At 69.4% G+C, this 57,505-nt stretch carries 53 protein-coding genes and 2 pseudogenes; 18 read left to right on the top strand and 37 right to left on the bottom strand.

Features of this window, described 5'->3' with window-relative positions; genetic code table 11:
* Positions 1-99: 99 nt before the first annotated feature.
* From NS4_RS33985 to NS4_RS11850, 3 genes are all read right to left on the bottom strand, one after another.
* Positions 100-2,508 carry a serine/threonine-protein kinase gene (locus tag NS4_RS33985; protein ID WP_063059576.1) on the bottom strand — a complete coding sequence of 803 codons (2,409 nt, stop codon included), beginning with the start codon at positions 2,506-2,508 and terminating at the stop codon, positions 100-102.
* 64 nt (positions 2,509-2,572) lie between these two features.
* Positions 2,573-3,259: a response regulator transcription factor gene (locus tag NS4_RS11855; protein WP_174552088.1), complete on the bottom strand. Its 687-nt coding sequence runs from the start codon at positions 3,257-3,259 to the stop codon at positions 2,573-2,575.
* 118 nt (positions 3,260-3,377) lie between these two features.
* On the bottom strand, positions 3,378-4,862 hold the full coding sequence (locus NS4_RS11850; protein ID WP_084487137.1) for a sensor histidine kinase: 1,485 nt from the start codon (positions 4,860-4,862) through the stop codon (positions 3,378-3,380).
* 192 nt (positions 4,863-5,054) lie between these two features.
* Between NS4_RS11850 and NS4_RS11845 the strand changes: the two genes are divergently transcribed.
* Positions 5,055-5,360, top strand: a complete 306-nt coding sequence (locus NS4_RS11845) for a hypothetical protein (RefSeq protein WP_063059574.1) — start codon at positions 5,055-5,057, stop codon at positions 5,358-5,360.
* 130 nt (positions 5,361-5,490) lie between these two features.
* Here NS4_RS11845 and NS4_RS32945 read toward each other — a convergent pair whose 3' ends face one another.
* The 3 genes from NS4_RS32945 to NS4_RS11830 form a co-directional block, all read right to left on the bottom strand.
* Entirely contained in the window at positions 5,491-7,530 is a 2,040-nt protein-coding gene (locus NS4_RS32945) for a serine/threonine-protein kinase (protein WP_084487159.1), read from the bottom strand.
* Positions 7,531-7,641: 111 nt separating this feature from the next.
* Complete coding sequence (locus NS4_RS11835; protein WP_063059572.1) at positions 7,642-8,304, bottom strand: response regulator; 663 nt, start codon at positions 8,302-8,304, stop codon at positions 7,642-7,644.
* A 130-nt stretch (positions 8,305-8,434) separates the two neighbouring features.
* The gene (locus NS4_RS11830; protein ID WP_084487136.1) at positions 8,435-9,676 is read right to left on the bottom strand and encodes a sensor histidine kinase; all 1,242 of its coding nucleotides are present in this window, start codon (positions 9,674-9,676) and stop codon (positions 8,435-8,437) included.
* Between the two features lie 166 nt (positions 9,677-9,842).
* On the opposite strand from NS4_RS11830, the gene NS4_RS11825 reads away from it, so the two are divergent.
* The 4 genes from NS4_RS11825 to NS4_RS11810 all read left to right on the top strand — a co-directional run bounded on the left by NS4_RS11825 (position 9,843) and on the right by NS4_RS11810 (position 13,538).
* Positions 9,843-10,577 carry a hypothetical protein gene (locus NS4_RS11825; protein WP_063059571.1) on the top strand — a complete coding sequence of 245 codons (735 nt, stop codon included), beginning with the start codon at positions 9,843-9,845 and terminating at the stop codon, positions 10,575-10,577.
* On the top strand, positions 10,570-11,991 hold the full coding sequence (locus NS4_RS11820; protein WP_084487135.1) for an alpha/beta-hydrolase family protein: 1,422 nt from the start codon (positions 10,570-10,572) through the stop codon (positions 11,989-11,991). The genes NS4_RS11825 and NS4_RS11820 overlap by 8 nt, the downstream gene beginning before the upstream one ends.
* Positions 11,992-12,120: 129 nt before the next feature.
* Complete coding sequence (locus NS4_RS11815) at positions 12,121-13,053, top strand: hypothetical protein (protein ID WP_063059570.1); 933 nt, start codon at positions 12,121-12,123, stop codon at positions 13,051-13,053.
* A gap of 41 nt (positions 13,054-13,094) precedes the next feature.
* Positions 13,095-13,538, top strand: coding sequence for an SRPBCC domain-containing protein (locus NS4_RS11810; protein ID WP_084487134.1), 444 nt, complete (start codon positions 13,095-13,097; stop codon positions 13,536-13,538).
* Between the two features lie 315 nt (positions 13,539-13,853).
* Here the strand turns inward: NS4_RS11810 and gatA are convergent, their stop codons facing one another.
* Complete coding sequence (gatA, locus tag NS4_RS11805) at positions 13,854-15,332, bottom strand: Asp-tRNA(Asn)/Glu-tRNA(Gln) amidotransferase subunit GatA (RefSeq protein ID WP_063059569.1); 1,479 nt, start codon at positions 15,330-15,332, stop codon at positions 13,854-13,856.
* On the bottom strand, positions 15,329-15,628 hold the full coding sequence (gene gatC, locus NS4_RS11800; protein ID WP_063059682.1) for an Asp-tRNA(Asn)/Glu-tRNA(Gln) amidotransferase subunit GatC: 300 nt from the start codon (positions 15,626-15,628) through the stop codon (positions 15,329-15,331). Before gatC ends, gatA begins: the two co-directional genes overlap by 4 nt.
* 303 nt (positions 15,629-15,931) lie before the next feature.
* Between gatC and NS4_RS11795 the strand changes: the two genes are divergently transcribed.
* Positions 15,932-16,582 (top strand): ACT domain-containing protein, encoded by a 651-nt coding sequence (locus NS4_RS11795; RefSeq protein WP_039825984.1) that lies wholly within the window; start codon positions 15,932-15,934, stop codon positions 16,580-16,582.
* 18 nt (positions 16,583-16,600) lie between these two features.
* On the opposite strand, the gene NS4_RS11790 is transcribed toward NS4_RS11795, so the two are convergent.
* Positions 16,601-16,936, bottom strand: a complete 336-nt coding sequence (locus tag NS4_RS11790; protein WP_439955778.1) for a hypothetical protein — start codon at positions 16,934-16,936, stop codon at positions 16,601-16,603.
* 472 nt (positions 16,937-17,408) lie between these two features.
* On the opposite strand from NS4_RS11790, the gene NS4_RS11780 reads away from it, so the two are divergent.
* Positions 17,409-17,612: a hypothetical protein gene (locus tag NS4_RS11780; RefSeq protein WP_063041476.1), complete on the top strand. Its 204-nt coding sequence runs from the start codon at positions 17,409-17,411 to the stop codon at positions 17,610-17,612.
* 38 nt (positions 17,613-17,650) lie between these two features.
* Here NS4_RS11780 and NS4_RS11775 read toward each other — a convergent pair whose 3' ends face one another.
* The 5 genes from NS4_RS11775 to NS4_RS11755 all read right to left on the bottom strand — a co-directional run bounded on the left by NS4_RS11775 (position 17,651) and on the right by NS4_RS11755 (position 24,808).
* A complete protein-coding gene (locus NS4_RS11775; RefSeq protein WP_063059567.1) occupies positions 17,651-18,898 on the bottom strand; it encodes an AAA family ATPase in 1,248 nt (415 codons plus the stop codon).
* Positions 18,899-18,967: 69 nt separating this feature from the next.
* Complete coding sequence (ligA, locus tag NS4_RS11770) at positions 18,968-21,112, bottom strand: NAD-dependent DNA ligase LigA (RefSeq protein ID WP_084487133.1); 2,145 nt, start codon at positions 21,110-21,112, stop codon at positions 18,968-18,970.
* 334 nt (positions 21,113-21,446) lie between these two features.
* Positions 21,447-22,481 (bottom strand): methionine synthase, encoded by a 1,035-nt coding sequence (locus NS4_RS11765; RefSeq protein ID WP_063059566.1) that lies wholly within the window; start codon positions 22,479-22,481, stop codon positions 21,447-21,449.
* A complete protein-coding gene (gene mnmA, locus NS4_RS11760; RefSeq protein WP_063059565.1) occupies positions 22,478-23,578 on the bottom strand; it encodes a tRNA 2-thiouridine(34) synthase MnmA in 1,101 nt (366 codons plus the stop codon). Before mnmA ends, NS4_RS11765 begins: the two co-directional genes overlap by 4 nt.
* A gap of 3 nt (positions 23,579-23,581) precedes the next feature.
* Positions 23,582-24,808, bottom strand: a complete 1,227-nt coding sequence (locus NS4_RS11755) for a cysteine desulfurase family protein (protein WP_063059564.1) — start codon at positions 24,806-24,808, stop codon at positions 23,582-23,584.
* A 586-nt stretch (positions 24,809-25,394) separates the two neighbouring features.
* Between NS4_RS11755 and NS4_RS33870 the strand changes: the two are divergent.
* From NS4_RS33870 to NS4_RS34030, 4 genes and pseudogenes are all read left to right on the top strand, one after another.
* A pseudogene (locus NS4_RS33870) lies at positions 25,395-25,661 on the top strand (serine hydrolase domain-containing protein); the annotation flags it as partial.
* 26 nt (positions 25,662-25,687) lie between these two features.
* Positions 25,688-26,176: a serine hydrolase domain-containing protein gene (locus tag NS4_RS34040; protein WP_157106012.1), complete on the top strand. Its 489-nt coding sequence runs from the start codon at positions 25,688-25,690 to the stop codon at positions 26,174-26,176.
* A pseudogene (locus tag NS4_RS34035) lies at positions 26,083-26,313 on the top strand (serine hydrolase); the annotation flags it as partial. The gene NS4_RS34040 and the pseudogene NS4_RS34035, both read left to right, overlap by 94 nt.
* A gap of 78 nt (positions 26,314-26,391) precedes the next feature.
* A complete protein-coding gene (locus tag NS4_RS34030; protein WP_501193447.1) occupies positions 26,392-26,829 on the top strand; it encodes an MTB12 C-terminal domain-containing protein in 438 nt (145 codons plus the stop codon).
* Positions 26,830-27,086: 257 nt separating this feature from the next.
* Here NS4_RS34030 and NS4_RS11745 read toward each other — a convergent pair whose 3' ends face one another.
* The 6 genes from NS4_RS11745 to NS4_RS11720 all read right to left on the bottom strand — a co-directional run bounded on the left by NS4_RS11745 (position 27,087) and on the right by NS4_RS11720 (position 32,503).
* The gene (locus NS4_RS11745; protein ID WP_063059562.1) at positions 27,087-27,995 is read right to left on the bottom strand and encodes a TetR/AcrR family transcriptional regulator; all 909 of its coding nucleotides are present in this window, start codon (positions 27,993-27,995) and stop codon (positions 27,087-27,089) included.
* Positions 27,996-28,014: 19 nt separating this feature from the next.
* On the bottom strand, positions 28,015-29,274 hold the full coding sequence (locus NS4_RS11740) for a carotenoid oxygenase family protein (protein WP_063059679.1): 1,260 nt from the start codon (positions 29,272-29,274) through the stop codon (positions 28,015-28,017).
* A gap of 559 nt (positions 29,275-29,833) precedes the next feature.
* Entirely contained in the window at positions 29,834-30,796 is a 963-nt protein-coding gene (locus NS4_RS11730) for a hypothetical protein (protein WP_063059560.1), read from the bottom strand.
* A gap of 130 nt (positions 30,797-30,926) precedes the next feature.
* Positions 30,927-31,073: a hypothetical protein gene (locus NS4_RS32160; protein WP_157106011.1), complete on the bottom strand. Its 147-nt coding sequence runs from the start codon at positions 31,071-31,073 to the stop codon at positions 30,927-30,929.
* A gap of 312 nt (positions 31,074-31,385) precedes the next feature.
* On the bottom strand, positions 31,386-32,318 hold the full coding sequence (locus NS4_RS11725) for a phosphatidylinositol mannoside acyltransferase (protein WP_063059559.1): 933 nt from the start codon (positions 32,316-32,318) through the stop codon (positions 31,386-31,388).
* Between the two features lie 2 nt (positions 32,319-32,320).
* Positions 32,321-32,503, bottom strand: a complete 183-nt coding sequence (locus tag NS4_RS11720) for a hypothetical protein (RefSeq protein WP_063059558.1) — start codon at positions 32,501-32,503, stop codon at positions 32,321-32,323.
* 449 nt (positions 32,504-32,952) lie between these two features.
* Here NS4_RS11720 and NS4_RS11715 point away from each other — a divergent pair, with 449 nt between their 5' ends.
* Positions 32,953-33,522, top strand: a complete 570-nt coding sequence (locus tag NS4_RS11715) for a hypothetical protein (protein WP_063059557.1) — start codon at positions 32,953-32,955, stop codon at positions 33,520-33,522.
* A gap of 105 nt (positions 33,523-33,627) precedes the next feature.
* On the opposite strand, the gene NS4_RS11710 is transcribed toward NS4_RS11715, so the two are convergent.
* The 3 genes from NS4_RS11710 to NS4_RS11700 form a co-directional block, all read right to left on the bottom strand.
* Positions 33,628-34,557: a lysophospholipid acyltransferase family protein gene (locus NS4_RS11710; protein ID WP_063059678.1), complete on the bottom strand. Its 930-nt coding sequence runs from the start codon at positions 34,555-34,557 to the stop codon at positions 33,628-33,630.
* A 4-nt stretch (positions 34,558-34,561) separates the two neighbouring features.
* Entirely contained in the window at positions 34,562-35,389 is an 828-nt protein-coding gene (locus NS4_RS11705; protein WP_063059556.1) for a GNAT family N-acetyltransferase, read from the bottom strand.
* Positions 35,390-35,615: 226 nt separating this feature from the next.
* Positions 35,616-36,920, bottom strand: coding sequence for an NAD(P)/FAD-dependent oxidoreductase (locus NS4_RS11700; protein WP_063059555.1), 1,305 nt, complete (start codon positions 36,918-36,920; stop codon positions 35,616-35,618).
* Positions 36,921-37,031: 111 nt separating this feature from the next.
* Between NS4_RS11700 and NS4_RS11695 the strand changes: the two genes are divergently transcribed.
* Complete coding sequence (locus NS4_RS11695; protein WP_063059677.1) at positions 37,032-37,889, top strand: LysR family transcriptional regulator; 858 nt, start codon at positions 37,032-37,034, stop codon at positions 37,887-37,889.
* A 226-nt stretch (positions 37,890-38,115) separates the two neighbouring features.
* Here the strand turns inward: NS4_RS11695 and NS4_RS11690 are convergent, their stop codons facing one another.
* From NS4_RS11690 to NS4_RS11670, 5 genes are all read right to left on the bottom strand, one after another.
* Entirely contained in the window at positions 38,116-38,415 is a 300-nt protein-coding gene (locus NS4_RS11690; RefSeq protein WP_063059554.1) for a hypothetical protein, read from the bottom strand.
* Positions 38,416-38,546: 131 nt separating this feature from the next.
* Positions 38,547-38,870 (bottom strand): hypothetical protein, encoded by a 324-nt coding sequence (locus NS4_RS11685; protein ID WP_063059553.1) that lies wholly within the window; start codon positions 38,868-38,870, stop codon positions 38,547-38,549.
* Positions 38,871-38,901: 31 nt separating this feature from the next.
* Positions 38,902-39,738, bottom strand: coding sequence for an SDR family oxidoreductase (locus NS4_RS11680; RefSeq protein WP_063059552.1), 837 nt, complete (start codon positions 39,736-39,738; stop codon positions 38,902-38,904).
* Between the two features lie 341 nt (positions 39,739-40,079).
* Complete coding sequence (locus NS4_RS11675; protein ID WP_157106010.1) at positions 40,080-40,643, bottom strand: hypothetical protein; 564 nt, start codon at positions 40,641-40,643, stop codon at positions 40,080-40,082.
* 263 nt (positions 40,644-40,906) lie between these two features.
* The gene (locus tag NS4_RS11670) at positions 40,907-41,656 is read right to left on the bottom strand and encodes an AraC family transcriptional regulator (RefSeq protein ID WP_063059550.1); all 750 of its coding nucleotides are present in this window, start codon (positions 41,654-41,656) and stop codon (positions 40,907-40,909) included.
* A gap of 140 nt (positions 41,657-41,796) precedes the next feature.
* Between NS4_RS11670 and NS4_RS11665 the strand changes: the two genes are divergently transcribed.
* On the top strand, positions 41,797-42,972 hold the full coding sequence (locus NS4_RS11665) for an MFS transporter (RefSeq protein ID WP_084487157.1): 1,176 nt from the start codon (positions 41,797-41,799) through the stop codon (positions 42,970-42,972).
* 42 nt (positions 42,973-43,014) lie between these two features.
* Here the strand turns inward: NS4_RS11665 and gdhA are convergent, their stop codons facing one another.
* The 3 genes from gdhA to NS4_RS11650 all read right to left on the bottom strand — a co-directional run bounded on the left by gdhA (position 43,015) and on the right by NS4_RS11650 (position 46,406).
* Complete coding sequence (gene gdhA / locus NS4_RS11660) at positions 43,015-44,364, bottom strand: NADP-specific glutamate dehydrogenase (protein ID WP_063059549.1); 1,350 nt, start codon at positions 44,362-44,364, stop codon at positions 43,015-43,017.
* A gap of 262 nt (positions 44,365-44,626) precedes the next feature.
* Positions 44,627-45,583, bottom strand: coding sequence for an electron transfer flavoprotein subunit alpha/FixB family protein (locus NS4_RS11655; protein WP_063059548.1), 957 nt, complete (start codon positions 45,581-45,583; stop codon positions 44,627-44,629).
* Between the two features lie 37 nt (positions 45,584-45,620).
* Positions 45,621-46,406 carry an electron transfer flavoprotein subunit beta/FixA family protein gene (locus tag NS4_RS11650; RefSeq protein WP_063039853.1) on the bottom strand — a complete coding sequence of 262 codons (786 nt, stop codon included), beginning with the start codon at positions 46,404-46,406 and terminating at the stop codon, positions 45,621-45,623.
* A 195-nt stretch (positions 46,407-46,601) separates the two neighbouring features.
* Here NS4_RS11650 and NS4_RS11645 point away from each other — a divergent pair, with 195 nt between their 5' ends.
* The 3 genes from NS4_RS11645 to NS4_RS11635 are packed head-to-tail and all read left to right on the top strand — an operon-like array spanning position 46,602 to position 50,172.
* Positions 46,602-47,387: a class I SAM-dependent methyltransferase gene (locus tag NS4_RS11645; protein WP_063059547.1), complete on the top strand. Its 786-nt coding sequence runs from the start codon at positions 46,602-46,604 to the stop codon at positions 47,385-47,387.
* A complete protein-coding gene (locus NS4_RS11640; RefSeq protein ID WP_063059546.1) occupies positions 47,384-48,922 on the top strand; it encodes a 1,4-alpha-glucan branching protein domain-containing protein in 1,539 nt (512 codons plus the stop codon). Before NS4_RS11645 ends, NS4_RS11640 begins: the two co-directional genes overlap by 4 nt.
* Entirely contained in the window at positions 48,919-50,172 is a 1,254-nt protein-coding gene (locus tag NS4_RS11635; RefSeq protein ID WP_063059545.1) for a glycosyltransferase family 4 protein, read from the top strand. The genes NS4_RS11640 and NS4_RS11635 overlap by 4 nt, the downstream gene beginning before the upstream one ends.
* 221 nt (positions 50,173-50,393) lie before the next feature.
* Here NS4_RS11635 and NS4_RS11630 read toward each other — a convergent pair whose 3' ends face one another.
* Positions 50,394-51,704, bottom strand: a complete 1,311-nt coding sequence (locus NS4_RS11630) for an outer membrane protein assembly factor BamB family protein (RefSeq protein WP_245665295.1) — start codon at positions 51,702-51,704, stop codon at positions 50,394-50,396.
* 140 nt (positions 51,705-51,844) lie between these two features.
* On the opposite strand from NS4_RS11630, the gene NS4_RS11625 reads away from it, so the two are divergent.
* Positions 51,845-52,594 (top strand): acyltransferase, encoded by a 750-nt coding sequence (locus NS4_RS11625; protein ID WP_063059544.1) that lies wholly within the window; start codon positions 51,845-51,847, stop codon positions 52,592-52,594.
* A gap of 7 nt (positions 52,595-52,601) precedes the next feature.
* Here the strand turns inward: NS4_RS11625 and NS4_RS11620 are convergent, their stop codons facing one another.
* From NS4_RS11620 to NS4_RS11600, 5 genes are all read right to left on the bottom strand, one after another.
* Complete coding sequence (locus NS4_RS11620; RefSeq protein ID WP_063059543.1) at positions 52,602-53,150, bottom strand: DUF1697 domain-containing protein; 549 nt, start codon at positions 53,148-53,150, stop codon at positions 52,602-52,604.
* Between the two features lie 154 nt (positions 53,151-53,304).
* Complete coding sequence (locus NS4_RS11615; RefSeq protein ID WP_063059542.1) at positions 53,305-54,669, bottom strand: THUMP-like domain-containing protein; 1,365 nt, start codon at positions 54,667-54,669, stop codon at positions 53,305-53,307.
* Positions 54,669-55,649 carry a class I SAM-dependent methyltransferase gene (locus tag NS4_RS11610; RefSeq protein WP_063059541.1) on the bottom strand — a complete coding sequence of 327 codons (981 nt, stop codon included), beginning with the start codon at positions 55,647-55,649 and terminating at the stop codon, positions 54,669-54,671. Before NS4_RS11610 ends, NS4_RS11615 begins: the two co-directional genes overlap by 1 nt.
* Positions 55,650-55,721: 72 nt before the next feature.
* A complete protein-coding gene (locus tag NS4_RS11605; RefSeq protein ID WP_063059540.1) occupies positions 55,722-56,504 on the bottom strand; it encodes an enoyl-CoA hydratase-related protein in 783 nt (260 codons plus the stop codon).
* An 11-nt stretch (positions 56,505-56,515) separates the two neighbouring features.
* Positions 56,516-57,349, bottom strand: a complete 834-nt coding sequence (locus NS4_RS11600) for an NUDIX hydrolase (RefSeq protein WP_245665321.1) — start codon at positions 57,347-57,349, stop codon at positions 56,516-56,518.
* Between the last annotated feature and the right edge of the window lie 156 nt (positions 57,350-57,505).

Genomic DNA, 57,505 nt, shown 5'->3' with positions numbered 1-57,505 from the left:
ACCCGGTCGGAAAACCGTACTCCATCGGCCGCCCCGACCCGGCCCGGATGCGCCCGCCGGATCGGCGACCGAGCGCCCGATTCCGCGTCGAGCGGCAGGTCAGTAGAGGTAGACGACGGCGTTGTTCCCACCCCGGCAGGTGACCAGACCGCCCGCGGCGACGCATTCGAGGGTGTAGGCCTGGCCGGTCACCGGACTGGTGGCCTCGACCGAGACCGGATCGCCCTCGGCCGAGACGACGGCGGGATCGAGGTAGGCCTGCCGGACCGCCTCGGCGAACTCGCAACTGGTCACCGTGGTACCGGTTGCCGCGGAACCGTATTCGGAGCCACCCGGCGCCGAGCCCGAGCAGGGTTGCGCGCCCGCGGGCAGATCGGCCCGGGGCGCGGTGGTGGTCGCCGACGTGGTGGTGCCGGTACGCGAGGAGGTGGTGGCGGAGGGTCCCGTGCTGCCGTCGGCCGCGGCGGCCCGCCCGGGCGCCGAGGTGGTGACGGCGCCGGTGGTGATGGCGGCGCCGGTGGCTTCCCGGCCACCGGAGTCGCCGAGGAACTGGATACCGAGTACCGCGATGATGACCACCACCGCGAAGACCCCGATCCCGGTCAATATCGGAACGACCTTGGATCGTTCGTCGCCGGGGGCGGTATTGCGTGCCCGCGCGTTCGCGGCGTAACTGTCGCGATAGCCGGCCTCGTAGGCGGCCGCATAGGGATCCGCCGGGGGTGGGGAGGAATCTTCGGTCCGGTAGCCGTAGTGGTCGCCGGGCGTCGTCCCCGACGCCGGAGCGTCGTAGCGGCCGGTCGGGTCGGACAGCGGATACTGCTCGGCCGGTTGGTAGGCGCGGCCCGCATCCTGAGCGGAATAAGCAAGCCCCGAGGGGACCTGATCCACAGGCTGATACGCACGAGTCGCGTCCTCAGCCGAATAAGCAAGCCCCGAGGGGACCTGATCCACAGGCTGATACGCACGAGTCGCGTCCTCAGCCGAATAAGCAAGCCCCGAGGGGACCTGATCCACAGGCTGATACGCACGAGTCGCGTCCTCAGCCGAATAAGCAAGCCCCGAGGGGGCCTGATCCATCGGCCGGTTGGCACGGGCTGCCTCGTCGGCGGAATAGGCGAGCCCGGCAGGCTCTTGATCCACCGGCTGGTAGGAGCGGGTCGCGTCCTCGGCGGAGTAGGGCGCCGGCGCCTCGTCCACCGGTTGGAAGACATGGGTGGTCTCCTCGGCCCCGGGAAGCGGATAGCCGGGCTCACCGTAGATGCGGGTGGCCTGATCGTGCGGGTAGAAATCCGCGACCGGCATGCCCCCGGTCGCGGGAGCCGCATTCTCGTACTGTGACGGATCGGCGGCCGGGTGCAACTGCTCGTTCTGATAGAGATGCGCGTCCGGGAAAGGCCGGATACCGCCGGCCGGCACCTCGGGGTCGGCGGACGCGGGGTCGTCGGCCGGCAGCGGCGTGAACTCGGTTTCGGTGGGCCGGAACGAGGTCGGGTCGCCGGGAATGATCGCGGGCAATGTGGTGGCCGGGTCCGGGGCACCCTCCTCGCGCGGCATCCGGACCACCAGGGTGGGGATTCCGCCGGTCGGTGGCGCGGACGGACCCGGCACACCGGGAGTCGCGAGAGATTCGCCGGATCGCGGCTCCGGGCCGGTGGGATACGGGTCGCGCGCCGGTGAGTTCAACGCTGCGCGGGCAGCTTCGGCCAGTTCACCTGCCGTAGCGAAACGCTCATACGGATCCTTGGCCATACCCCATGCGATCACATCATCGAGCGCGGCCGGCAATCCGGTTCGCTGCACGCTTGCCCGCGGAGGCGGCTCGGTCAGATGCGAGCGGATCAACACGCCCACGCTGGTCGCCGGGAACGGCGTCGCACCGGTGAGGCATTCGTGCAGCACGCAGGCGAGGGAATAGATGTCGGCGCGCGGGGTCACCGGGCTGCTGTCGAACCGCTCCGGCGCCATGTACGTATAGGAACCGATCGCCACACCCGCCTGGGTCACGCCGGTATCGCTTTCGTGGCGGGCGATACCGAAATCGGCCAGATAGGCGAAATCGGCCGGAGTGACGAGGATATTCGCCGGTTTCACATCGCGGTGCACCAGACCGTCCTCGTGGGCGGCGTCCAGCGCCGCGGCGACCTGCTCGATCACACCGACCGCGCGCTGCGGGTCCAGGGGGCCGCCCGTCTGCAGCAGCGTCCGTAGATCGGTGCCCTGTACCAGGCGCATATCGATGAACAGCCGGCCGTCGATGACGCCCCAGTCGTGGATCGGGATGATGTGCGGTTCGGCGAGGCGGGCCGCGGCCTGCGATTCCCGACGGAACCGGATCTGATATCCGGGGTCGCCGGCGAGCGCGTCGGAGAGCAGTTTGAGGGCGACGACCCGATCCTTCACGGTGTCGTATGCCTCGTAGACCTCCCCCATGCCGCCTGTACCCAGCAGTGAGCGCAGCTCGTAGGGACCGAACCACCGACCGACTTCGGAGCCAGGCGCCTGCACCCGTCCATCCTCTCCACGCGCGGGCACCGTCTCCGCCGGCCGCGGATCGCACCCGGGCTGCCCGTCAAATCCTGGATTGTCCAGGGGAGACCACACCGTGGTCAAACGCGTAGACGATGGCCGCCGCGCGGTCGCGCACCCCCAGCTTTCCGAAGATATGACCCACATGGGATTTCACGGTCACCTCGGAGATTCCGAGCGCGTGGGCGATCTCACTGTTGGCCCGGCCGCGTCCGATCAGGGCCAGGACCTCGCGTTCCCGGGAGGTCAGATCGACGGCCACCGCGGGCGCGGCCGGGGCGACGGTACTGCGGTAGGTCGACAGCACCCGCCCCGTGACGGCGGGGTCGAGCCAGGCGCCGCCGGCGGCGACGGTGCGGACGGCGCGGATCAGGTCCTCGGCGGGGGAATCCTTGAGTAGGAAACCGGCCGCGCCCGCGCGCAGGGCACCGGACAGCAGCTGATCGTCGTCGAAAGTGGTGAGGACGAGCACCGGGGGTTCGGGAGCGCGGGCGCGCAGCATGCGGGTGGCCTCGATACCGCCGACCCGTTTCATCCGCAGATCCATCAGCACGATATCGGGGCTGTGCGCGGCGACCGCCGCGAGCACCTCGTCACCGTCGGCGCATTCGCTGATCCGGAAACCGTCGCGCCGGCGCAGAATACGCCGCAACCCACCGCGGACCAGTTCCTGATCATCGGCGATCAGCACCTCGACCGCCTGCGGGTCACTATCGGCCGCCCTGGTCATCGTTGCTCCCTCGGGTCCGTGGTCGCCGCCGGTGGTGGAACCGCACTCGATCGACCGGTCGTCGTCGCCGGGCCGCCGGGCCCGGTTCTTGGTGGGCGCCGTGCCGGGTCGCAGACCCTCATGCCGGATGCGGTTCGTCGCCGCGGCCGGGGCGGGGGCCCGAATCATGGTCGGCGATGATCTCCGAGATCGGGCACCGCAGCCGGTCCCGGCTCGGGGCCTCGGCGCGCACGGGATGGTCGTCGAGCGGGAACTCCGCGCGCACGATCCACCCGCCGGCCTCCGGCCCGACCCGGATACGACCGCCCAGCCCGTCGGATCGGTGCCGCATGCCGGCGACCCCGGTCCCCCGGCCGAGCTGCGGGGGCAGGCCGCTGGGGATCGTATTGTGGACGCGCACGACGGCCGAGCGGCCGTCCACAGCCACCCGCAGCTCCACCTCCGCGCCCGGGGCGTGTTTGGCGATATTGGCCAGCGATTCCTGGCAAATGCGATAGAGCGCCAGCCCGACCGCCGCCGACACCCCGGACAGGTCGCCGGTGAAATGCCGGTTCACCGTGAGACCGGCGTTGACGAAGTCGTCGACGAGGGCGGGGATATCACCGGCGCCCGGTTCCACCCCGGCCGCCGACGGCACCGAATCCAGCAGGCCGACCGTGCGCCGGATATCGGCCATGGCCTGGCGGCCCAATCGTTCGGCGTCGACCAGGGCGTCGGCGGCCTCGTCCACGTCGCGATCGGCGGTCAGTGCGTGCCGGGCGGCCGTCACGTGCAGCAGGGTCACAGTGAGCGAGTGGGCGATGACATCGTGTACTTCGCGGGCGATCCGGTTGCGCTCGGCAGCCGCGGCCTGCGCGGCGCGCGCACTCTGGTTCTCCCGTTCCTGGTACAGGAACAGCCGCTGATATTGCAGCATCACCCCCACCAGCCAGCCGAGCAGGATACCGAGCGCGTACATGGGGAAACCGGTACGCAGCGACTGGTCGCCCCACAGTGCCTCCCCGACGAAGGCGAAAGCGAGCAGTTCGGCCGCCGCGACCACCGCCAGGAGGATACTCAGCCGCTTCGGTGCGATCGCCGCGATCTCGGCGATACCGACCATCAGCACGAAGGGCGCGAAATCGGAGTCCACCGGCTGGACGAAGAACAGCGCCGCCGCGATCATCGTGGCGGCGAACAGTGGCAGCGGCCGCGGCACGATCCCGAACAGCACGTAGATCGGGCCGGAGGCGAACAGGAGCACCAGCGCGATCACCGGCAGCGCGGTGGGGAAGTACTCGTGCCGCTGCAAACAGGCCACCACACCGATGACGAAGAACGCCAGATCGGTGAACAGCACGACCTTGGGCGGATAGTCGAAAGGCAGTTCGCGCAGCGGGTGCGGGGCCCCCGGGAGCAGTTTCGCCAGCAGAGCGCCCAACCGGCCCCGGCCTCGGATCCACCGTCCGGGCCGGACCGCCGCTACCGCCCGTTCCGGTGCCGGGTCGGTTGTCGTGGCCGGTGGGTCCGAGGCGGACGGATCGATTCCACCCCTCGCGCCACTGTCCACCGGCCGCGCACGGTCCCCCGCGGCGGCAACCGGTGTGAGGCGGCTCTCACTCATCTGTCCAGGGTAGGCACCCCCGGCGCCGCTCGGCATCCTGCTACAGCCGGTTCCCACCTCCGACCACGGTAGGACAACGATTCACGTCCACGGCACGACGATTTACCGGCGCCGGATTCCTAGCGTGGAACAGGAGGTCGCCGTACCACCGGGCCGGCGAACACCAGGCCCCCGACCGAAAGGGCTCGGATCATGTCTTGGGAAGATCAGCATCTGCGTACCGAGATCCTGCACACCGTCCTCGCCCGCGCCGCCCACGATCCGGCGCGGCCGGACCTCTTCGACGATATCCCGCACCTCGACCGTCTGTTCGGCGGACCGCAGGGAGTACTCGCGGCGCTGCGCTATCGGTGGAACATTCATCTGGACGCCAAGCTGGAGCTCGACCCGGGCCGCTGCTGGACCGCCGACGAGGCCCGACTCGAGCTGGCGACCGAACAACCCGTGCTCTACGCGGTGCTCGACGCGCGCACGGCGTCACCCGTGCCGGTGGCCTGACCGGGCCGCGCGGGCGCGGTCGACTACTGCGATCGGGTCGTCACGCTCGGCGACGGCCGGATCGGCGCCGACGAACGTACCGCGACGCGGCCACCGTCGACGCCTGACACCCACCCGCGCGCGGCGGCGCTCACAGTGGGGCGTGCGACCACCACCGGTCGATATCGCCGCGGGCGGCCGCCCCCCAGTAGCGCACGAACAACAGCGAATTGCTGCGGGGCGAATCGGTCCTGGCACCGAAACCGACCACCATGTTCGCGGTGGACCGGCCCCGATCGCCGGGCTCCTCCCACAGATGCGCGGTATAGGGCTCTCCACTCTTGGCACCGGAGACCGACTCGTGGGGCGGCAGGCTCTCGATCACCTCCATGGTGTCCTCCGCGTCCGGATAGGTGATGATCGTGTAGTCGAGCCGGGTGGCCTCCAGCGAGCGCTGCCGGCAGTCCCAGATCGATTCCCACGGGCGGGTTTCCAGGATCTCGTCGAAGACCGGGACCACTTCGAGTATCGGTATCTGTTCACCGGGCTCGTACTGACTGCACAGCGCGTCCTGATACCCGAAACCATCCAGCTCCGACCCCTGCGGCAGCAGTGTGGGGAACAACCGCCGGGTGCGGTCCCCCGGCTCGGTCCCCGGCGAGGTCTCGGATTCGCCGCTGGTACCGGCCGGGCCCCGTTCGAGCGTGGCGGGTTCGGTAGCGGCCGGCGCGCCCTCGGAGCCGGAGTCGTTGCCGCCCACCCCCACCACCAGGACAGCCGCCACGATCACGGCCAGCACGATCAGCGGGATCAGGATGGCCACGGCGATCCAGGGCGCCCGGCTGCGCCGTCGCACGGCCGGAGCCGGGTGATAGCCGTGGTACTGCCCCGGCGCCGGAGGTCGCGGGACGGCCTGCACGGGAATGCCCCCGGTGTGCTCGACTCCCACGCTCTGCGGCACTCCAGCGGGACCGGTGTGTTCCACGGCTGTCCCGGGGCGCGGCGCCGGACCCGGCGGGACCAGGACCGGCTGCGCGCCGGTATGTTCGACATCCCCCGACCGCACCGGCGCACCGGCCGCGGCGTTCGTCGCGCCACCGGGGCGTTCCACGACCTGTCCCGGCGCGCGGGCCGCTGCCGCGGCACCGGCGTGCGGGCCGTATCCGCCTTCGGCATAACCGCCGGTAGCCCCCGCGGTCGGCCCGGGTGATCCGGCATGCGGCGCACCCGGGGGTCCCGCGGGCGCACCGGGCGGTGGCGCAGTGCCGGGCACAGCCGAATATCCGCCCGCTGCACCCGGATACACCGTTCCCGAACCGCTCGCCTCGGTCGGCGGCACATACTTCTGTGTAGGCGCCGGGGCGGTGAGCGCCTGTTCGGCGGCCCGCGCGAATTCGAGGCAGGTGCGGTACCGGTGTCCGGGGTGTTTGGCCATCGCCTTCGCCAGCACCGGATCCAGTCCCGGCGGCAGACCCGGGCGTTTCACCGCGAGCGGCGGCGGAGCGAGTTGCAGATTGCCGTGGATGATGTCGGCGGGGTTGGGCGAATCGAACGGCGCCATACCGGTGAGCAGCCAGTACAACGCGCAGGCCAGCGAATACTGATCCGAGCGGCCGTCCATGTCGCCGCCGGTCATCTGTTCGGGTGAGGCGAAGGCGAGAGTGGCGGTGAACATACCGGTCTGGGTCAACCGCACCGTTTCCGCGCGTAATCGGGCCAACCCGAAATCGGTGAGGAAAACGCGTTCCCCCTGCCCGGGATTGGCCCGGGCGAGCAGGATATTGGACGGTTTCACATCGCGGTGCAGAACTCCCATACCGTGCGCGTAGTCGAGCGCGTCGGCGACACCGGCGACGATCTGCACCGCCTTCTCCGGAGGCAGGGCCAGCGGGTTGACCGTACCGGCGTCGGCGCCATCGATGTACTGCATGCACATCCACAGGTGATCGCCTTCTACGCCGCGGTCGTAGACCGTGACGATGCTCGGATGGTCGAGCGCGGCGGCGAGATCGGCTTCCCGCTCGAACCGGGTGCGGATCGCGGCATCGGCGAACAGTTCCGGTTTGAGCAGCTTCAACGCGGTCTGTTTACCGAGCCGGGGATGCCGGGCCAGATATACGGCGCCCATTCCGCCTTCACCGAGCAACCGCTCGACGGTGAACCCGGCGAACACGTCACCGTTGTTGAGCAACACGACCCCCTTCAGGCGACCGACAGACTGGTGAGCCTACCGGGCACAGCGCGCCGTTTCCCCCGTGACAACGGGAATCAGGGCACTTCATGGAATACCTGACAGTCCGTTTCAGCCGGGGGTGACCAACCCGGACTCGTAGGCCAGCACCACGGCCTGCGCGCGGTCGCGCAGATCCAATTTGGTGAAGACCTTGGACACATGTGTTTTGACCGTCTGCTCGGCGATGAACAGCGCCGTGGCGATTTCGGTATTCGACATACCGCGCGCGACGAGTTCGAGTATTTCGCGCTCGCGCGGGGTCAGTGAGGCCAGCTCCGGAGCCGGGGCGCGCCGGGCCGCGCGGCGGGTGGTCACTTCCGCGATGAGCCGGCGGGTGACGGTCGGCGCGAGCAGCGCCTCCCCGGCGGCGACCACCCGCACCGCCCGCACCAGTTCCTCGGCCGGGGCGTCCTTGAGCAGGAACCCGCTGGCGCCTATGCCGAGCGCCTCGTACACGTAGTCGTCGATATCGAAGGTGGTGAGCATGAGCACGCGCACCGGCGGATCGAATCCGGCCCCCAGGATCGAACGGGCCGCGTCGAGCCCGTTCATCTCCGGCATGCGCACATCCATCAGCACCACATCGGGTCGCAACCGCGCCGATTCGGCGACCGCCACTTTTCCATTGGGCGCGTCGCCGACGACACTGATATCGGGTTGGGCGGCGAGCAATGCTCCGAATCCCTGCCGCACCATGGCCTGATCGTCGGCGATCAACACGGTTATTGCCACGGGCCCAGCTTAATTCCCGGGCGAAACCGGCGTGCGCCGAGCGTCCGGCGGCGAGAACCTCCGAAGGAGGCGGTAGTGCCGTCGCTCGCGGTGCATTCCCCGGCGCCGGGACGCCACCGGAACATCCGGGTCAGCGCGCGCCCGACGAGGCGGCCGCGGGCAACACGAACTCCGCGGCGGGGGCGAGCGGCAGCCGCGCGTGGACCCGGAAGCCGCCGTCGGCGGCGGGGCCCGCGTCGAGCCGGCCACCGACGGCGAGCGCGCGCGCCTGCATACCCGGGATACCGTGCCCGCCCGTCCCGCCGCCGGGGACACCGTCGCCCGGCCCGTTGACCACGGTGAGGTCGACCTCCCCCGTGCAGGCGATCGTCACCCGCACCGGTGCGCCCGGGGCGTGCCGGCCGGCATTGGCCAGCGATTCCTGGACGATCCGGTACAGCGCGGAACCGACGGTATCCGGGACCGCGGCCAGGGCCGGGTCGACCGACCAGGTGAGGTCCACCCCGGCGCGGGCCGCACCGACGAACAGGGCTTCCAGATCGGTGGCGGTCGGCTGCGGCGCGTGCTCGGCGAGCTGGCCGTCGCTGCGCAGCACACCGAGCAGCCCGCGGATCTCGTTCAGTGCCTCCCGGGCAGTGGCGCCGATCGATTCGAACTCGGCGCGCGCCGCCTCGTTCACCCCCTCCACCCGGTAGGGCGCGGTCTGCGCCTGCACGACCACCAGCGACATATGGTGGGCCACCACATCGTGCAGGTCACGCGCGATGCGCGCCTTCTCCTCCAAAATCGTGCGGCGGGCCCGTTCCAGGTCGCTGACTTCGGTCTGCTTGCTCAGCTCGGAACGGGAGCGGATCAGCGACCGCACCAGCAGTGCGACGAAGAGCAACCCGCCCAGGGACACCGGCCAGGCCCAGGGATCGGCGTCGATCCCCTCGGCCGACAATGCCGCGCCCAGCAGCAGCGAGGTCGCCCCCCACACCACCGCGACCAGTTGCAGTGGTGAACGCAGGGCCACCGCGAACACCAGGAAGTACAGCGCGACGATATGCACGACCTGGACCGGCATCTCCTCCCCCGCCACGTTCGGCACGGCCAACGCGATGAACAGCGCCGAACCCGCCGAGGCCGCCCAGCCCAGCAGCGCGTTCCTGCTCATCAGCAGTACCGGCAGCGCGGCCAACGCGGCGATCAGCGGCGCGAGCGGCGCGGGCACCTGGTGGGTGAGATGCAGGGTGGGCCAGGCCACCGCGAACAGCACCACTGTCGTCAGGACCGAGGCCGCGTCGAGCCACCAGCGCAATCCCAGGCCGACGATCAGGCCCCACAGGCCCCGCTGCCGGCGCGCCGGCACCGCGATGCTCGTATCGTTCATGTCCCCGACACTAGGAACTCCGGCCCCGGCGCACCTCATACCGTGGGGTGAATTCCGGGCGGTACACCAGGGTTAGCCCCGTACCGGCGTAGGTTCCCGGATCGGCGCGCAAACCCCTCCCGAGCGGGACGGCCGCGACCGGTTTCCGTTCATAACGTCCTCGGCCATGGCTGTCTCGAACAATGCCGTGCGCCTCCCGGCCCGGCCGTCCCCGCAGACCGCGCGGCGCGCGGCGACCGCCGCGGCCGGATTCGCCGCGGTGGTGTCCCTGCTGTCGGCGCCCGCGGCCGACGCCGCCGGTCCCCCACCCCGGCCTGCCGCTGCGGCGGCGGTACGCGCGCTCACCACGCCGGGAACGATCGCCGCGATACCCGCGGATTTCCGCGAGGTCGCCGGCTACACCCCGGCGCGGGTCGACGGGACGCTGGTCGCGCCGCACGGATCGTGTTCTTCACCGGTATCGCTGCCGGTGGAGTTCGATACCGCGTGCAAGGCCCACGACCTCGGCTACGACCTGCTGCGTTACGCCGACCGCACCGGCGGCCCGCTCGGCCCCTGGGCCCGGCGGGAGCTGGACCGGACCCTCGCCGAGCGGATGCACACCGCATGTGCGCAGCGGCCGCAGCCGGTACCGCGCGCCCGCTGCACCGTGATGGCCGAGATCGCCGAGATCGCCGTGGACCTCAATTCGCTGCGGCAGGACTACGGCGTACCGGTCGTGGAGGACTTTCCCCTGGCCGGCAGCGTCACCGCGTGGCTGCCGCGGCTCTGCGGCCTTCTTCTGCTGGTAACGGCCGTCCTGTTCCTGGGCCGCCCGGTCGCCGCGCCGCTGCTCCCGGCGGCCGGGACCCGCCGTCCGATCCGCTCGTACCGCGCCGTGTCCGGAGGTTCCCATGCCTGACGTGACCCCAGCCGTACCCGTCCCGACCCCGCCGCGGTCCCTGCTCGATTACGTCCGGACCCGGTTACCGCGGCATTGGCCACCGGTAGCGGCCACACTCGCCGTCGGCGCCGGGACCGCGATGTCCCTGGCCCCCGGTCTCCTTCCCCGGACGGCCGCCGCGCAGGCCGTACTCACCGCGCTGACCGTGATCGTCGCGCTGGGTATCGCGCGGCTCACCCGCCTCGTGATCCGATACACCGCGGGGCGCACCCCGGTCACCACACCGCGAACCCGCCGGCTGGTGTTCGCGGCCACCGCGGCCGGTGTCCTCGGCGCGGGGGCGCACGCCGCGCGCTGGCAGCACGCACTGCGGTCGGCCATGGATGTGGCGCCGACCGGGCCGGGGTACTGGGTGGGGTGGGCGGTCGGCGCGACCCTGCTCACCGTGGCGACGGTGGCGGTGGTCCGCGGGTGCGGCCGGTTGCTACGGCGTATCGGCTGGTCCCGGGCCCTGGTGATGGCGGTGGTCGCGGGGCTGTCGATGGCCCTGTTCGCAGGCCCCGCGGCGGTGGGCTGGGGCGACCGGACCTATGCCGCGGCGAACGCCGCCGCCGACCCGGGCCTGGTGCGGCCGGTCGCGGTGACCCGGTCCGGGAGTGCCGGGTCGATGGTCGGCTGGTCGACGCTGGGGCGCGAGGGACAGCGGTTCGTCACCGCCGGGCCGCCGGACTCGGTCCGGGTCTATATCGGGCTCCGCTCGGCGCCGGACCTGGCCGCACGCGCCGCGCTGGCCGTCCGGGAACTGGACCGGGCCGGTGGGTTCGACCGCTCGGATCTGGTGATCGCCGTGCCCACCGGATCGGGCTGGGTGGACGCGCGGGCGCTGCACGGTTTCGGTACCCGATTCGGTGGCGATGTCGCGGTGGTCGCGCTGCAGTACTCCTACGCGCCGAGCTGGGCCACCTTCGTCTTCGGCCGGGACGCGGCGACGGCCTCGGCGCGGGCGCTGGTCACCGCCGTCGAACAGCACCTCGCCACCGTGCCCGATCCGCCCCGGCTGCACCTGTACGGACAGAGCCTCGGCGCGCTCGGCGGTAGCGCGGTATTCGCGGGTGCCGCCGAGCAGAACCGCCGGGTGTGCTCGGTGCTGTGGGCCGGTATGCCCGGCGGCGGTGGTCCCGCACCCGGTGCGCGCACCGCGGTACTGGCCAATGCGTCCGATCCGGTCGTGCACTGGTCACTCGACCTGCTGTGGCGGCCACCGAACCTCACTGTCGCCCGCCACGACGCGCCGACCCCGCCCTGGCTGCCCGTGCTGAGTTTCGTACAAACCACCGCCGACTTGCTGGGCGCCCTCGGCACGCCCCCGGGCCACGGCCACCGGTACGACACCGATCAAGGGACGGCACTGCCCGGCTGCGGTCCGGTGTGATGCGCTCCGCGGCGGCCACGACACGGGGTTTGCCGAGCGGATGCGGGCCGCCGACGCGACAGCGCCGGCCCCCGGGAGCGGGACCTGCCGTGCGGGCCCACCACTCCGTAACGCTTAAGGTGTCCCACCATGGCTTCACCCCGTAACGATCCCCCGCGCCGGACCCGGCGCCGGTTCCGGCGGATCTCACTGCCGGCGTTCACCGGTGCCGCGCTGTTCGGTCTGGTGATCACCGCGGTGCCGGCGCCGACCTCCGAGGCCGTCGGTATCGACGCCTCGGTCACGGCGCCGGCCGGGACGGCGGTGGTGGATCTGACCTCGGATGACACGGTGGTGGACACCGTGGCGGCCATCCCGCGGGATTTCGCCGACCATCTCGGCTACCAGCCCGTCGTCCGGCAGGGCGTGCTCGTGGCTCCGGACGGCAGTTGTTCCTCGCCGGTCGAGCTGCCACCGGAATTCGATACCGCCTGTATGGCACACGACCTCGGCTACGACCTCCTTCGGTATGCCGATCGCACCGGCGCCCCGCTGGGGCCGTGGGCCAGGCAGGCCCTGGACCGGACGTTGAGCGTCCGGCTGCACCAGGCCTGCGAAACACATACCGAACCGGTGGTGCGCACCCGCTGCGAGACTCTCGCCGGGATCGCGGCCACCGCGGTGGAGTTGAATTCGCGCCGGCAGCACTACGGGGTCCCGGTGGTGGAGACGTTGGGTCAGGTGGCGGCGCAGGCCGCCACCGACCATCCGACCCGGCCCTGGGTGCTGCGCGCGGTCGCGCTCGGCCTGGCGACGATGGCCGCCCTGGTCTTCGGGATGCGCCGTCTGCACCGGCGGATCCGGCGCACGGCGGCACCCGGGGTCCGCATCCCGGTCGGGGCCCTACGGCCCGGCCGCGCCACCGGCCTGCCGCGGCCGGCGTTCACCCGTCTCCTGCTGCCGCGTGCCCGCTGGTTGCCCGGCTTCGCGCACCGGCCCACGGCCGCGGCGCCCGACCCCGCGTTCCCGGCCGGGGTTCATCTGTTGCCGACCGCCACGCCGCCACCCGCGCGAAGCCGCTGAGCACGGTTGACCCGACTTGAAACACGTTCTAATTTGGGAATGTGCTTGTTGTGGACGACGTGGTCGAGGTGGACGCCCCCGCCGAGGTGGTGTGGTCGGTGCTCACCGATTTCGGCCGGTACGGCGACTGGAATCCGTTCATCATCGACTGCCGGGCGGATCTGACGGTGGGGGCGCCGATCGATATGACGGTCGGGCAGCTGGCGCCCCGGCCGATCCGCATGCGGGAATGGATCCGCAGCGTCACCCCGGGCCGGGAATTCAGCTACTCGATGAAACCGATCCCCCTCGGCGCACTGCGCAGCAAACGCTCGCACACACTGACCCCGCTGGACGGTGACCGCACCCGCTACGAATCCCATTTCGAACTCGACGGCTGGCTCGCTCCGCTGGTCGGCCTGCTGTTCGGGCGCGGATTCGAGAAGGGGTTCCCCGGGATGACCGCCGCGGTCGAACGGGAAGCCGAGCGCCTGCACGCCCTTTGATCCGGCCCTGTGTCACCGTCTCGGCCGACAAAGGGCCGCAGTCGGTCATACCGGCCGTCTCCGGACCGCTACGCGCGGGCAGCCGCGCACCTTCTCGACCGGACACGGTGCCCCCGAGTTCGATCACGCCGAGCGAGGTCGCCGCGCCGTTCCGGTTGTCACCCGCCGCGCCGCTGCCGGAACGGTGCCGCGCATCCGAATCCCCCGCCGGCTGCCGGCACCGGACCCGGGATCTCCAGCCCTGGAACGCCGATGGCGGTGGCCCGTCGCGACCACCGCCATCGGTGAGTTCTCGCCGCTCCCGGCGGATCGGCGTCAGGCGATATCGCCGCGGGCCGCCTCGTAGGCCGCGCCCACCCGGTACAACCGGTCGTCGGCCAACGCCGGCGCCATGATCTGCAGACCCACCGGCATCCCGTCGTCGCGGCTCAGCCCGGACGGGACCGACATGGCCGGATGCCCGGCCAGGTTGGTGGGCAGGGTGCACAGATCGGACAGGTACATCGCCAGCGGATCGTCGACCTTCTCGCCCAGCTTCCACGGAGTGAACGGACTGGTCGGGGACACCAGCACGTCGACCTGCTCGTAGGCCTTGTCGAAATCGCGCGCGATCAGGGTGCGGACCTTGAGCGCCTGGCCGTAGTAGGCGTCGTAGTAGCCCGCCGACAGGGCGTAGGTGCCGATCATGATCCGTCGTTTGACCTCCGGACCGAATCCGGCGGCACGGGTGGCGGCCATGACCTGCTCGGCGCTGTGGTGGCCGTCGTCGGCCACCCGCAGGCCGTAGCGCATGGCATCGAAACGGGCCAGGTTGGAGGAGACCTCGCTGGGCAGGATCAGATAGTAGGACGCCAGGGCGTACTCGAAATGCGGGCACGACACCTCGACCACTTCGGCGCCCAGATCCTTCAGCACGCCGACCGCGGCGTCGAAGGAGGCGAGCACACCGTGCTGGTAGCTGTCGGAGTGCAGTTCCTTCACCACGCCGATCTTCACCCCGCGCAGATCGCCCGACGCGCCCATGCGGGCGGCGTCGACCACGGCCGGGACCGGGACGTCACGGGAGGTGGAGTCGCGCGGATCGTGTCCGGCGATCACCTCGTGCAGCAGGGCGGTGTCCAGCACTGTCCGGCCGCACGGCCCGCCCTGGTCGAGCGAGGACGCGCAGGCGACGAGTCCGTACCGGGACACGGTGCCGTAGGTGGGCTTGGTGCCGACGGTCGCGGTGACCGCGGCGGGCTGCCGGATAGAGCCGCCGGTATCGGTGCCGATGGCCAGCGGCGCCTGATAGGACGCCAGCGCCGCCGCCGAACCGCCGCCGGAGCCGCCGGGGATGCGGGTGGTGTCCCACGGGTTGCGGGTGGGCCCGTAGGCGGAGTTCTCGGTGGAGGAGCCCATCGCGAACTCGTCCATATTGGTCTTGCCCAGGATCGGGATCCCGGCGGCCCGCAGCCGGGTGGTCAGGGTGGCGTCGTAAGGGGCGACCCAGTTCTCGAGGATCTTCGACGCGCAGGTGGTGGGCATATCGGTCGTGGTGAACACGTCCTTGAGCGCCAGCGGCACCCCCGCCAGCGGCGAGGCGGGCACCTCACCGGCGGCCAGGGAGGCGTCCACCTCGGCCGCGGCGGCGAGCGCCTGCTCCTGCGCGACGTGCAGGAAGGCGTGGTACTCCCCGTCGACCTCGGCGATCCGGTCCAGATGGGCCCGGGTCACCTCCACCGAGGAGACTTCGCCGCCGTGGATACGGCTCGCGAGGTCGGCCGCGCCGAGCCGGGTCAGTTCGCTCGCGCTCATTCGCCCTCTCCCAGGATCTGCGGAACCAGGAACCGCTGTTCCTCGGCGGCGGGTGCGCCGGACAGTGCCTGATCCGGGGTGAGACCGGGGCGGACCTCGTCGGGACGGGTCACGTTCGTCACCGGATCCGGCGACGCGGTGGCCGGGACATCGGCGGCGGCGACCTCGGAGATGGTCCGCACATGGCTGAGGATCGAATCCAGCTGCCCGGCGAACTGGTCGAGTTCGTCCTCGGACAGGGCGAGCCTGGACAGCCGGGCGAGGTGTGCGACCTCGTCGCGGGAGATGGCGGTCACCGCGAACCCCTTTCGGCGATAGTTTGGACTGCGGATCACAAGCATCGAACAGCCTAGTGGTGTGGCCGGACCGGGTTGCCCGGCAGGCCGCGCGGGCCGTCGCCACCGGTACGTGCGAGGCTCCGCCGGAGCCTGTCCGGAGTCGCGCCAGAATCCGAAAGTTACGCATTTCACACCATTTGTCACCTGTGACCGCCGTTGCGAGCGCACAATTCGAGTCGATAACCCTCGGTAATGGGTGTAAGGATGGGCAGACCGGGTATTCGTTGTAAGCCTCGGCCGCAGAAGGAAAGGGAAACGCACGTGTCATATCTGCTCCGCGTGCAACTTCCGGATCGTCCGGGAAGCCTCGGGTCGCTAGCCGTAGCACTGGGAACGGTCGGCGCCGATATCCTTTCCCTGGACGTGGTGGAGCGTGGCGCCGGCTACGCGGTCGACGATCTCGTGGTCGAGATCGCCCCCAATGCCCTGCCCGACACCCTCATCACCGCCGCGGAATCCCTCGGCGATGTGCGCGTCGATTCCATCCGTCCCTACTCCGGCGTCCTCGATACCCATCGTGAGCTCGAATTGATCGACAATGTGGCCAACGCCCGCGATGATCGGCTCCAGGTGCTGGTCGACGGAGTTCCGCGGGTGTTACGGGTCGGCTGGAGCACTGTGCTGGATATGGGTACGCACGGCGCCTACCGCGTGGTGGGCAGCCAGAGCGCACCGCAGACCCAGGCGGCGTCGGTGCCGTGGATGCCGCTGCAGAAACCGACCGCGCTCGACGGCAATGCCGATTGGGTCCCCGAGATCTGGCGCGATATGGACACCAAACTGGCCGCCGCGCCGCTGGGACCCTCCAGCAAAGCGCTGCTGCTCGGCCGCCCCGGCGGGCCCGATTTCCGACCCTCGGAGATCGCACGCCTGGGCTACCTCGCCGGTATCGTCGCCACGGTCCTGGGCTGAAGGTCCCGGGGCCCCGAGCTACCGGTCGACGCCCGGCTCGACGATGCGCCACCGGTCCGGCCTACCCGGCGGGTAGGCGACGGTGAGAGTGTCCCCGACCGAGGGCCAGTAGGCGGCGTCCCACACCATGCGCCCGTAGACCACCTTCCCCGGCTCGGACGGCCCGGACAGGTTCCCGGTGACGGTGACGAACTGCTCGCCCATCGCCTCCGGACGCGGACTCACTCCCGTCAGATAGAGCGAACCGATCTCCGCGTCCGCGGGCATACGCCCACCCCGCCGCCCGCGGAAGACCAGCACGAGCATTCCCACCAGTGCGGCCACCATGATCGCCAGCATCGCCAGTTCGAACACTCCCCCATGCTAGGCCCCGCGGCGGCGTCTCGGCCGCCGCCGCCCGCGACGTCGCGATTCGGTGGCCGGCGCCACCCGAGGGGTCGCCCCCCCCGGACGCGCCCGTCCAACGCCGGCAGCGCGAGCAGCCGGGGTGAGACGGCCGGGGCCTGCTCCGGGACCGCGGCCGGAGATGTGGGGCCGCGGCGCTCGGAGCGCGGCGGTGACCGACGAGTTCGGGCGGGTGCGTGCGGGCTCCCGTATCCCGGTTCCGGTGCCGCGGCTCCGCCGCCGTCGGCCCTTTCCCCGCACCGGTGACTTGTCCGGCCGGAAGACGCTGCGGCGGCGAAATTTCGGCCACCCGGACCGCTGACCATTACTTCTGCGAGACGGGTGGCCCCGCGCATGAGTCGTGCGGGACGGGGTATTTCAGATCCACCGGACATGGAAGGAAGCGATCGTCATGCCGGAATCAACGATTCGAGCAGGTGCAATGGGTAGCCGAGTAGCAAGCCTCGTAGTACTGGTCTGGTTCGTGGCGGGGATCGTCGCCGCGTGGCAACGGGGCTATTTCAATGATCCACCGGAGCAGTGCTCCCACTTCGCGACGCTGGCGGTGACCGTGGTGGCCGGTCCACTCAACTACGTCGGCCTCAACCCGAAGATGGGCTGCAACCTGCCCGAACCCAGCCAGTAGAACCGGATCCCGGTCGCCGTCCCCGCGGCGGCCGGGGTTCAGGACACCGTGAGCGTACTGGCACCGCCCGCGGAACGCCGGACGGTCCAGACACTGGTACGGGTCCGCACGGAGCGGCCGTTGCCCCGGTCCACCAGTGCGCGATCGCCGGTCGTGTACACCAGTTGCGCACCGCGCGTATTGGTTTCCGGGTTCTGGAACAACTGCACGAGCCGATCGGTCTCCTCGACCGTCAGCCGCGCGCCGATATCGTCGACCACGAGCACTTTTCCCGCGTCGAGAGAGTCGAGCAGTACCGGTAGCAACCGCAGCAGGGCCCGGGTCGCCGAGGATTCCTCGGCGAGGGTGAAAACCGGCTCCACATCGATGTGTACGAGCCGCAATCCGACACCGTGCCGGCCGACCATCCGGGTGTAGAGCGCATCGCGCGCATTGCGCATATTGGTCAGTTCGCGGGCCAGCTGCGTGGCATTCAACCCGCTGTCCTGTTCCAGCTGTGCCGCATAGGCCGCCGACCCGGCCGCGCGATCGATCTGTTCGCCGAGTACGGCGATATCGGCGTCGAGGTCGCGCAGGTAGTCTGCGTAGCCGGGATCGTTCTGGGCGATGAGCAGATCGGTGATGCCGAGATCGGCGGACTGCAGCAGGGTCAGCAGCCGGGCGGCGTTCTCGGCGGACCGCGACAGATGTGAGCCCAGCCGCAGTTCGATCGCGGAGCGATCGGCGGGACCGGCCAGCACCTCGAGCATGGTCTCGAACCACCGGTAGGCCGGGACCAGCGCCTCGGCGTACATCTGCCCCGCCAGGCTCAGCAGCAGGGCGTTCGGGCGCACCAGCGGCACCAGCGCGGTGAGCCCGAACCGGGCCGGCTCGAACATCGGGCCGATCCGGATCACCTCACTCTCGCGCTCGAAGACGATCCGCTTCCGTGACCGCGGATGGCTGTAGAGCCATTCGGCGGCGACATCGGCGGCGTCCAAGCGGAAACCGTAGGTGTAGGGCACGCCCTCGGCGACGAAAACCGCCTCGAAATCGCTCGGCTGCCCGGGAAGCGCGAGATGTGGAGCCCGGACCGGGCCGGCGTAGGGGTCCCAGCCGCTCACCGAGTGCAGCACCGCGTCCCGCATATGCGCCAGGGCGTCGACCAGATTGGATTTACCGGCGGCCGGACCCCCGTGGACCGCGGTCACCGGTACCGCGACCGGCGCGGTCGCGCCGCGGGTCAACCGCAATTCCTGTAGATCGGCCAGCGATTTGTGGTTCGACACCCGGAAACTGCGCAACATCCCGCCATCCTGCCGTGTATGGACCCGGTCTCGCAGGATCGGTACCGGGTCGTGTCCCGGCCGCCGCCGCTACTGCGCCGATTCGGCCTCCGCCGCCGGGCCGGACCCGACCGCGTCCGGGCCGGATTCGAGCAGGACGCGGAAACCGGCTTCGTCCAGGATCGGCACCCCGAGTTCCTCGGCCTTGGCGGCCTTGGACCCGGGCGATTCACCGATCACGACGAATGCCGTCTTCTTCGATACCGACCCCGCCGCCTTGCCTCCGCGCAGCAGGATCGCCTCCTTGGCGCCGTCGCGGGAGAAGCCCTCCAGCGAGCCGGTCACCACAATGGACAGCCCCTCGAGGGTGCGGGGGATGGATTCGTCGCGTTCGTCTTCCATCCGCACTCCCGCGGCCCGCCATTTGTCCACGATGGCGCGATGCCAGTCGACGGCGAACCATTCCGCGACGGCGGTGGCGATGGTCGGACCGACGCCCTCGGCGGCCGCCAGCTCCTCCAACGATGCCTGCTCGATCCGTTCCAGACTGCCGAACTCGGCCGCCAGCGCCCGCGCGGCGGTCGGCCCGACATGCCGGATGGACAGCGCGACCAGGACCCGCCACAGCGGCCGGTCCTTGGCGGCGTCCAGATTGCTCAGCAGCCGGTTGCCGTTCGCCGAGAGGCTGCCGTTCTTGTTGACGAACAGCGCGACGCCCCGCAATCGGTCGGCGTCGAGATCGAAGAGATCACCCTCGTCGGTGATCGCACCGGAGTTCAGCAGCGCGACCGCCGCCTCGTAACCCAGTGCCTCGATATCGAAGGCGCCGCGACCGGCCATATGGAACACCCGCTCCCGCAGCTGCGCGGGACAGCTCCGCTGGTTGGGGCAGCGGATATCGGCGTCCCCCTCTTTCTCGTAGGCGAGTTCGGTGCCGCATTCGGGGCAGTGGGTGGGCATCACGAAGGCCCGCTCGTCGCCGGTGCGGGCGTCCACCACCGGACCCAGCACCTCCGGGATCACATCCCCGGCCTTGCGGATGGTGACCGTATCCCCGATCAGAACCCCCTTGCGGACGACCTCGGCCGCATTGTGCAGGGTCGCCATGGAGACAGTGGAACCGGCGATCACGACGGGCTCCATCATCGCGAAAGGGGTGACCCGGCCGGTGCGGCCCACGTTCACCGCGATATTGCGCAGGGTGGTGGTGGCCTCCTCGGGCGGGTACTTGTAGGCGATCGCCCAGCGCGGCGCCCGCGAGGTGGCACCGAGGCGCCGCTGCAGCGACAGCTCGTCGACCTTCACCACCAGGCCGTCGATCTCGTGCTCGATATCGTGGCGGTGCTCGGCCCAGTAGGAGATCCGTTCGAGGACCGCGTCCACGCCCCGCACCAGCCGGGTGTGCGCGGAGACCGGCAGGCCCCAGGCCGCCAGCGCACGGTAGGCCTCGTGCTGGGACCGCGGTGTGAAACCCTCGGTGCGCCCGAGCCCGTGGCAGATCATCCGCAGCCGCCGCCGCGCGGTGACCGAGGGGTCCTTCTGCCGCAGTGAACCGGCCGCGGTATTGCGCGGGTTGGCATAGGGCGGTTTGCCCTCGGCCACGATCGCCGCGTTGAGCGTTTCGAAATCCTCCAGCCGGAAGTACACCTCACCGCGCACTTCCAGCAGTTCGGGAATCGGGAACTCGGTAGCGCCGTTCAGTTCGCGCGGGATGTCCTCGATGGTGCGGGCATTGAGGGTGACGTCCTCGCCCGTACGCCCGTCGCCCCGGGTCGCGCCGCGCTCCAGCTTCCCGTTGCGGTACACCAGGTTCAGCGCCACCCCGTCGATCTTCACCTCGCACAGATAGTGCAGACCGGGACCGGTCTCCTCCTCGACGCGAACCGCCCAGGCCCGCATATCCGCCTCGGAGAACACGTTGTCCAGCGAAAGCATCCGCTCGAGATGGTCCACCGGGGTGAAATCGGTGGCGAATCCACCGCCCACCAGCTGGGTCGGCGAATCGGGGGTGCGCAGATCGGGGTGGCGCTCCTCCAGTGCCAGCAGCTGCTGGAACAGCTCGTCGAATTCGCCGTCGGAGATGATCGGCGCGTCCCGCACGTAGTAGCGGAACTGATGCTCGCGCACCGTATCGGCCAGCTCCTGCCAGCGCACCCGCTCCTCGCCGGCGGCCGGGGCGGGGGCGGCTTCTCCGGGGACATCGTCTCGTTCGATGGGGCCAACGGTGTCACTCACATCTCGCAGGGTAGTCCAGCCCCCCGACACTCCTGGAGCACTGTAACCGCACGTCGCCCGGTATTCCCGGCCCACCGGGACCTGGTATACGGAAGCCTGTGACAGCGGATCACCGGCCGCAGCCACCGATAGCGCCTCACTTCCCGACCGGCCGCGCACCGAGGACCCGTCGCTTTTCCGTCGATCGGTTCACCGCGGCCGGCCCGGCCCAGGTGGGGGACGACTGCCGCCGGAGTCGGCAGCGGTCGCCAACGGAGCCGGCCGGATCACCCGCGACGAGCGTCCCGAAGCCAGGCGGGAGCACGCGGCGACAAGTGCCCCGAAGCCGGCCGGATCAGCCGGCGACGAGCGCCTCCGGGTCCTGCGCGAAGGCCTTCGCGGTATCGACGGCCAGGCGGACCGCGTCCCTAGCCCAGCTCAGCGGTGCTGCGGCCAGGCCGCATGCGGGACTCACCGCCACCCGGCGAGCCAGGTCGGTGCGCGGGAAACCGAGCCGGTCGACCAGTCGGGCGCCCGGTTCGGCGGTCTCGCGCCAGGTCACCGCGGTGGCGGGGCGGGTAGTGGGTACGAGCCCGAGAATGAGCTGTTTGCCACCGTCGAGCGCCTCACCCAGCGCGTCCAGACCGGCGGTGCCCGCGAGTGTCGCCAGATCGAAGCCCAGCGCCGTCGCGGAGGTCCGTCCGAGGAATGCCAGGGGCGGCGGGCTCGCGCAACTGTGCACCACCGTGGGTACTGCCTGCGACGCCAGCACCGTTTCCAGGATCGCCAGCGCTTCCGGCTCCGGTAGGGCCGCGACCGTGTTCAGCACACTCGCCCCGCGCAGGGAACCGGCCAGTACGGCGCCCAGCGACGGCTCGTCCAGTTGCAGCACCACCTCGGCCTCGAGCCGCGACCCGACCTCGGCGATATGCGCGGCCACGCCCTCGGCCAGCGATTCCGCCAGATCCCGTACCGCGCCCCGGTCGGTCAGCACCCGATGCCCACTGGCCAGCTCCACCTGTGCGGCGAGCGTCAGCGGGCCGGGGGCCTGCACCTTCACCGGCCGGCCCGACCCGCGCAGCCCGGCGTTCTCCCACGCCTCCTGGAGCGCGTCCACATCGGTGCGCAGCAGATCGTTCGCGCGCCGCGAGACCGCACCCGGCCGGGCGGCCAGGCGGTAGCCGCGCGGGGTGGTGTCGAATCGCATATCCACCAGCAGCGCGGAGGCCCGGCCGACCATATCCGCGCCTACTCCGCGGGCGGGTAGCTCCACCAGGTGCGGCAGGCCGGTCAATTCGCCGACGATCACCGCCGCGGCTTCCCGGGGGTCGCTACCCGGCCACGACCCCACCCCTGTCGCGACCCCGGCCGGCAGACCGGACGGGTTCATCGTGGTGCGCCGGCGGGCGCGGTACGCGCGGTCGCGCTGATGGTGCCGCTGCCGAGCACCGCGTCACCCGCGGTATCGGGCCGGTACAGCACCACGGCCTGGCCGCGCGCGACTCCGCTGAGCGGTTCGTGCAGACGCACCGCGAGACCGTCACCGACCGCCTCGGCCGTCGCGGGCGCGGTGCCGCCGTGCGCACGGACCTGCACCACACAATCCAGCGGTTCGGTGGGTGCCGCGCCGCCGGTCCAGATGGCCCGGTCGGCCTCGATCGACCACACCAGCAGATCGTCGGCCGAGCCGACGCGCACGGTGCCCGAATCGGGATCGATATCGGTGACGTAGCGAGGTTTGCCGTCGGGGCCCGGCCCGGGCAGGCCCAGACCCTTGCGCTGACCGATAGTGAATCCGTGCACACCCTCGTGCCGGCCCAGCTCCGTGCCGCCCGAGTCCACGATGGCGCCGGGACGGATTCCGATCTTCGCGCCCAGGAACGCTCGGGTGTCCCCGGACGGGATGAAGCAGATGTCGTGGCTGTCCGGTTTGTTCGCGACCGCCAGGCCCCGCTCGGCCGCCTCGGCCCGGATCTGTGGCTTGGGCGTATCACCCACCGGGAACATGGCCCGCGACAGCTGCTCGGCGGTCAGCACCGCGAGAACATAGGACTGGTCCTTGTCCGCGTCCACCGCTCGGCGCAGCACACCGTCGGCGAGCCGGGCGTAGTGACCGGTGACCACCGCGTCGAAGCCGAGCGCCACGGCCCGGTCGGCGAGCGCCGAGAACTTGATCTTCTCGTTGCAGCGCAGGCAGGGGTTGGGTGTCTCCCCCGCCGCGTAGGACTCGACGAAATCGTCGATCACGTCTTCTTTGAAACGGTCCGCGAAATCCCAGACGTAGAAGGGGATCCCCAGCACATCGGCGGCGCGCCGGGCGTCGCCCGCGTCCTCCTTCGAACAGCAGCCGCGCGATCCGGTGCGCAGAGTGCCCGGTGCACTCGACAGCGCCAGATGCACTCCGACCACCTCGTGCCCGGCGTCGACGGCCCGTGCCGCCGCCACCGCGGAATCGACTCCACCACTCATCGCGGCGAGCACACGCATACGCTACGCACCTCCTCTCGCACCGGCCAGACCCGCGGCCCTGGCTCGTTCCACCACCTGCGGCAGTACTTCCAGTACTGCCTCTATATCGGACCGCTGCGAGGTGTGTCCAAGGGAAAACCGCAGCGACCCCCGCGCTTCGCGGGCCTCGACGCCCATGGCGATCAGGACATGGCTCGGCGAGGCCACCCCCGCCGTGCACGCCGATCCGGTCGAGCATTCGATTCCCGCGGCGTCCAGCAGCATCAGCAGCGAATCACCTTCGCAGCCGGGGAAGGTGAAATGCGCGTTACCGGGCAGCCGCCGCTCGTCGTGGGGTCCGTTGAGTATCGCGTCCGGGACGGCCTGCCGCATGCCCGCGATCAGGTCGTCGCGCAGGCCGGACAGTTCCACGGACCGGGCCGGCATCTCGGCCACGGTCTGCCGCAGGGCCGCGGCCAGCCCGGCCACCGCCGCGACATCGGAGGTCCCCGAGCGTAGGTCACGTTCGTGGCCGCCGCCGTGCAGCAGCGGCACACAACCCACCTGGCGGCCGAGCAGGAGAACGCCGACCCCGTGCGGCCCGCCCAGTTTGTGCCCGGTGAAACTCGCGGCGGCGAGCCCGGTGGCGCCGAAATCCATGGGCAGCTGCGCGGCGGCCTGGACCGCGTCACTGTGCATTGGCACTCCGGCCGCCTCCGCGATCTCGGCCAGCTCCCGGATCGGCTGGACCGCCCCGACCTCGTTGTTGGCCCACATCACGGTGACCAGCGCGACCTCGCCGGGATGCGCGGCCAGTTCGGCGCGCAGTGTCTCCGGGGAGACGATTCCCTCGGCGTCCACCGGCAGCCAGGTGACCCGGGCGCCCTCGTGCCGCTCCAGCCACTCCACGGCGTCGAGCACCGCGTGGTGCTCGACGGCGGTGGCCAGAATCCGGTTACATCGCGGGTCCGCGTCCCGCCGGGCCCAGTAGATCCCCTTGATCGCGAGATTGTCGCTCTCGGTTCCGCCGGAACAGAGGATCACCTCGGAGGGACGGGCGCCGAGATCCGCGGCGATCGATTCGCGCGACTCCTCCAGCCGGCGCCGGGCGGCCCGGCCCGAGCCGTGCAGCGAGGACGCGTTCCCGACCTGCGCGAAGGCAGCGGTCATCGCCTCGATCGCGACGGGCAGCATCGGTGTGGTCGCCGCATGATCGAGGTAGACCGTCGTGGGCACACCGCTGACAGCACCCGGGAAAGCCGACTTCATGACCGACAAAGCCTATCCCACCGTTGACCTGCACATCCGTGGGGTCTACCCCCGCTTTCTACGATTTTTCTACGATTCGCACGCGATTCACAACCGTGCAGGCACCACCGACATTCCCCGGATCCATGCGCCGGGTAGGGGAAACTCGGCGCTGGATATACCGACCGCCCAGAGGCCGGGACAGATGGTCCCCCGCCCTGGCCGAGGAGCGCCCCATTGGAGCCAGCCGGCCGGGTTGGTTCATCCCGCTGGGAAGCAGCAAGGGGCCCGTCGACTCCTCTCGCCACGCCACGCGACGTACCGACGGAATCCGGCCGCGCACGCGGGCTGCCTAGGTAGAAGTTCTGCCGTCCCCCACGATTGCTTACTGGCGTGCTGAACAGGGGCCGCGGACAGACGGTGAGTGACCTCGAGGTCGCCGGCAACCCGATACTGCGAAGACTGATCGCAGGCGAGCGCACTCTCACGGCTGACGAATCCTGGACGGCGCTTCGCTGGTTGGCGAAGACCGCCGTCGTGTCGCACCCTTTCCGAGCACTCATCACCACACAGACCGAGCGAGCATGCGGTGACACGAGCAGCGACCATGAGCCCGAAGGGGGTTCCGGTCGAGGCGACTGCAGTGGTCGACCGCGCCGTGCGCGCGCATATGGAGGCCGGGCTGATCCCCGGGGCAGCGGTGGCGATCGTGGACCCGGAACGGGGGAGTTACATGCGGGCATATGGGCTCGCTGATACCACCACCGGCAGACCTGCCACCGTCGATGACCACTTCCGGATCGGAAGTGTCACGAAAACCTTCACGGCGACAGCGGTCCTGCGCGCTGCGGAGCAGGGCAGGTTGTCGCTGGACGATTCCCTCGAAAGTTTGTACCGGGTGTGCCGCACGGCGAGGCGATCACCATCAGGGATTTGCTCGGCATGCGTGGGGGCGTCTACGACTACTCGGCGGATCCGGAGTTCGCGGAACAGTTACAACCGGCAGAGCCCACTTCGGAATGGGGCCGTGGTGATGTCCTGCGAGTCATCGCCGCCCGCCCCGACGCCGCGAGAAGGCCTCGACAGCACGGCAACTATTCCAATTCCGAGTATTACCTGCTGGGGCTAGTGCTGGAGCAGGTGACGGGCAAGCCGGCACGCCAGGTGCTGAACGACCTCGCCGGCGACCACGGGTTGCGTGAAACCTTCTATCCGGCGATCCATCGCTTCCGGTGCCTGCCGCCCGTGGGTACACCTACGCTGGAGACGTTCCCGTCGATGTCACCGAACGCACGTCTCCGGCTCTTTACGGTGCGGCCGGAGCGATGGTGTCCTCGGTCGCGGACCTGGCATCGTATGCGTCGATGCTCGGCCGAGGTGAGCTGTTGAAGGAGCCGACTTTCCGGGCTCGGACAGCGTTCACCGATATCTCGACGCCGGGAGGTGGAACGTACCGGTACGGTCCGGGGCTGGCGCAGGACGGTCGTTGGTTGTCCCATGAGGGATCGGTCCTCGGTTATACGACCCAGATCGGCTATCTGCCCGAACGCGACGTCAGTGTGGTGGTCGTGGTGAACCAGCACACCCTGCCGGGGACACAGTTGATGGTCGATGCGCCGAGTATCTGGTCGGCCATCGTCGACGATCTCTACCCGGGCACCCGCCGTCCGGTCGAAGTGCCGACAGAGCCCACGCCGCCGCTCCCGACGGTCGCCGAAATGGATTCACAGATCAAGGAGGTCTTCGATCCGGGTGTTCCGGCCGGAGCGAAGCGTATCCGCGTTGTCGACGACGACAAGGATCCGAACCTCGTCGATCGAATGGCATCGTTCCAAGCCCAGTTCTCATTGCAGGTGAACGTGGACCGGGTCACCTTGATCCGACCGAATATTCTCTTGGTGACGACCAGTACGACCAGCAGCGCGGGAACAATGCCTACCGTTGTTCCCCTCGTCCCGCGTGAGGGCAAGTGGTGGCTGCCGACCTGGTGGGTATGTGTGGCGGGAGGGCCCCAGGCCCACGCCTCGGTGGCCTGCCGATGACAAAACGCGGAGGTCGGCTGCGGCGGCCACTGCTTGGCATAATCGAACTGGGCGACTCCCCTGCCCGCCACCGTCTCCACAACTCGTCCTGGCCGGCAGGTGACAACCCGTAGTCCCGCACCGAACCCTCCACGGCGACATAGCCGTCCACGCGGTGATGCAGTGACCGATTGAGCCCAAGATCGGTCACTGGACACCGGGAAAGGGGCGGTCATGGTTTCTCGTAGCGTCTCATCGCCGGGGGCCGGGTCTGTCGATCAGTGCCGCGGACCGAGGTGTGTCCGCGGTCTTCGAGTCATCGGCGGTGTCATCACGATGGTCAGGCCGTCGAGCAGCCGTTCCAGTCCGAACGCGAACAGTGATTCCAAGTCCACTTCTGTGTTCGGTTCGGTGATCTGGGTGATCAGCGCTCGGTCGACGGCGAGCCGGGCAGCGCCCCATTGTTTGCTCGTCATTCCGGTGTCCAGTTCGGCGCGGGCTTCGCTTTCGATGTTCATCGCTGTGCCCCGCACGTAGTTGACCAGGGTGGCGTAGACGTGGAGCCGGGTGGAGGAGTCCAGTTCCAGGCCGTCGAAGGCGCGTAGCGTCCACAGTCCGTAGGCGATCATTGCCGGCAGGGTGGCCGGCCGGGTGATGGACACCAGCGGCGGCACCCATGGATGACGCTGGTAGACAATCCATTGCAGGCGTGCGGCCACACGCAGATGTGAGCGCCACCCCTGGGCCGGTTCGGGGTAGTCGATCTCGGCGAAGGCGGCGTCCGCGAGCAGTTGGGTGAGTTCGGCGTCGGCGTCGAGGTGGCGGCGCAGCGTCATGGTCGCGACGCCGAGTTCGGCGGCCACTGCCCGCAGCGACAGTGCTGCCAAACCACGGCTGTCGGCGATCTGCATCGCCGCACGCACGATCTGCTCGCGTTCGAGCCCAGCGGTGGTTCGCGAGGGCAACCGGCGCGCGGCGACCACGGCGCCGACGCGGGAGGTCGATTCGATGGCGCCCGAGTGTTTCAGCGCGGCCAGGGCTTTGGTGGCGGTGGCGATGGCGACGCCCCATTCGCGCGCGACGGCCCTGGTGGTGGGAACCGGATCACCCGGCCGCAGCTCTCCGGCGGCGATGCGCCGCTCGATCTCGGCGACGATTCGAAGGTAGGGCGGTCGGGGATCGGTCACACCATCATGCTGGCACGAGTCAGTGGTCGGGTAACCAGTTGCCGTGCAGGCCCAGCGGTACGCGGGCGGGCAGGTGGATACGCGCGACGGGTTCACCGGTGAAGTCCTGAGCGGCCAGCACGACCAGATCGGCGGCATTGCGGTGCGGATCGTGGACATAGGTGAGCAGATATCCCTCGTCTTCGCCCGGCCCGGTGGCCGCGAACACCGCCTCGCCCACGGTTTCTTCCGCCCCGAACGCGCGCACCTCCGCAGTGCCCCGCGCAAAATCGTGTTTGACCAGCGCGTTGGTGAAGGCCTCGTCCGGGGCCGCGCCCTCGGATGCGAACGGTATCCCGTACAGGGCGGTCGCGGCGGAGTAGCCGTAGCGGTGTGGGCGTGCGGCGTAGGCGTCATTGATCCGGGGAAAGTCCTGCGGCCGGTCGTCGATGCGTTGCTGCCCGACCGTGCCGGTGGTGAGGGTCCAACGATCCAGCACCGGCCGGATCGCGCCGGGATCGGCGGGATCGAATGGGCCTTGGGCGGTGACCAGGTCCACGACGACCGAATCACCGTCGTCGTAGGCGTTGAGCGTATGACTGACATGCACCGGGTCGATCTCGTACCAGCGCACCTCGCCCCCCGTCCGCGGCATCACGCCCACCCGTGTGGGGTGCTCCGGTAGCCATCGGCAGTCGAATCCGTCGAACCCCAGCGGAGTATCCCAGAGCACCACATGGTTGCCGGTGAGAGCGAAGTCGTGCAGAAACGGGGTCCGTGTCATCTCGATCGGTACGGTGCGAACCACCGCCCCCGCGGTATCGGTCACGATGTACTGCACGAAATCTCGGCCGGGCATATAGGACAGGGAATGCAACTCCCCAGTCCGCGGGTCGTATTTGGAATGCGCTCCTGCGGTGAACCCCTCCGCCGTCGCTCCCAATTGGCAGAATCCCACAGTGTTCAGCTCGTCGTCCAGCAGCGCCGGCGGCAGTCCGCCCTCCGCCATGGCGAATGTCTGCCCCGCGTGCTCGATCACATGCACCATGGGCGCGAATCCCGGGACCCGCACGAAACGGTTGCGGTACCACTCCGCCCGCCCGTCGCGCAGCCGCACCCCGTGCACCATCCCCTGCCCCATCCCCCAGACATGGGTGCCCGCATCCTCCACGCCCACCGGGTTGGGACCGTTGCGCACATACCGGCCACCGAGTTCGGCCGGGATACGCCCGGTCACCGGCAGATCATAGGCCGTGACCTCCACCTCTACCGGCGCGAAATGGCCTTCCAGATACTTCATGAGAACACCGTAGAAACCGGCACCCCATAGACGCTCCCGCACACCGCGACCACCACGCTGTGCACTAGTACAAACCGCCGGAAACGCCGTTACCGATATAGTCCCGTTCGCCCATGTCGGGTGCCCGAGGTTGCCCGCTCAGTTCGAGCGGCCCAGCGGCAATGTGGCGAATCGGTGAGTGGTCCAGACCGGTGTGCGCGGACGGCGTCGGGATGGAGTGTGCCGAATACGGGCAGGAAGTCGAGGCTGTGGGAGGCGCCCTGCTCGCGGTTGAAACTCCAGCACAGTTCGTAGAGCCAGGCCCGTCCACCGCCGGCGTGCTGTGCGTCGGCGAGGTGCACGGTGGGCATGCGGAACAGCCAGTCGGCGTGAACGAACTCGTAGAGTTCGGCTGCGGCCCGCGCGCCTCCATGACGGGGCATGTGGTTACGCCGCAACCGCGTGTTCGTAATCAGGGTATTTATGAACGGATATCAATGGATAACCACTGTTGACCAGCGATTATGCCGACGATCACTGTTCAGGAAGATATCGGTTTATGAACACTGTTGCCGGTGGCTCAGCTGAGTCCGGCGATTTCCTGGGCGATCGCGGCGAGGCGGGTCTGGGCAGCCGATACGACACCATGACGGTTCTTGTGGGCTTCCTCATGGGCGACGATTGCTCGGATATCGGCGGGGTCGGTGAGTTCTTTGACCTCGGCGACGGCTTGACTGACGTTCAGTTCGTCGTAGTCGTCGATGGGCAACTCATCGGATTCGAGGACACCGGTGGTGGTGCGGATCGAGCGAAACGCGTCGGCGGCGGTGTCGGCGCCTTCGCTGCGGGTGACCAGCTCGGCGGTTTCGAGGGCGGCGTCACGGGAGGCCGTCAGGGTTTTCACGGCGACATCGCCCGCCCGCGCGCCTTGGGCGAACAGTCCGCCGAGCGCGGGTGAGGTGGCGCGGACGGTGCCCAGGGCCCGGTCCAGGCCCCGCGCGGACCAGGTGGCCGGGAGGTTGACCAGCTTCACCGCGGTCCCGGCGGCCGCCTGCAAGGGAGTACGGCGAAGCGCCGCGGGCCCGCCTAGGGCGTCCTCGGCCAGGACTATGGTCAGCCAATCCACGGTCGCGGAATGCGCGGTGATCAGACGATCCGCCAACGCCACCACATCGGTTAGTTGCGCTGTAGTCGCCAGCGCTTTGATGTATCGGGCGCGATCGAGGAGTTGATGTTCGAGGGCGAGGTCGCCGAGCAGGGCCTCATCGAACGGTTGAGCCTGTTCGACCATTGCCTTGACCGCGGCCGAGGCGCGGCCGAGAAAGGGGCCGACTACGTCCGGGGCATTGCCCAGATCGCGGATGGCGGCCTCGATGGCTTCGACGCGGGCGCGGGCGTTGTCGGCGTTCTCGGACAACTCCCGGCGCACCGCGTCGGTGCGGGCCTGGGCGGTACGAGTCTCGGCGACCTGGATCTCGGTGTTGGTCAGAGCGAGGACGGCGCGCAACTGCGCCAGCAGCGTAGTGGTGTCGGGTGTGCTCATCGAAAACCTCATCCCTTCGGCGTTGACAGCATCGGATGGGCGCAACGCTGCACCTTCGGCGGGCTTACCCAGCAATACCGGCGAGTAACCTGCCTTTCCTGAGGCGCGCCGTCCCTGATTCGGAACCGGCCTACCTGGAACCGGCGTCCGGGCGGGTGGTGGCGTCCGGCTCGGGCACCGCGGTCAGGAACACCGGTTGCGGAGCATCGGCCGGTATCGCGTACGGCTCGGGTTCGGCCGGGACGTGACTGAACAGTCCAGCATTGTCGTCGTACATGTTCGTGCTCCGATCTTCGGTGTGCGCTGCCGGTGGAGGTCGCGGCACGCAGGGTCGAGATGCGCGTCCCGTGGTGGTCGGGACGACCGGCGGCCCGGGACCTTTCGGGGATACCCATCCGAACCCGAGGCCGCTCCGCGCCGGACCGCCGAGTGGAGCAACCCGTCGCCCGGAGGTAGCGGGGGCCCGGCGGATACGGGGCAGGGCGGCGATGGCGTCCTGGGACTGCGGCAGTTCGAAAGAGGTACCCGGCCGGGTTCGCCTGTTGTCCGGCGCGTGATTCAGTAGAGAACAGCTGTCAGGAGTCGGCGCTTATTCCCCCTGCTCGGGGGCGGCCGACGTGGGCGAATGCGGCGCCCGCCCGATCGGCCTCGGCGCCGCCCCGTCATCCGTCCAGACCCGCTGCAACATGTGCCAGTCCGCGGGATGGGCGGTGATGCCGGCGGCGAAGCGGTCGGCCAGCTCCTGGGTGGCCTCCCGGACTCCACGGGAGGTGTCGATCGGATTTCCGACCGAGAATCCCCATCCGTGCGCCGTGAACCAGCAGTGCACGGGCAGCAGCGGGGCGCCCGTATCGATGGCCAGCCGTGCGGGACCGGCGGGGAGCCGCGCCGGCGCACCGAAAAAGGTCACCGGCACCCCTCGGCCGGACAGATCTCGCTCACCGAGCAGACAGACCACGCCGCCTGCGCGCAGCCGTTCGGTGAGCAGCCGGAACGGGGGTGTGTCGCCGCCGGTGAGCGGGATGATCTCGAAACCCAGCCCCTCCCGGAAGCGGACGAACCGGCGGAACAGCGACTCCGGCCGCAGCCGCTCGGCGACCACGGTCGGCGTACCGACCCGCTGCACGAGCCAGACACCGGCGAGGTCCCAGTTCCCGCTGTGCGGCAGGGCGATCACCACCCCTCGGCCGGCGGCGTACGCCTCCCGGATCCGGTGGAGCCCGGTGGCCGAGGACTCGATGGTGTCCGCCAGTGCCTGCGGATCCATCGCGGGTAACCGGAAGGCCTCCCGCCAATACCTGGCGTAGGACCGTAGATTCGCCCGGATCAGCGCCGGCGGAACCTGCGCGGGATCGACGCCGAGGACCCGGCCGAGATTGCGCCGCAACTGGGCCGGGCCGCCGTCGCGGCGCGCGATCCGGTCGGCGGCCGCGTCGAAAAGGCGCACCGCCCACCGGTGCGGCAGGGCCCGCACCAGCCGCCAGCCCGCCGCATAGCCGAAGTCCTGCACCCGGCCGGGCATCGCTACTCGGTACCGGTGTCGGACACGGAGGGATTGTCGGTCTCGAGTGCCGCGGTCAGGAAGACCGGACGGTGATCGTCGGCCGGTAACGCGTAGGGCTCGGGTTCGGTGGGGACGTGACTGAACAGCCCGGGATGGTTGTCGTACATGGTCTTGCTCCGATCTTCGGTATGCGCTGCCGCCACGAGTTCCGTACGGCAGAGGTCGAGAGGGGTGGGTCCCGCACCGGCGGTCCGGAGTCGGATCGGGGCCGGGACCTTTCGGGGATACCCATCCGAAACCCATGGCACTCGGCGCCGGGCTGCCGAGCGGAGCTTCCGTGGACCCGGGGGGGCAAGTCGCGGCCGGGTCCTGCGGATTCGGCAGCCGGACGGCTGCTCCACGGTGTTCCTCACCACCGTAGCCGGATATGCCATCGCTGTGTCCCGCACGTCGGAAACCCGGGTGGCGGCGCGGCGCGCGGCCGGCGGGAGACACCACCTGTTCACCGGCCGTGCCGATCACCCCGCTTGACACTAACTTGTTGAATGTACCGTTATATAGCGGTACGGTGACTGTTGTATCAATAAGCACTCGCGAAGTGCGATCCGCCCCGGACAACGAACGGGGGCGTGACCGAGTGAGGACCCCGCCGATGAACCGAAATCACGAACAGCGCGCCCGCCGTCTCGCGGCGCGGATCGCCGCGCTCGCCGTCATCACCCTCGCGCCGCTGGTCGCCGGGGCCGGACCCGCCCTCGCCGATCAGATCGGCGCGACCCACATCAGCAGCGATTCCAGCGACAGCTTCGGCGATGGCTCCGGCTGGGACAGCAACGGCTGGGACGACAACGACCATCAGGCCTGGGACGGCGACGACTTCGGCGACGACAACGATTTCGGCTGGGACGACAACGGCCACTACGGCTACAAGGACCACCACCGGCAGGACTACGACGGCTGGGAGGACCACCTCAACAGCGGCGACAACCAGTACCCCGACCGCGATTCACACAACGACCGCGGCCGCGATTACGACCGGCCCGCGGATTGGGACCGCCACGAGAATCCCCGTGGCGGCGGGGGCGCGCCGCCGAACTGGAATATGCCCAACCCCTATATCCCGCCGCCCCCGCCCAGCCTGCTGCCACAGGTTCAGCTGCCGGCACTGCCGCAGCTGCCCTTCGCCCTGCCCGCTCTGCCGGGCACTGGCAGCGCCCGCTGACACACCGGCAAGTAGCCGTTGAATAGCGGTACGTAACCGAGCGAGTCGCTATATAGCAGCAGAAGGCCGGGCTCACCCCGGTAGGCCCGGCCGGAACCGCACGGATCAGACGGGGGTGACCGCCGCTCTCGTCAGCTGCCGGCCCGCTGCCGCCAGCACCGCGTGCGCGGCATCCGAGAGTTCTTCCGCCCGCACCGCTCGCTCACACCGGCGGGCCAGCTCTCTGCGGTCGGTGCCCGCCTGTTCCACCGGCGCCAAGACCACCTCCGCCGTCAGATTCCGCGCCCGCAATACCCGAACGATCGAATCGACCAGGGTGTCCTCGCCCACGAAACCCGGGACGGTGGACCGGTTACCGTGCGCGTCCAGGTACCGCAGCCGGACCGGCTGCACCGGGGTCGCGGTATCGACCGCGGCCTGGAACAGCGCGGGCCGCAGTGACCCGTAGGCACGGCCACACCAGGTGGTGCCCTCCGGGAAGAATCCGATCCGTTCCCCCGCGGCGAGCCGGTGCCCGACCTGCTCGATCACATCCGGCAGGCGGCGCAGGCGTTCCCGCTCGATCGGGACGATCCGCATCACCCGGGCGAGGGCGCCGAGCACCGGCCAGTCGATGAGATCCGCCCGCGCCACGAACGCGAGCGGCTGCACCGAGGCGAGCACGACGATATCCGCCCAGCCGATATGCCCACAGGCGACGAGTACTCCGGTGCCCGGCTCGGCGTAGCGCGGCCCGATCGCCGCGGCTCCCGTGCGCCGGTCCATCACCCGCAGCCGGATACCGCATGCGCGCAGGAGGGTCCGGGCAAACCGCCGCTGCACCCCCGAACGCCGGGACGCCGGGGTGACGAGGTGCGCGAACGGGTAGGCGAGCAGCACCGAGACGGCCCCCATCCCGCGCAATCCGGCCCGCACGACACCGATCTCGGGGCGCTGCTGCACACAACCGGTCCCACACGGGCTCACCGGCATCCAGGCGTGCGGGGCGGCAGCCTTCGCCGGTGGCCGGTCCACCTGCTGCGCGACGGTTTCCATCACGTCACCGCCCGCCGTCGAAATTCGCGGCCGCACCGCGCAACCGATCCAGATACCGGGTGTTGATGGTGTCGAGTCCCAGCAACACCACGAAATCCGCCACGGCGAAATCCGGATCGTGCGCGGGCTCCCCGCAGACCTCGGCGCCGAGCCGCAGGTAGCCGTTGAGCAGCGGCGGCAGTTTGGGGCGTCCGGGGGCGGGCAGCTCGTCGAGGGTCACCCCGTCGACAACTACGGGACGATAGGGGCGGACACGCTTGCGGGGCGCGCAGGCGTGTTTGCCGAGCAGGAGATCGCGGACGCCGCGCACATTGACCCCGGCCGGGTCGCCGGGGCTGTTCTGCATGGGGACCGAGGCGCATCCCATCACCCAGTCGTAACCGGTGAGCTGGATGTAGTGCAGGATTCCCGCCCACATGAGGGTGAGCACCGAACCGTTGCGATGGTCGGGGACCACGCAGGCCCGGCCCATCTCCACGATCCGCATACCCGCCGGGTCGAGATTCGTGAGGTCGAATTCGGTGGCGGTGTAGTATCCGCCGGCGGCAGCGACCTTGTCCGGCGGCAACATCCGGTAGCACCCGACGAATTCGCCGGTGGCCTCGTCGCGGACCAGCATATGGTCGCAGTGCTCGTCGAAACGGTCCGCGTCCAGCCCCGTGCCGTCGTCGGGGATCCGGAAACCGGGCTCATCGGCGAATACGTTGTACCGCAACCGCTGCGCCGCGATGCGATGGTCGGTGTCGGAGGAGACGATCAGGGCGTATCGGGACCGGTGATCCTCGCCGGCGGCCGGTCGAGCCGGAGCCGTCGGGACGGACGTAATAGCCATGCTGCCAAGCAGGCCAGCCCGATACGGCGTCCGGGCGACCGTCATATGTCGCGGACATGCCGGTTCGGTTAACGAGACGCAGGTCATACCGGGCGTTCACCGCCCGGTACCCGCGCGTTCGCGTGAACAGCGAAAACGGCTCCGCCGTTGGACTGCGCGCAACCTGGAATTCGCCGCTCGGACGCGCCGCGGGCGGGCCCGTCCCACGGGCCCGCCGCAGGCGGTGCTAAGCGACGAAACGTTCGGGTTCGCGCACCCGTTCCAGATGTTGCCGGTCCACCTCCTGGAATCCCGGCCGCCCGGTACCGATGAACGCCACCAGCCACGACAGGACCGCGGCGAACCGGTTCCGGAAGCCCACCAGGTAGAACAGGTGCACGGCCAGCCAGATGAACCACGCGAACACACCGCGGAAGGTGATCTTGTCGTTCAGCTTCGTGACGGCGCTGAACCGGCTGATCACCGCCATGCTGCCCTTGTCCCAGTACACGAACGGAGTGCCCGGGTGCTTGTCGCGGCTGATGATGTCGGCGGCGTGCCGCCCCTCCTGCATGGCCACCGGCGACTGACCCGGATAGCCGTTCAGCGAGGTCATATCACCGATCGCGTAGATATCGGCATAGCCGCCCACGGTGAGGTCGGGGTTGATCAGCAGCCGACCGGCGCGGTCGGTCTCACAGCCGGTGGCCTCGGCCAGCAGTTTCGCGAAACCGCCCGCCTGTACGCCCGCCGACCACACGATGGTCTCGGCGTCGATCTGCCGCTCGGCGCCCTCTTTGTCCTTGACCGTGACGTGCCCGTCCTCGATATCGGTGACGAAGGTGCCCAGCAGCACCTCGACACCGCTGCGGGTCAGCGATTTCTTCGCGTACTCCGACAGCCCGCCGCCGAACGGCGGTAGGACGGCACCGGCGCCCTCGACCAGGGTCACCGAAACTTCCTCGTGGTAATACCGCTTCGCGAGTTCCTTCAACTGTCCGGCGACCTCCACACCGGTGGCCCCGGCACCGACCACGACGAACGACAGCAGCCGCCGCCGGGTCGCCTCGTCGGCCTGGGCCGCCTCGCGGAACACCCGTGAGATCTGGGCCCGGAGCAGCTTGGCGTCGTCGATGGTCTTGAGCGAGTAGGTCTTGTCGGCGAAGTCGTCGCGGCCGAAGTACGACTGGCTGGCGCCGGTGGCCGCGATCAGCGATCCGTAGCGGATCCGGCGGACCTCGTCACCGCTGCGGTAGGTCAGGATGGCGGCGTCGGGCTCGATCGCGGTGACCTCGCCCAGCCGGACGTCGGCTTCCTTGTGCCGACGCAGGATGTTCGCGATCGGGGGTGCGATCTCCGCGGACGCCAACACCCCGGTGGCGACCTGATAGAGCAGCGGCTGGAACAGGTGTTCCGGCGTGCTCGAGATCAGGACATAGTCCACTCCCGCTTTGGCCAGTTGTTTGGCCGCGGCGAGCCCGCCGAACCCCGAACCGATGATCACGACGTCCGCGTACTCGATGCCGGCGCCGATCTCAGTGACCTTGTGCATGACAGCCTCCTTCACTCATTAGGAACCGTCATCCGTAAGGCAGATATTTCAGGGTTCAGGGCGCATAATTGAGATGACTCTTATCTGTTCTGGTCATGAATGGAGATCGAGGTGGAACTTCGCCAGCTCACGTACTTCGTCGCGGTGTGCGAGGAGCTCAGTTTCAGCCGGGCGGCGGCCCGGTGCTTCATCTCGCAATCGGCGATCAGCCATCAGATCGCCCGGCTCGAACACGACCTGGGCGTCCAGCTCTTCGAGCGTTCGACCCGTTCGGTCGTCCCCACCGACGCGAGCACGAGATTACTACCGCTGGCCAAGCAGATGCTAGGTCTGGAATCGGCCATCCGCGCCTCCATTCGTACCACCGGTCCACGTATCCGGCTCGCCGCGAACATGTCGTTCGCCACCCGGTCGCTGTCGGCCATCGCCGGCGCCCGCGAGGCACATCCCGGGGCGGAGATCGAATTCGTCATCAAGCCGTTCCGCCAGCGGGTCGCGGCCGTCGCGGACGGCGACTGTGACCTGGCGCTGATCCGCGGCAGTGTGCAGCAGGCCGGACTCGTCGTCGAACAACTGTGGGTGGAAGACCTCACCCTCGCCACCGCCCCCGCGCATCCGCTGGCCGGTCGCACCGACGTCACCCTCGCCGAGCTCAGCGCCTACCCACTGCTCCTCCCCCCGGAGTCCGAGCAGTTCCTCCTGCACAACGTCATCCGGTCCGCCTTCGCCGACCTTCCCACCGGTCCGACCTTCGGCCCGCCCATCCCGCCGGACCACACCGCGACGATGGAACTGATCAACCACCCCGATGCCTGGACGGTTCTCTACGCCAACAGTTCCACCGAGGGCATCGCCGTGCTGCCGCTGGCCGACCACCGCCTCCGCATCCCGGTGTCCGCCGTCCTGCGCGCCGACACCCGGCGCACCCCGATCCTCGATTCACTGCTCGACGGGTTGCACTGCGCATAGCGGCACTCCCGGCCGGGCACCGCAGTGCTGCCCGAACGCACTCGGCCCGGTACACGCGGGGTGGCGTACCGGGCCGGTGGGTCCCGGCAGCCGGGCAGTGGCCGCCGGGACCTCGGTGGCGTCGCCGGTTCGGCACCGCGGGCCACCGGTAACCCGAGTGGCGAGGGATCCGGCTCGGGTCGGTTCGTGGGGGCCGTCCGTAGACGGCCGGTACGATGCGGCGCGGTTACCGCTGCAGGCGGTGCTGCCGGAACACGGCACCCTCGGGCACCGCCTGAACCTCGCCGCTCTTCAGGATGATCACTCCGGGGCTACCCGGAGGCAGCCGATACCCCGGCAGTTCCCGCTCGATGTCCTCGCGCAGGATCACCCGGTCGACATCGGGCCGCTCCTGGCCGTTGATGACGATCTTCTTCTCGGGCCCCGGATCGGCGCCGGCCATCCCGGCTCCCGCCACGGCCGCGCCGCCGACCCCCGCAGCGCAGACCAACGCCGCGAAAACTCTACTCGCCGGTTTCGGATTCACTGTGAAACTCCTTGTCCCGCTGCTTTTTTCGTCGATCACATAGATCGAACCCCGGATAACGACGACAGTAGTTCGCCTCGCTGTGCGCAGGCTGGGGAGACAGCTGGGAGTCTGCTGGGAACCGGGCCGATTCAGTCGCCGCAGAACAGGCAGTCACAGGGCCGGCCCACCTCGCTGCCGTAGACGGCCAGGTGGCGCACCGGAGCCAGCACCGTTTCCGCGAGAGCCGGATCCAGGGACGGAGCCGACCGCGGGGACAGTTTCCCCCAGGCGGCCGGCGCCTCCTCGATGTCGTAGCGGACCACCGCGTCGACGAACAGGGTCCACAGGCAGTGGTCGGGGAAGGGGTTCAGACGCAGAACCCACCAGTGACCCACCACTTCGGCGGCCAACGGGAAACGCGCATGGCCGGTGCTGCGCCATGCGGGCCGGGCCAGTGCCTCGGGCTGTGCCATATCGCCGCCTCCGTGGGAAGTTCGCGCACCGCTATCCGGCGGGGGCACCGAACGCCTCGAGAATCGTCTCGATACGTTCCAGCGCAGCGTGTGCCATCACCGGATGCGTGGTCTCGTAGAGCTTTCCGGCCTCCACCGCGGCGAGCACGATCTCGGCGGCGCGGGCGGTGGGCAGCATTTCCTTCGCCATCTCGCCCACGGCCTCCATCATCGGCGCGAGCGCGGCCAGGACCTCCTCGGGCAGCGTCTCCGCCTCCGACGCCCCGCCTGCGGCCATCTCGGCCAGCCCCCGGAACATCCGGGTATCCACCGGACCCGGGCACACCACAGTGACCCCGATATTCGGCGCGAGGATGTCCAGTTCACCTCGCAGTGATTCCGAGATCGAGATGATCGCGCTTTTACTCGCCGCGTACGGCGCCCCGAACAGGCCGACGGTCAGCCCGGCCAGCGAAGCGGTGTTGACGATATGGCCGCCACCGCCGGCGATGAGATGCGGAGTGAACACATGGATACCGTTGACCACACCGCCCACGTTCACCGACCAGACCCGGTCCCATTCCGCGGGTGCGATATCCCAGCTCGGCCCGCCCGCACTCACCCCCGCATTGTTGACGACCAGGTCCACCCGGCCGAAGGTGGCCAGTGTCCGGTCGGCGAGGGCCCGGACCTGATCGATATCGGCGACATCGGTGGGCACGGCGAGCACCGGGTCACCGAGTTCGGCGGCGGTTCGCGCCAGTGTCTCGGCCTCGACGTCTGCCACCACAACTCGTAGCCCCCGATCGACCAGCGCGGCGGCCACGGCCCTGCCGATACCGTTCGCGGCTCCGGTGACCACCGCGACCTGCCCGGCTTCCAGCTTCATAGAACCTCCACTGCACCTTGTCCGCCCCGATGGCGGACGGCACCACCATCCTCACCCGCGCCCCGGACCACCACATCGGCCCACAGAGTGATTTCCCGGTCGGCACGGGTAGCAGCCATGCGGTGCGCACGATCCAGGAGTACGAGAAGGACTGTCGTACACGGGCTGCGGTGCGAGGGCCGCACCCGACACGCACCGGTGCAGCACCGCCCCACCGCGATCGACGGCCCCGATGGACCCGCCGACCCGCGCGACGCCCAACCCGCCGAGACAGGCTTGGGGCTACGAGCGCTTCCGAGAATCCGGCAGCCGGTGTCCGGTCACGCCGTGCGATCGGGCGATCATCGATCCCCGGATTCGGCGGCAGGCCCACCGGCCGGCGGAGGGAGGCACTTTTCGCCGCAGGCCAGTTCACGCGCGAGGCTTTCGTAGGAGAAATACGCGCGAGCCAATTGCCGCCGGTGTGCCGCCTGGGGCCCGTCCAGGATGTAGCGGTCGAATGAAATCGTGTACAGATACGCCAGGCGGCCGAATACCGCACCCAACCCCTCGTGATGTTCCACCGCACCGCTGCCCGGTTCACCGAGAACGCGGTGCGCCTCCAGGTCTATGACGAGAAGATGGCGCTGCGCGTCCTCCCAGGCGCCGGTGAACGGGTCGGCGGCGAGATCCATACCGGGCAGTTCCGGTTCGGACCGGCCCGGGATCCAGGTCATCGCCACCTCGTCCCAGTTCGGCCGTGTCGCCGCCAGACGGCGATGGGCGTCCACCAGGCCCGCGACCGAGACGAGTATGGGGCAGCCGAAATCGGCCGCTCCGGCGGTGCGGAATTCCGCCGCCCGGGCGAACACTGCCGAGACGGCTCGACTGTCCGGTAAGGGACCGAACCCCCTACGGCCGTACACAGTTCCCCATTTCCTGCCGCCGCGGCGGCCATTCTTGAATTGTCCGAATTCGGCGATCCCGGCCGATCGCCCCGCACTGTCGATTTATCGATCGGCGCGCACAGCTTAGCCAATTGTCGTGCTCGGAACAGCCATTCCATGACAGGTGTTCGACACGGAAACTGTTCCCGTACAGAACAATTGGAATAGACCGAACAGAAGCGCCGGCACGCGCCTCCTGTATTTCCATGCGTCGTACGCCTACACCGCGCCGAGATCCGCGGCTATTGGCCCTTGCCACGTCGGGAACCGCCCGGGGTGCGTCCGAACGCATGCCGGTACACATCGATGAAAGCGCTGGGCGAGGCCCAGCCACAGCGACCGGCCACCGCGGTCACCGAGTACCCCTCGGCGAGCAATCGCACTGCCCGGTGCAGCCGCAGGTGGGTCCGCCACTGCGGGTAGGTCATGGCGAACTCGGTCCGGAACAACCGGGTGAGGGTGCGCTCCCCGGCGCCCACGCGCCGGCCGAGTTCCGCCAGTGTCCAGGTGGTTTCCAGATCTGCCTCGACGAGAGCGCAGGCGCGCCGGAGGCGTTCGTCACCGGCGACCGGCAAGAGCAGGCGCTGTTGCGGCATCCGGCCCAGCTGGTCGAGCAGGACCTGCCGCAACCGCCCCAGTTCGTGGTCCGGCAATTCGCCCGGTGCGGAACAGGCGATGATCAGTTCGCGCACCAGCGCCGAGGTCGCGAGCACGACCGGCGCCTCCCGCTCGCCCTCCGGCGCGACCGGAAAAGCGATGCAGTGGAAACGAGTCGGGCCGTAGAAGTGGTGCTCGTGCCGGTGCCCGGCGGGAATCCAGATCGCGCGGTCCGGTGGCGCGATCCAGGTACCGGTATCGGTACGGACCTCCGCGGCACCGCCGCTGCAGTAGATCAGTTGATGGTCGGGATGGCTGTGCACCTCGATATGCGATCCCGCAGGCAGATCCCGAACGCGGGTGGGCGTGGGAACGATCCGGCGGGTTATCGACATATCTTGGCATCTTATCGGAAGAAGTCATGGCCGGTCGCTTCCTACGCTGATCCTCGATCGACGACCAGGAGGATCTCGCTGTGGACACCCCGACGACCGTCCCCGCGCCCGCCGCGGGTCCGGTGCAGGTATGGAACCGTATGCGGCACTGGGTCCTCGCGCATACGGTCGACGACTTCTACCAGGGGCTGATCCCCGCCAGTATCCCGTTCTTCGTCCTGGAACGCGGCTACAGCTACGTCGCCGCGTCCGGTCTCGCCCTGGCGGCCGCGCTGGGTAGTTCGCTGCCACAGCCGCTGCTGGGGGTGCTGGTCGACCGCCGGCCACTGCTGTGGCTCGCCCCGGCCGGGCTGCTGGTGGCCGGGGCCGGAGCCGGGCTGGCGGGTCTCGCACCGGCGTATCCGATGGTATGGCTGCTGATCCTCGTCTCCGGAATCGGTATCGCCGCTTTCCATCCCGCCGCCGGTCGGGACGCCCGCCGCGCGGCCGGGGACAGCACCGTGGCCATGAGCCTCTTCGCGGCCGGCGGTAGCGTCGGTTTCTTCCTGGCCCCGGCACTGGCCACGCCGCTGCTGTCCGCACTGGGCATCGGGGCCACCGCACTGTTCGTTCCGCCGGCGGTACTCACGGCCTACGCCCTGTGGCGGCACCAGACGCGGCGGACAGCCCACCTCCCGACTTCGCGTCTCACCGTCGGCCGCGACCGATGGGGCCCATTCCTCGTGCTGACCGTCGTCGCCGTCGTCCGCTCGGTCCTATTCCTCGGGATGAACACCTTCATTGCGCTGTACTGGATCGGATACCTGGGCGCCGACCGCGTACTGGGTGGCGTCGCGCTCACCACTTTCCTGGTCGGCGGCGTGGTGGGCACCGTATCCGGCGGGCGCATCGCGGACCGGATCGGTATGCGGGCGACCGTCCGGCTCGGTGGCGCGGTCGCGGTTCCGGCGCTGGTCGCCCTGCGCCTGTGCGGCGACCCGCGGCTCGCGCTGGTGCTGGTGGCGCTGGCCGGGGTGGCCGCCAACCTACCGTTCGCGGTGCTGGTCAAACTGGGACAGGACTACCTCCCGGCCCGGCCCGGCACCGCGGCCGGGGTCACACTCGGTATCGCGGTGAGCGCGGGCGGGCTGTTCATGCCCGTACTCGGCGGCATCGCCGACCGGCACGGGCCGCAGGCCGTGCTGACCGCGCTCTGCGTCGTTCCGGCGCTCGCCGCCGCGCTCGCGTTCGCGCTGCCGCCGGCCGAGGGCACCGACCACCGGGGTCGCCGGCCTCGCCGCGGCGCCGACGCCCCCGACCCGGGAATTCCTGGATGATTCCTGCGGCCGATCCCGACCGCTGCGCGGACGGGCGTGGTCTCAGATGACGCCGAGGGCGAGCATCGCGTCCGCGACCTGGATGAATCCGGCGATATTCGCGCCCGCGACGTAATCACCGGGAGAGCCGTATTCGTCGGCAGTCTCCAGACAGCGGTCGTGCACGCCTCGCATGATCTCGGCGAGACGGTCTTCGGTGTGCTCGAACGACCACGAATCCCGGGAGGCGTTCTGCTGCATCTCCAACGCACTGGTCGCCACACCCCCCGCGTTGGCGGCCTTACCCGGTGCGAAGACGATCCCGCGCTCGGCGAACACCCGCACGGCTTCCGGAGTGCACGGCATATTCGCGCCCTCGGCGACGATCATGGCACCGTTGTCTGCGAGGGCGACCGCGTCCCGGCCGTTCAGTTCGTTCTGAGTAGCGCACGGCAGCGCGATATCGCAGGGCACTTCCCACACCGAACCCGTTTCGATGAATGCGGCCGAGACCCCGGCTTCGTCGGCATAGCTCCCGATCCGGGCCCGCCGCCGCTCCTTCACGTCTTTGAGGAGCTCGAGATCGATACCTTTCTCGTCGACGATGTAGCCGCCGGAATCGGAGCAGGCGACCACTGTGCCGCCGAGTTGTTCGACCTTCTCGATCGCGTAGATGGCGACATTGCCGGAACCGGAGATGACGACCCGTTTGCCCTCGAAGCTGTCGCCGCGCGCCCGCAGGATCTCGTTGACGAAGAAGACGACACCGTACCCGGTGGCCTCGGTCCGGACCCGGGACCCGCCCCAGGCCAGGCCTTTCCCGGTGAGCACGCCGGATTCGAAACGGTTGGTGATGCGTTTGTACTGACCGAACAGGTAGCCGATCTCGCGTCCGCCGACACCGATATCACCGGCCGGTACGTCGGTGTACTCCCCGATATGGCGATAGAGCTCGGTCATGAACGCCTGACAGAAGCGCATCACCTCGCCCTCGGAGCGGCCTTTCGGATCGAAGTCGGAGCCGCCCTTTCCGCCGCCGATGGGCATACCGGTCAGCGAGTTCTTGAAAGTCTGCTCGAAGCCGAGGAATTTGACGATCCCGAGGTAGACGCTGGGGTGGAACCGCAACCCGCCCTTGTACGGTCCGAGTGCGGAATTGAATTCGACCCGGAATCCGCGGTTGATCTGGACCCGGCCCATATCGTCGACCCAGGGCACCCGGAAGATGATCTGGCGCTCCGGCTCGCACAGGCGCCGCAGCACCGCGGCGTCGGTGTAGGCGGGATGTTTGGCCACCACCGGACCGAGACTGTCCAGCACCTCGTGTACCGCTTGGTGGAACTCGGTCTCACCAGGGTTGCGCTGAAGTACCTCGGCATAGATGTCTTGGAGTTTCTCGTCCAGAATGGCCATCGATCCGGTCCCTCTTTCCTCATCGGTCCCCCGGCTGTATCCCGCATCCGTTCAGGGGGCTTTATGCCGAATCTATCCCCAACCGGCCAGGGGCCGGCCGGCCGGGCCGCGGCCCCTCGCGTCCGCCGCCCACGGGAATCGGCCGCTACGGCGGCCGGGGCACCGGCAGTGGATACGTGCCCGAATATGTGCCCGGAGGTGTCCGCGCAAAAAACGTCCGGCCGGTAAACCGGCCGGACGTTCTCCGCGAAGCGCGCCGGAATCAGCCCTTGTGCTTCTTGACCTCTTCGGTCAGCTGCGGGGCGACATTGAACAGATCGCCCACGATGCCGTAGTCGGCGATCTCGAAGATCGGGGCTTCCTCGTCCTTGTTGACCGCGATGATGGTCTTGGACGTCTGCATACCGGCCCGGTGCTGGATGGCGCCCGAGATACCCAGGGCGACGTAGAGCTGCGGGGAGACCGTCTTACCGGTCTGACCGACCTGGAACTGGCCCGGGTAGTAACCCGAGTCGACCGCGGCACGGGAGGCGCCGACAGCCGCGCCGAGCGAATCGGCGAGGGCTTCGACCACGGAGAAGTTGTCGGCCGAACCGACACCGCGGCCACCGGAGACGACGATGTTCGCCTCGGTGAGTTCCGGACGGTCACCGGCGACCACGGGCTCGCGGCTGGTGACCTTGACGACGCCTTCTTCCTGCGCGGGGACCTCGACGGTGACCTTCTCGCCGGCGCCGGCCGAGGGCTTGGCCTCGATCGAACCCGGGCGCACCGAGATGACCGGCACATCGCCGGTGGCCTGCGCGTCGACGGTGAACGCGCCACCGAAGATGCTGTGCACGGCCGTACCGTCGGCCTTCACGTCGATGACGTCGACCAGCAGACCCGAGCCGATGCGGGCGGCGAGCCGGCCGGAGACCTCTTTGCCCTCCGCGGTGGCGGCGACCAGCACGGCGGCCGGGGAAGCGGATTCGACGAGGCCGGCCAGTACGTCGACCTTCGGGGTGACCAGGTAGTTCTCCACGTCATCGGATTCGGCGACGTAGATCTTGGCGGCGCCCGCGGCGGCCAGGGCGTCCGACAGCTTGTCCGCGGTGCCGGGCGCGCCCAGCACCACCGCGGCCGGTTCGCCCAGGGCGGCGGCGGCGCTCAGCAGTTCGGTGCTGACCTTCTTGACCGCGCCTTCGGCGTGCTCGACGAGCACAAGTACTTCTGCCATTTGTCTGTTCTCCTAGAAGTTGCTGCGGGTGCGGGTCTCAGATGATCTTCTGGCCGACCAGGTACTGGGCGATCTTGGTGCCGCCGTCGCCCTCGTCGGTGATCTTCTCGCCCGCGGTACGCGGCGGCTTCGGGGTGGACGCGGTGACCTTGCTGCCCGCGTTCTCGACGCCCACGGTCGACGGGTCGATGCCCAGATCTTCCAGGGTGAAGGTCTGCACTTCCTTCTTCTTCGCGGCCATGATGCCCTTGAAGGAGGGGAAGCGCGGCTCGTTGATCTTCTCGGTGACGCTCACGATTGCCGGCAGCGTGGCCTCCAGCTTGAAGACACCGTCGTCGGTTTCCCGCTCACCGGTGATCTTCTCGCCGTCGACGGTCAGCTTGCGCAGGTGGGTGAGCTGCGGGATGCCCAGGTACTCGGCGATGATGGCCGGGACGGCGCCGGCGCGGCCGTCGGTGGCCTCGTTACCGGCGATGACGAGTTCGACACCCTCGACCTGGCCCAGCGCACCGGCCAGCACCCACGCGGTCTGCACGGCGTCGGAGCCGTGGATGGCCGGGTCGTTGATGTGGATTGCCTTGTCGGCGCCCATGGACAGGGCCTTGCGGATGGCCTCGGTGGCGCGATCGGGACCGGCGGCCAGCACGGTGACCTCGCCACCCTGGGCCTCCTTGATCAGGAGGGCTTCCTCGACGGCGCGCTCGTTGATCTCGTCGAGCACCGCGTCGGCGGCTTCACGGTCGAGGGTGAAGTCACCGTCGGTCAGTTTGCGCTCGGACCAGGTATCGGGCACCTGCTTGATGAGTACGACGATATTCGGCATCGGTCTTCGTCGACCTCCTGTTCTGGTTACCTGTATTGGCGGTCGCACGATCTCCAGCGGCCGTACGTCCATGTGAGTAGCTCAGGCCGAGACATTACCCTACGTTAAGTTACCCGTGGGTAACTTACGCCGCAAGCCACTCCGAGGCCCCACCGGGCGTCTCCCGTACCGGGCCGTACCAGTAACCTCGTCGCAATGAGCGAGGCTGTGATTCCCGCCGCACCGGCCACCGACGACGCACCGGAGCCGCTGCCGTTGACCGGCGAGCGCACGGTGCCGGGTATCGCGGAGGAGAACTACTGGTTCCGCCGGCACGAGATCGTCTACGACCGGCTGCTGCCGCGTTGCGCGGACAAGATCGTCCTGGAGGCGGGATCGGGCGAAGGCTACGGCGCGAATATGATCGCCGCGGTCGCGAAAGCGGTGGTGGGCCTGGACTACGACCGGACCGCCGCGGCGCATGTACGCACCCGCTACCCGGCGGTCCATATGGTCCGCGGCAATCTCGCCGCGCTCCCCCTCCCGGAATCCGCGGTGGACGCGGTGGTCAATTTCCAAGTGATCGAACACCTCTGGGATCAGGCGGAGTTTCTCCGCGAATGCCTGCGAGTCCTGCGCCCCGGCGGGGAACTGCTCATCAGCACCCCGAACCGGATCACCTTCTCGCCCGGTCGCGATACCCCGCTCAACCCCTTCCACACCCGCGAACTGAACGCGGCCGAACTCACCGAACTCCTCGAAGCGGCCGGGTTCCGGGTGGAGCTGATGACCGGCGTGCACCACGGGCCGACACTGCGCGCGCTCGACGCCAAGCACGGCGGCTCGTTCATCGATGCCCAGATCGAACGCGCCCTGGCCGGTGAACCCTGGCCCGCCGAACTCACCGCCGATGTCGCCGGGATCACCGTCGACGATTTCGCGCTGACCCCCGAAGCCATCGACACCAGCCTCGATCTCGTCGCGCTCGCGGTGAAGCCTTGAGCGGCAAGCGAACCGACGCGGTACCCGGACAGTTCACGCTGGTCCTGCACTCCCATCTGCCCTGGCTCGCCCACCACGGCCGCTGGCCGGTCGGCGAGGAGTGGCTCTACCAGTCCTGGGCCGCGTCCTACCTCCCCGTCGTCGACGTCCTGCGCACGCTGGCCGCCGAGGGCCGATCGCATCTGCTGACCCTCGGGATCACCCCGGTGCTTGCCGCCCAGCTCGACGACCCCCATTGCTTGGCGGGTATGCACCACTGGCTGGGCAATTGGCAGTTGCGGGCCGACGAGGCCGCGAAGGCCGGAAACCGCGCACTCGGCGCGCACGAACACCGGCTGGCGGCCGCGGCACTGGCCGAATTCGAGCGGAACTGGCGGCACGGCGCCGCGCCGGTCTGGCGCCAACTGCTCGACGGCGATGTCATCGAACTGCTGGGCGGGCCGCTGGCGCACCCGTTCCAACCGCTGCTGGACGAGCGGCTGCGCGAGTTCCAGCTCCGCGAGGGCCTCACCGACGCCCGGCTGCGCTGGGGGCACGCCCCGTCCGGGATCTGGGCGCCGGAATGCGGCTTCACTCCCGGGATGGAACAGGTCTACGCGGACGCGGGTGTGACGCATTTCATGGTCGACGGGCCCGCGCTGCGCGGCGATACGACCCTGGGCCGCCCGGTGCGCGAATCTCCGGTCCTGGCGTTCGGCCGCGATCTCACGGTCAGCTACCGGGTGTGGTCGCCCAAATCGGGTTACCCGGGACACGGGGCCTATCGGGATTTCCATCATTACGATCACGCGACCGGACTCAAACCCGCCCGGGTCACCGGGAAAACCGTGGCCGGGCCGGACAAGGCCCCCTACGATCCCGACCTCGCCGCCGCGCAGATCGGCCGCGACGTCGAGGACTTCGTGCAGACGGTGCGGGAACGGCTGATCGCCGAATCCGCGCGGATCGGGCGCCCGGCGCTGGTGGTCGCCGCATTCGACACCGAACTCTACGGACACTGGTGGCACGAAGGCCCGCAGTGGCTGGCGCAGGTGCTGCGGGCACTGCCGGAAGCCGGGATCACCGTCGGCACCCTGGCCGACGCGCGCGACCGCGGTTTCGTCGGAGACCCGGTTCCGCTCGCCGATTCCTCCTGGGGATCCGGGAAGGACTGGCGGGTCTGGGCCGGCGATCAGGTCCGCGATCTGGTGGAGCTGAACTCCGAGATCGTCCGGCTCGCGCTGGATACCGCCGACAAGATGCGCGCCGGCGCGCCGACCGGCCGCGATCCGGTGGCCGACCAGCTACTACGCGAAGCGATCCTGACCGTGTCCAGCGACTGGGCGTTCATGGTCAGCAAGGACTCCGCCGCCGGTTACGCCCGCGACCGAGCCCATCAGCACGCGCACGCGGTACGTGAGATCGCCGGTGCGGTCGAAGCCGGTCAACTCGCCAGAGCGCACGAGCTGGCGGCAGGATGGGCTGTGGCCGACGGCGTGTTCCCGGCCCTGGACGCGCGTAGGCTACGCGTCACCCCTGCAGAAGGACCGCGATGAAAATCTTGATGGTGTCGTGGGAGTACCCACCGGTGGTCGTCGGCGGGCTGGGCAGACATGTCCATCACCTGGCGACATCGCTGGCCGCGGCCGGTCACGAAGTGGTGGTACTCGCCCGGCGGCCCACCGGCACCAGCCCGGCCACCCACCCCACCCATTCGTTCATCGCCGAGGGCGTGCTGGTGGTGGCGGTCGCCGAGGACCCGCCGATCTTCGATTTCGGCGAGGATATGCTCGCCTGGACCCTGGCCATGGGGCATGCGATGGTGCGCGCCGGGGTCGCACTGGACAAACCGGGAATCGGCGAGGGCTGGACACCGGATGTGGTGCACGCGCACGACTGGCTGGTCGCCCATCCCGCGATCGCGCTGGCGGAGTACTACGACGTTCCGCTGGTGTCGACCATCCACGCCACCGAAGCCGGCCGGCACAGCGGCTGGGTCGCCGGCCGGGTCAACCGGCAGGTGCATTCGGTGGAGTGGTGGCTGGCCAACGAATCCGATGCGCTGATCACCTGCTCCTCCTCGATGAAGGACGAGGTGGAGCGGCTCTACCGCCCCGACCGGATCCCGGTGCACGTGATCCGGAACGGAATAGATGTGGGGGCGTGGACATTCCGCACCCGCTCACCGCGCAGCGGCCCGCCCCGGCTGCTCTACGTGGGACGCCTCGAATACGAGAAAGGCGTGCAGGACGCCATCGCCGCCCTGCCCCGTATCCGCCGGGCCCATCCCGGGACCGTCCTCACCGTGGCCGGGGTCGGGACCCAGTTCGAATGGCTCCGCGAACGGGCCCGGGCGCACCGGGTGGCGCGCGCGGTGCACTTCACCGGGCAACTCGATCACGCCGAACTGCTCGGCTGGCTGCACGGCGCCGACGCGATCGTGCTGCCCAGCCGCTACGAGCCGTTCGGGATCGTGGCACTCGAGGCCGCCGCGGCCGGGACCCCGCTGGTCACCTCGACCGCCGGCGGACTCGGTGAGGCCGTGATCGACGGAGTCACCGGGGCGTCCTTCGAACCGGCCGATGTGAACGGCCTGGTGGACGCGGTGATCTCGGTACTCGACGATCCGGTGGCCGCCCAGGATCGGGCGTTCGCCGCGCGGGAGCGGCTGACCGCCGATTTCGCCTGGGATGTGGTGGCGGCCGAAACAGCCGGTATCTATTCGGACTCGAAACGGCGGGTGCGCAATCCACTCGGCCGCCCGGTGATCGTGGAACGCCCGCTGCCGGAACGGGATCCGAAGTAACCCGAGCGTGCGCACCGCACCCCGCTCACCTGGTCCACGGAGGTCGTCGGGCGTAACCGTAACTCGTCTCGCCGGGGTATTCGCCGAGCGCGCGGCGTCGACGATCGCGCCGCTGGGGTGACGGCGGGAGCGACGATTCGTCCCCACGCGGTGTGCGTCGCCGGAGAAGTTCGCGACGTCCGCGCACGAGCGACCCGCGCCCAGGTGGTGGCGCCGACGTCTCAGTCGTTCTCCGCGAAGGCGAAGATCTCCCCGATCCGGGTGGCGACCACGACCTCGCCCTCGGCGCCCACCGCGGTACCGGTGGTGGTGCCCTGGGCTCCCGGCAGGACATCGGAGTCGAGGGTGGCGCCCGTACCGGTATCGAAGGTGATCAGGTTCAGCCCGGTCCCGATGGCGGCGGTGACGTAACCGATCCCGCCCGCGGTCTGCACCGGGCTGCCCCGCAGCGCCAGATCCTTACGCTCCCAGACTCGTTCGAAACTGTCGCCGGTGTCGCGCAGGGCGAGCAGATAGCCGTCGTCACCGGCGGGCACGACCAGGCCGTCGTCGGAGACCGAGATCCCGCGGCGCGGCTCCCAGTCCAGCTGCGCCTCCCATTTCGGAGTGCCGTCGGCGGTGTTCACCGCGATCAGGCGTTTGCTGTTGTCACCGACGTAGAGCGTCGCGCCGTCGGCGGACAGGGCCGGATCGGTGGCACTGCCACCGGCCAGGATCTCCCGGCTCCACTCCTGCCGGACCTTTCCGTCGGCATAGCGCAGCGCGACGAGGGCAGCCTTGGACTCGCCGGGCTTGCGGACCGTCGCATAGATCCGCCCGGTATCGATATCCATCGCCGCCACCGTGGCGACCGCGCAGTCCGGTCCGCCGGTATGGCAGTCCTCCAGGCCGGCACCGGCCGGCGGCCAGTCCAGATTCGGTGACTGCAGGAAATCGGGCTGCGGCAGCAACTGCTGGGTGGGGACCATCCGCTTGCCGGTCTGCCGTTCCAGCACGTCGACCTGGCCGGACTGGGTGATCACCAGCAGATGCCCGTCACCGGTGAACTGCATTCCGATCGGCACGCCCGCCACCGGCGTCCGCCAGCGCGGCTGCCCGAGGAAATTATCCGATTCCACGCCGCTGTCGAGGCCGACGTACACATTGTTCGCGCCATCGAGCAGGGTGGGCGAGTAGACGGCGTTCGGCCCCAGCGGATTACAGAAACGCTTACGTCCCGTGGGCATCTGGTAGGAGAAGATGTCGCATTTCGCGTCGGTGCGGCTGGTGACGAAGATCTGCCCGTCCGACCCCACCGTCACCGGCTGCACGACCGGTCCACCCACCGGCCGCGACCACTGCAGGCTCAGCGCCTGCGAACCGGTCACCGGGGTGGTGCCGCTGTTGCGGCTCTCGTGCCCCGGCGCGGGCCAGCCCAGGCCGCGGCCGACGGTGATGTCGTCGACATCGGTACCGCAGGCGGTGAGCACCCCCAGAGCGGCCACCGCCGCCGCAAGCCAGGACACGGTCCGTACGCCGCTGCCGATACGCACCTGCTGGTCTCCTCTGTCGTCCTGTCTCCCCGGGCCCACGTGTGTGGAAGATTAACGGAAGGGTATAGGCCGGGGCTCCCGAGCACGAAAGTAGGCTGTCCGGCAGTACTGGGCAGCACAGGATACGAGGAGAAACGTTCGTGACGAGCATGTGGGGCGCACCGCTGCGCTCACGCTGGCAGGGCTCCCGGCGCAGCGACCGGCGGCAGGCCCGGTTCCTCACCCTGGACTCGCTGCGCTGGGTGCTGGCCAACCGCGCCTACACACCCTGGTACCTGGTCCGCTACTACCGGCTGTTCAAGTTCCGGCTCGCCAACCCGCACGTGATCCTGCGAGGCATGGTGTTCCTCGGGCGCAATGTGGAGATCCACGCGACCCCCGAACTCGGCCGGCTCGAGATCGGGCGCTGGGTCCATATCGGTGACGGGAACGCCATCCGCTGCCACGAGGGCTCGCTGCGGATCGGCGACAAGGTGGTGTTCGGTAAGGACAATGTCGTCAACACCTACCTCGATATCGAGATCGGCGAATCCACGCTGGTCGCCGACTGGTGCTACATCACCGACTTCGATCACCGCATGGACGACATCACCCTGCCGATCAAAGACCAGGGCATCGTGAAGAGCCCGGTCCGGATCGGCCCTGACACCTGGATCGCGGCCAAGGTCACCGTGCTGCGGGAGACCCGGGTCGGCCGCGGCTGTGTGCTCGGCGCGCACGCCGTGGTCAAGGGTGAGATCCCGGATTACAGCATCGCGGTCGGCGCACCGGCGCGGGTGGTGAAGAACCGGAAATCCACCTGGGAGGCCGGTGCGGCCCAGCGGGCGGCGCGGGAGGCGGCGCTGGCCGATATCGCCCGGAAGAAGAGCGGCGTCGCGCAGGAGGCCTGAGCCGCCGCTACTTCACCGCATCGATCTTCTTGACCACCCGCTGCACCGTCAGCCAGGTGCGGGTGGTGATGTCCTTGCCGTAGGCGCGCTCGAGCCACGCCATGAAATTCGGCGTTTTCGGCGTGCTGTTGTCGATGACCGCGAGGAAGACCCGGGCCGGCTCGTCGTAACCGATGACCGTGGTGAGCGGGTCGCCGTCGGCCGGCGCGATGGGTGGTGCCTCGCCGGTTCTCTTGAAGAAGGTGGCGGTGAGGTAGGTGCCGCGGCCGTGGGTGAAACCGGCGAACGGGTCGCGTTCGAGAAGATCCCGCAGTTCGGACTCGCTGCGAATGATCGTGCCGCCCGGAATACCGAGTTCGGCGTTCAGCGCCTCTTGGACACGATCCTCGAGTTCGGCGATATCGGTATCCGCGGTGGCGAAGACGATATTGCCACTGGACAGCACAGAGGACACCGATTCGAATCCGAGCCCGCTGAACACGCCGCGCAGGTTGTCGTTGCTCATGTTCGGATTGCTGGGCATGATCCCCCGCAGCAGTGCGGCGTACATGGTCATGGAGCGACCGTACCCCGGCGCTCCGACACCGGCCCACGATCCGGCCCGGCTGCCCGGAGAACCATCGGGCGGGACTCGGGGACTGTGCCGCGAACGTACGCGCCACCGCGCTACGTCGAACTTCCGTAGGCCGTTGCGAGCCCCCATCATCCGCTCAGGCCCGCGAAGCCTCACACAGGAAAACAGTTGCCGCGGTGCCGATGCGGGTGATCACGAGCGAATAGGGCCGGGATCCGGTGAGCTTCAGGCGTCGCCGGAGAACATCGGGATCGATATCCACACCGCGGACCAGAATCTCCAGTGGCCCGCAGTCGCGGCGGCGCAGTTCGGCCCGCAAAATCTTCTCCCGCAGCACACAGCGGTCGAGAATCCGGAAGCCGCGCACCCCCGCGGGGGGACGGTCGCCGGTCAGGTAGGCGATCCGCGAATCCAGTTGCCACAGACCGTGGCGGGCCGCGTAGTGCCGGACCAGCCCGGCGCGGACCACCGCACCGTCGGGGTCCACGATCCACTCCCCCGGCTCACGCTCCGGGATTTCGTCCGGGTCGGCGTCGGTGAGGGTGGTCGCCGTACCCGACGAGGTGAGGACGGTGGCCCGGCGGCCGACACCGGGCTCACACAGACCCGCCGACCACAGGCACGCTTCCCGGACCCCTCCGTCCAGCGATACGACCTCGATCTCACCGTCCCAGCCCAGCCGGTCGAAATCCAGTCCGGGAGCACATTTCACGACCAGATCACGGCCCGCGTACACCGACAGCAGATCCGGGAGCGGCGGTTGCAGCGCGGCCGGATCGTGGGTGCGTCTCCCATCGGCCCGCCGGCCCGGATCGGCCACGACGACCGTGCCGGTCGTGCACGGGGCCAGGGCGTCGGCGCGCACGAGCACGGTGTTCCGCGGCATCGCCCACGTCGGCGTGAGGTGGGGCGCTGGTGAGCTGTGTTCATCCACCTGCGCCGCGGCACCGCGGGAGCCGAACCCTCGTAACCCCGATTCGCCACCCCTGCGCTCTGTCGCTTCGGCTGCGCCGGCCACAGCGGTTCCTTCGTGGGGCGCGGGGGAGGCTGTCGCGGGAGCAGCCGGAGCCGGGACCGGGTGGGTCAGATTGTGCCGGGCCATGGCGAGCCGGATCGGGTCCAGATCGCTACCGACCACCCGCGGGCACACCCGGGCCAGTTCGGCCAGTTCCGCGCCGATCGAGCAGGTGACGTCGTGGACATCGCGACCCGCCAGCCGGCCGGCGCGGTGACGGGCGACCAGGGTGGGAGTGGCCTGTTGTACCGCGTCGTCGGTCAGCAGCCAATCCTGCGCACCGGACAATTTGGCCGCGGCCCGGCGGCGCAGACGGACGGTCTCGATGAGCGCCGGGGCGCGGTCACCGTAAGCCCGGCGCACCGCGGCCACATCACGTAGTTGCGAGGCGGAGCCGAGTTCCAGCTTCGCCACCTCGGCCAGCGCGGCCGTACCGTCGGCCGAGCCGAGATAGCCGATATCGGCCGCGCTGAAGCCGTACCCCACTATTTCCCGGCGGCGGCCGGTTTCACTCCGGTGATCATGGCGTTGTAGAAGAACTGCCGCGGCACCACCCGCCGCATCACGTTCTCGTCCACCCAGCTCAGCCCGAGCCAGGCGCGATACATCGCCATCCGGTAGCCGAAGGTGAGCTTCTCGTCCGGAACGGCCGCCTCGAAGGTCCGCACCGGCCAGCCCCACAACGCGGCGGCGAATTCCTCGGTATGCGCGGCCACGTCCACGGCGCCCGCCGAGCGCGCCATATCCTCGAGCTGGGTCGGGTCGAAGGTGTGCAGGTCGACCACGGCCTCCAGCGCCGCGGCCCGCGACGACTCGTCCAGCTCCTCCTGGGGGCGACGCCAGTCCCGCAGGAACGGGAGTCTGGTGACGGCGGTGGTCGCCTTCCAGGTGATGTTGCCCAGGTTGCGGGCATAGAAATTGCCGATGGTGGTGGGTTCGCCCGCGAAGACGAAACGGCCGCCCGGTTTCAGCACCCGCAGGCATTCCCGCAGTGACTGCTCCACATCCGGGATATGGTGCAGCACCGCGTGTCCGACGACCAGGTCGAAGGTGTCGTCGTCGTAGGGGATGGTCTCGGCGTCGGCCACCCGGCCGTCCACATCCAGGCCCAGGCGCTCGGCATTGCGCAGCGCGACCTTCACCATGCCGGGCGACAGATCGGTGACCGAACCGCTCTTCGCGATCCCGGACTGCATGAGGTTCAACAGGAAGAAACCGGTACCGCAGCCCAGTTCGAGAGCACGCTCGTACGGCAACTCCGCATCGGTGCCTACCGCGGCGTCGAACCGGCCGCGGGCGTAATCGATACAGCGTTCGTCATAGGAGATCGACCATTTGTCGTCGTAGGTCTCGGCTTCCCAGTCGTGATACAGCACCTGGGCGAGCTTGGTGTCCTCGAATGCAGCTTCGACCTCCGCGGCGGTGGCGTGCGGATGGGGTGCGGGGTCGTCGGGGCGTACCGTCATGATCGGAGAGCCTAATGGGTGCTGTCCGGCCTTTCGATACCGCCGGGTAGGTCTTGGTGGCCCGCGACTCGTTCAGCGCCCGGTGAATACGGCCGACCCCGGCCCGTCGCGCAGGTAGGAACGGGTTCCAATACGCTGATCCTCGGTATCGAACAGCTGCGCCCACTCGGTGCGGGCCTGTTCGTGCCCGTGCGGGCCCGCCTCGAACACCGCCTTGGCGGCGGCCAGCGCCCGCGCCGGACCGTCGATGAATCGGCGGGCCCAGTCGATCGCCGCCCCCAGCACATCGTCGGGTGCGACCACCTCGTCCACCAGACCCAGTCGCGCGGCCTCGTCCGCTTCCACGAAACGCCCGCTGTACACCAGATCCTTCGCCGCCCCGGGGCCGATCAGCAGCGACAGCCGCCGGATCCCGGCGAGCGGGATGAGGCCCGCATCGATCTGCGGGAATCCGAGCTTCACATTGTCGCCGATGATCCGCCGGTCCGCTCCCAGCGCCAGCTCCAGCCCCGACCCGAGGGCGTAGCCGCTGATCGCGGCGACCGTGGGCTGCCCGACCGCGGCCAGGCAGCCCAGCGCCGTCTGCAGATCAGCGGCCATGGCGGCGGCCTGTTCGGCCGGCAGCTCGGCGAGCTCGGCCAGGTCGTCACCGGCGCAGAACACCCGCTCGTCGCCGTAGACCACCAGCGCCGCGATCTCCGGATCGGCGCCGCAGGCGGCCGCCGCCTCCGCGATCTCCCGGATCAGCTGGGTATCGAACAGATTCATCGGCGGGCGGGCGATACGGAGCACCGCCACACCACGTCCGGACCCACTCGCGTCGCCGGCACGGGACAGGGATACGAATTCCGCCATGGACGGTTACGCTACCGGCCGCCGGCGGCGCCGCCCGCATTCCCGGAGCCGCCCAGCAGCGACGGATCGGTATCGCGCATTCCCTTGGACCCGACCAGCCGCGACGGGTCCGGCAGATCGGCGAAGTAGCGCATATTGTCCGGGAACTGCAGTAGCTGCTTACCGTCGACCTCACCGAACACCGGCTGGATCGGATCGATCGGCGGCTCGGCCGCCAGGATCTGCCCGGTATCGGAATAGCCGGCCAGCGACGTCAGCTGCGACCAGGTCGGCGGCAGCAGCACATGCTCGCCCGCCCGCCACGTCTGCAGCGCCGCCGCCGGAGTGGACCACAGCACCAGATCGGTTTCGGTGGTCGCGCCGTCGGCCAACTGGCCCTCGGGCAGCACCGCCACGAAGAAGTTGGTGTCGTAGCGGCGGCGCTCCACCGTCGGAGTGATCCAGCGCGACCACGGCCGCAGCAGATCGGCACGCAACACCAGCCGCTGCTGTGCCAGGAATTCCGACAGGGTCAGCTCCCGGCCCTCGATCCGCTCCCGCTCCCTGCGATAACCGGTGGTATCGGCGACGACCGTATCGGCGGTGGGACCGGCCAGCAGCACCCCGCACTCTTCGAAGGTTTCCCGCACCGCCGCACAGACCAGCGCCTTGGCCCGGGCCTGCGACACCCCGAACCGCTCCCCCCACCAGCGCGGCGACGGCCCGGCCCAGTCGATCGCCACCTCGGCGTCGACGGGATCCACCCGCCCACCTGGGAAAGCGGTCATCCCGGCGGCGAAATCCATCGCCCCGGCCCGCTGCTGCAGGAAAACCTCCGGACCGGCGGCGCCGTCACGCACCAGCATCACGGTCGAGGCGTCCTTGGCCTCGGGCACCCCCGCCGAATCCGGCACAGTCGTCTCACTCACCTCTCGCACACTAGCTGTGGTGGCGGAGCGCCGGTGCGCGGGGATGAGGCGGGCGGGTGAGTTGGCGAAGGTGAGAGATGTAGACCTGCTCGT

Source organism: Nocardia sienata NBRC 100364 (assembly GCF_001613205.1).
Classification (GTDB): domain Bacteria; phylum Actinomycetota; class Actinomycetes; order Mycobacteriales; family Mycobacteriaceae; genus Nocardia; species Nocardia sienata.
This window is presented reverse-complemented; position numbering and strand designations above follow the sequence as displayed.

Coding starts and splice junctions, on each gene's coding strand:
- NS4_RS32160 (WP_157106011.1), bottom strand. CDS start 31,073: ATGTACGACGACAATGCTGGACTGTTCAGTCACGTCCCGGCCGAACCC.
- gatA (WP_063059569.1), bottom strand. CDS start 15,332: ATGAGCGCGAGCGAACTGACCCGGCTCGGCGCGGCCGACCTCGCGAGC.
- NS4_RS11830 (WP_084487136.1), bottom strand. CDS start 9,676: ATGAACGATACGAGCATCGCGGTGCCGGCGCGCCGGCAGCGGGGCCTG.
- NS4_RS11685 (WP_063059553.1), bottom strand. CDS start 38,870: ATGGCACAGCCCGAGGCACTGGCCCGGCCCGCATGGCGCAGCACCGGC.
- NS4_RS11820 (WP_084487135.1), top strand. CDS start 10,570: ATGCCTGACGTGACCCCAGCCGTACCCGTCCCGACCCCGCCGCGGTCC.
- NS4_RS11755 (WP_063059564.1), bottom strand. CDS start 24,808: ATGAAGTCGGCTTTCCCGGGTGCTGTCAGCGGTGTGCCCACGACGGTC.
- NS4_RS11845 (WP_063059574.1), top strand. CDS start 5,055: ATGTCTTGGGAAGATCAGCATCTGCGTACCGAGATCCTGCACACCGTC.
- NS4_RS11605 (WP_063059540.1), bottom strand. CDS start 56,504: ATGGCGGAATTCGTATCCCTGTCCCGTGCCGGCGACGCGAGTGGGTCC.
- NS4_RS11600 (WP_245665321.1), bottom strand. CDS start 57,349: ATGCTGGTGCGTGACGGCGCCGCCGGTCCGGAGGTTTTCCTGCAGCAG.
- NS4_RS11815 (WP_063059570.1), top strand. CDS start 12,121: ATGGCTTCACCCCGTAACGATCCCCCGCGCCGGACCCGGCGCCGGTTC.
- NS4_RS11740 (WP_063059679.1), bottom strand. CDS start 29,274: ATGAAGTATCTGGAAGGCCATTTCGCGCCGGTAGAGGTGGAGGTCACG.
- NS4_RS11650 (WP_063039853.1), bottom strand. CDS start 46,406: ATGCCGAATATCGTCGTACTCATCAAGCAGGTGCCCGATACCTGGTCC.
- NS4_RS11670 (WP_063059550.1), bottom strand. CDS start 41,656: ATGTCGATAACCCGCCGGATCGTTCCCACGCCCACCCGCGTTCGGGAT.
- NS4_RS11765 (WP_063059566.1), bottom strand. CDS start 22,481: ATGAACCCGTCCGGTCTGCCGGCCGGGGTCGCGACAGGGGTGGGGTCG.
- NS4_RS11655 (WP_063059548.1), bottom strand. CDS start 45,583: ATGGCAGAAGTACTTGTGCTCGTCGAGCACGCCGAAGGCGCGGTCAAG.
- NS4_RS11705 (WP_063059556.1), bottom strand. CDS start 35,389: ATGGCTATTACGTCCGTCCCGACGGCTCCGGCTCGACCGGCCGCCGGC.
- gdhA (WP_063059549.1), bottom strand. CDS start 44,364: ATGGCCATTCTGGACGAGAAACTCCAAGACATCTATGCCGAGGTACTT.
- NS4_RS11780 (WP_063041476.1), top strand. CDS start 17,409: ATGGGTAGCCGAGTAGCAAGCCTCGTAGTACTGGTCTGGTTCGTGGCG.
- NS4_RS11620 (WP_063059543.1), bottom strand. CDS start 53,150: ATGACCATGTACGCCGCACTGCTGCGGGGGATCATGCCCAGCAATCCG.
- mnmA (WP_063059565.1), bottom strand. CDS start 23,578: ATGCGTGTGCTCGCCGCGATGAGTGGTGGAGTCGATTCCGCGGTGGCG.
- NS4_RS11710 (WP_063059678.1), bottom strand. CDS start 34,557: ATGGAAACCGTCGCGCAGCAGGTGGACCGGCCACCGGCGAAGGCTGCC.
- NS4_RS11610 (WP_063059541.1), bottom strand. CDS start 55,649: ATGACGGTACGCCCCGACGACCCCGCACCCCATCCGCACGCCACCGCC.
- NS4_RS11850 (WP_084487137.1), bottom strand. CDS start 4,862: ATGAGTGAGAGCCGCCTCACACCGGTTGCCGCCGCGGGGGACCGTGCG.
- NS4_RS11715 (WP_063059557.1), top strand. CDS start 32,953: ATGAACCGAAATCACGAACAGCGCGCCCGCCGTCTCGCGGCGCGGATC.
- NS4_RS11730 (WP_063059560.1), bottom strand. CDS start 30,796: ATGAGCACACCCGACACCACTACGCTGCTGGCGCAGTTGCGCGCCGTC.
- NS4_RS11725 (WP_063059559.1), bottom strand. CDS start 32,318: ATGCCCGGCCGGGTGCAGGACTTCGGCTATGCGGCGGGCTGGCGGCTG.
- NS4_RS11680 (WP_063059552.1), bottom strand. CDS start 39,738: ATGAAGCTGGAAGCCGGGCAGGTCGCGGTGGTCACCGGAGCCGCGAAC.
- NS4_RS11645 (WP_063059547.1), top strand. CDS start 46,602: ATGAGCGAGGCTGTGATTCCCGCCGCACCGGCCACCGACGACGCACCG.
- NS4_RS11825 (WP_063059571.1), top strand. CDS start 9,843: ATGGCTGTCTCGAACAATGCCGTGCGCCTCCCGGCCCGGCCGTCCCCG.
- NS4_RS11775 (WP_063059567.1), bottom strand. CDS start 18,898: ATGTTGCGCAGTTTCCGGGTGTCGAACCACAAATCGCTGGCCGATCTA.
- NS4_RS11665 (WP_084487157.1), top strand. CDS start 41,797: ATGCGGCACTGGGTCCTCGCGCATACGGTCGACGACTTCTACCAGGGG.
- NS4_RS11855 (WP_174552088.1), bottom strand. CDS start 3,259: ATGACCAGGGCGGCCGATAGTGACCCGCAGGCGGTCGAGGTGCTGATC.
- NS4_RS34030 (WP_501193447.1), top strand. CDS start 26,392: ATGGTCGATGCGCCGAGTATCTGGTCGGCCATCGTCGACGATCTCTAC.
- NS4_RS11635 (WP_063059545.1), top strand. CDS start 48,919: ATGAAAATCTTGATGGTGTCGTGGGAGTACCCACCGGTGGTCGTCGGC.
- NS4_RS11700 (WP_063059555.1), bottom strand. CDS start 36,920: ATGCACAAGGTCACTGAGATCGGCGCCGGCATCGAGTACGCGGACGTC.